The sequence below is a fragment of the Salmonirosea aquatica genome (genome assembly GCF_009296315.1).
Taxonomy (GTDB): Bacteria; Bacteroidota; Bacteroidia; order Cytophagales; family Spirosomataceae; genus Salmonirosea; species Salmonirosea aquatica.
This window is the reverse complement of the sequence record NZ_WHLY01000002.1, coordinates 5,614,972-5,672,642: the sequence shown is the minus strand read 5'-3', so window position 1 is coordinate 5,672,642 and position 57,671 is coordinate 5,614,972. Positions and strand designations below refer to the sequence as shown.

Here is a 57,671-nt window from a genome sequence, read left to right as displayed (position 1 = left end):
TTTGTACAAGGAGAAGAAAATAGTCTTCTGGACGTATTGGAAAACGATCTGGAAGATAAGCCAGATTCGGGACTGGTGAATGAGTCGCTCCGTAAGGAGGTCCAACGGGCACTTTGTACACTAACTCAGCGTGAGGCTGATGTGATTGCGTTGTACTTTGGCTTGAACGGCGAACATGCTATGACTCTTGAGGAAATTGGTGAGAAATTCAATCTCACCCGGGAGCGAGTTCGTCAAATCAAGGAAAAAGCCATCCGCCGCTTACGTCATGCATCACGGAGTAAAGCATTAAAGACTTATCTAGGTTAAGAATACTACTAGGTACTAAGACCAGGAAGCCTCTGTAACAGGAGGCTTTTTTTTTGATCCTTCTATGGCTATTTTACAACCCCTCATCGATTTGGTAGAGTTATGCCACCTACATGGTGTAACTAATGCGGTTATTTCTCCCGGATCCCGAAGTGCAGTCCTGACTTTGGCTTTAGCTCGAAACCCACATATACAGTGCACCGTTGTTATGGACGAGAGAGCGGCAGGTTTTGTGGCCTTAGGTATGGCACAGCAACTTGGAAAACCAGTGGTTTTAGTTTGCACTTCGGGTTCGGCGGCCTATAATTTTGCACCAGCAATTACAGAAGCCTATTTTCAGCAAATACCGCTATTGATTCTGACCGCTGACCGACCTAATGAATGGATTCATCAGAACGATGGACAAACTATTTACCAGTCTGGAATTTATGGTAGGCATGTCAAAGCATCCTATGAGCTTCCAGCCGATTACGTGCATCCAGATGCATCCTGGTATATCAACCGGATTACCAACGAAGCACTGCTGACAAGCCTTGACAAGCCTAGGGGGCCAGTACATATAAACGTGCCAATTCGGGAGCCGTTTTATCCTCAAGCCACAGAAAATTTTATCCCTTCGGCGAATCTTCGCGTAATTGAAAAGATCGAAACACTGTCTGTCCTTCCAGATCCGGTATGGCATTCGCTATTGGATGAGTGGGAAAATGCGGATAAGATTCTGATTGCGGTGGGTCAGTACACCCCGGGAGGCGAGCTTAAATCAATTTTGACTAAATTGACTGAGGAGTTTCAGATTCCAGTACTGGGAGAAATACTGGGGAATCTCGCGGTACATGAACAAAGTTTGATGAACCATGAGCTGATACTAGGTAGTTGGAATCAGGAGATACTACAGCCTGATTTGTTAATCACCTTGGGCGGATCTTTTCTATCAAAGAATTTAAAAAAATTCTTACGCGAACTGCCTCCCCGGAACCATTGGCATATCTCCGAAGATTCACATGTGATTGACCCGTTCCAAACCATTACCAGGCAAATCAAGGTGTCTCCCGAATATTTTTTTCCAAAGTTATTTGAAGATGTGGATTATCTTCGATTTGTTCAAAACGACGAGGGAGGGCAGGATGAAGAATACCTGGCAGAATGGGTACGTGCCGAGAGGTATATAGCACGCACAAAATTCCGCTTTTTAGATGATCTTACATCGTTCAATGATCTTTCTGCGGTATATTTTTTACTAAAAAACATGCCATATCCTGCACAGTTACATGTAGCGAATAGCATGCCCATTCGCTATGCATCGATTATGGGGATGGATCGTAATGACATCATAGTATATGCCAACCGGGGAACAAGCGGGATCGATGGCTGTGTGAGTACAGCCATCGGGTCATCATTACTCACCACTTTACCAGTGTATTTATTAGTGGGGGATGTGGCATTCTTCTACGATCGAAATGGTTTGTTAATTTCCAATCTGCCCCCTAATCTTAAAATTGTTTTATTGAACAATTCAGGGGGAACGATATTCAGAATGATTGAGGGGCCGGCATCCCAGCCCGAACTAGAAGAGTATTTCGAAACACGGCATGCCTACACGGCCGTACGTACCGCTCAAGATTCGTCGATGCTCTATTGGGCAGTTGAAGAAATGGTTGAATTACAGTCTGTATGGACGGTATTCGTGGAGGCAGAGAAACCTGCCTTACTTGAAATAAGAACGGATCCTGTAATAAATGCCGAAGTGTTCAGACAATTGAAACAATCAGTACGAATAGAGAAGTAAGGGTCTTTATTTGCAATATTGCTCATAGTTTGCGAGGGAGAGACTGTCCCGGAGCATGGTACCTGTTTTCCAAATGGTACAGGCTTTATTAAGATCACCACTCAACTTGTAGGATTCACCAGCGTACCCGTGCAGTGATTCGACGAGTTGATCCAAAGCCAGCGCTTTTTCAAAAGCTTCATTGGCTTTTATATAATCATGTTTTTTTAAAAAATAAAGGCCGAGATTCCTAAGTGCATAGCCATTGTCGGGCATGTTGTTAAGTGAGCGGTTAATTAGTTCGGCGCCTTTTGCGAGCTCCCCTGTTTGTAAAAGCACAAAGCCTTTATTATTTAAACTCAGAGGATCAACGGCATTCACACGGAGAGCCCGGTCAAAATAACTCAAGGCTCGGTTCCATTGGCCGTTGCGTGAGGCAAGTAGGCCCAGATTATTGAGTGCTTCTGGTTGGCCGGGATTAAGTAGGAGCGACTGCTCAAAATCATTCGATGCCATAGAGTAGTCTCGTTGGGCAAAATATACGGCTCCCCGGTTTACATAGGCCTCTACATTGGATGGATCTAAAGCCAGTGCTCGATCATATTCGGCCAGAGCAGCGGACTCTTTGTTTTTCCCAACCAGCATATTGCCCCTAATTAGGTAATATTGTGTGGAATCACTGTAAATTCTACTAAGTACGGATAAGTCGCTTTCAGCTTCATCCCATTGAGCTAGCCGTGTAGCTGTTTCGGCACGCGCCAGGTAAGCAGGGTAAAGCTCGGAGTCTTGGTCAATCGCGGACGAGAAGGACTGGCTGGCTTCTTTTAGCTGTCCTAAATGGAGGTAGGCAAGGCCCTTGTTCAGATATGCATCCGCAAAATCAGGGTACTTGGCGATCGCTTCATTATAATATCGAATCGCTTCCTCGTAATTTTTATGTGTAAGTTGGGCATTTCCTTTAAGAAAGAAAAGATCTGCATCATCTTTGTCAACCGACTGACAACTGGGTAGTATCCAAGCCAGACATGCAATTAAACAGATAAAATATCTAAACTTCATAGGTAAAAGAAACTTATGCGCTACATCAAGGACATTCCCAACAGCCAGTACAAAATAAGTCTATTTCAATGGAATGGAAAATACATTGTCAAAATTGAAGCTGGCGGTTTTTACGAACAAACCTACAAACTAGACGAAACCGATATTTTGTCAGTAGAAGAAATCAACGCTCTCCTCGATGCTGAATTCATGGAATGCATTACCAAGCGCTTTGACCAGATGGCTCAGGATCTACGGGATAGTTGCCTACGCAATAATATTTATTAACCGGAAGAATGCTACACGGGATAATGGCTTAACGGTGGAAAGTAGGGCAAATCTCATACGTATTTTGATTCCAAAGCGTTAAATAGCAAGCCTTGTAGAGCTAGTTTTGAGGTAGGAGCATTTGAATACTACCTGACAAGTCCTAATTTTGATCCAATCTTCATTTTATCATCAACGTCAACTCTATGTTCTTAAAGCGTAGTCTATTTTTAACTGGACTTTTCATTTGGATGGGCCATTTGTACAGTTATAGTCAGAACACCATGGGCTATACTGAACCGGAGGCCCATTTCCGTAATGGACTTGAATACTACGAAAAATCTAATTTCGTGGCCGCCCGAAAGGAATTTACTGAATTCTTGAAAAATCAGGATAAACTTCTGTCCACCAGTGACTACAATGCGGTAACGGCGGAATATTTCATCGCTGTGACGGGCCTTTACCTTAATTATCCTGAAGCCGAAGTTCAGGTAGACCGTTTTGTTCGGAACCATGCAGAGCATCCTAAAGCCCAACTTATTTATGCTGATCTTGGGAAATACTACTATGAAGGCGGGGAATACGAAAAAGCAATAGGGTACCTTGAAAAAGCTATTGAGTCGACGGGCAACTATAACAAGCAACTTGAAAGTACGTACCGTCTGGGTATGTCTTACTACAATACACAGAAATTCGATCAGGCATTGACCTACCTGAACCAGGTAAAGAAAGATAATACTTCACCCAATGCGGCCGATGCATCCTATTTTGCGGGGGTGATCAACTACAAGAAGAATAACTACCGGGAGGCTTATGAGGATTTTCTTAGAATTGAAAATAACCCATATTACAAAAATGAGGCACCCAATTGGATAGTTTCCTCGCTGTACCAGTTAAAGGATTTCGATCAACTCCTCACCTATGGCGAGCGTCTGCTGAGCCAGCAACGGGGCAATAACAATCTGGATGATGTGGCTCTTTATGTGGCGGAGGTACAATACGAAAAGGGAGATTTTAAGGCTGCTTCCACCGCATACGAACGCTACAAACGAATGAAACCCGGTGCATTGCCACCGACCGTTGCCCTGCATTATGGTCATACACAGTTTCGGAATGAGAATTTTGCGGGAGCTATCGAAACTATGAAGAATATCGCCCCCGGAAAAGATTCGGTAGCGCAGTATGCTTCCTACCTGGTAGGTATCAGTTATCTGCAAACCAATAATCCGTCTTTTGCATTGACGGCTTTTGATAATGCAGGCCGTTTGGCCTTTAATCCAGTAGTACAGGAAGAAGCTTTGTTCAATCATGCCAAAGTACAGCTGGAATTAGGAAACAATAATGAGGCCATTAAGGAGTTTAACGATTTTTTGGCCAAGTATCCCGGTAATAAAAAAGAAGAGGAGACGACCCAACTGATTGCGGAAGCGTACTCAGGCGCAAGTAATAATGCAGGAGCAATTACCTATATTGAAAAACTCAAAAACCGTACCCCTATAATCAACGCAACCTATCAGCGCCTGACGTATAATCAGGGGGTGAGTAACTTCAATGCCGAAAAATACCCGGCTGCTATTGAGGACTTTAATAAGTCGTTGCGCTACCCCGTTGATGAAAATCTGTTTATTGCCGCTACCTACCAAAAGGCGGAAGCGTACTCGGCTCAACAAAAGTACGACGAGGCTATCCCGATCTATATCCAGTTGACTAAATCAACCACTGCTGATTTATACCGCCGGAAAAGCCTTTATGCGCTGGGGTATGCGTATTACAATCAAAAAAAATACAGTCAGGCGTTGGGGTACTTTAAGGATTTTACGGCAAATACTACCGGAATCGAGGCTCAGATGATCGAGGATGCCTACGTCCGGTTGGCTGATAGCTATCTGGCTCAGAAAGATTACACTTCTGCCATCAATACGTATGAAAAAGTGACTGTCAACGGACGGGTGGACAAGGACTATTCATTGTTCCAAAAGGGCCGGGCTTTCGTGTACATGAACCGCGAAACCGACGCCAAGCGGCAGTTTGAATTGCTGATCAGCCAGTTTCCTGGATCACGCTATGTGGATGATGCCATGTTTCAAATGGCCGATATTGACTTTCAGAATGATGCCTTCCAACCGGCAGTACGTTCGTTTACCCGACTTATCAATGAAAAACCCAAAAGCTACCTGATACCGGCTGCATTGCTACGGCGGGCACAATCGTATTATAATATCCAGGTGTATGAGCAGGCCATTAATGATTTTAAGCGCATCCTGCAGGAGTACCCTGCTTCCCCGTCCGCAAGTAGTGCTCTGGAAGGAATTCAGGAGAGCTACAATGCAGTAGGACGTCCGGAAGAATTTACTCAGGTACTTGGGATGGTTAGAAAAAACAATCCTGGTAATACGAAACTCGACGATGTAGAGTTTGACAACGCCCGCAATCTGTTCTATGCCGAAAAGTATACCCAGGCAATAAAAGCACTGCTCGAGTACCTTGAAAGCTACCCTCAGAGCAAAAATCAGTATGACGCCAAATATTTCCTGGGTGCTTCCTATGATAAGGCTGGTGAAACACAGGATGCATTGCAGTACTATTCGATGGTGGTCCAGGAAAATAGGTCGACCTATGTGGCTGCGGCTGCTCAGAAATCGGCCGAACTGGAAATTTCACGCGGTAATTTCTCCAATGCAGTTTCGAACTTTAAGGTACTCCTTAAAAATGCTGAGAATAAAAAAGAACAGACAACAGCCTGGATTGGCCTGATGGATACCTATTACGCCTTAAAGAATTACGACTCGACATTAGCTTATGCACGGGAAGTCATCAATATTGGCAATGTAGTGCCCGGTGGAATCGGGAAAGCCCAGTTGTATATGGGAAAGGTACCCTATGATCGGGGCGATTACACCAAGGCGATTGAAGAATTTAAAAAAGTGGCGCAAGCAAATAAGGATGAATACGGGGCAGAAGCCAAGTACTGGATCGCGATGATTCAATTCAAAGAGAAAAAGTACACTGAAGCTGAGGCAACTATTTTTGAACTAAGCAAGCAATTTGAAGGAATTGATTTCTGGCGTGTTCGTTCGTTCATACTTCTGGCCGATGTGTACATGGGCATGAACGAAAAAGCTCAGGCACGAGCTACCTTGCAATCCATCATTGAGAATTCGGAAGATGCGGAAGCTGTCAGCCTAGCTAAGCTAAAATTGACCGAAATCGAATCAAAATAAATCTCCCCCGTTAAAATTCCAGTTCCATATGAATATCCGTCCATTTATTCGGTTTAGTGTTGCTATAGCGGGAACAGGCCTGATTATTTTCCAGGCCAAGGCCCAGCGAGGCGAGATAGAAAGCCAGACCTACGAAATTGTCAAGGAAAAAAGTATCGAATTTCCCCCGGCCAATCGATTGTTTGATAAAGTACAACCTGTTCAGGCCAAAGCCGAGGATAAAAAAGTAAAGTATCAGTTCGTAGATCCCAATATCAACCTAGCATCTCCCAAGCTGACACCCGTGGCGGTAATGTCATCGGATGAGAAAACCCGGCAGGAACTTCCTGAAGGACTCAATAATTACATTAAGATAGGAGCTGGCAATTATGGTCGCTTTCTGGGAGAGGGATTTGTGAGTACGCGACCCTCCGAAGATTTGGTATTTACGGCCCATTTGAAAAATCTTTCTGCATCAAGTGGACCTCGTTATGGCAAAAATTCAGCCAATGCCAATACTGACATCCAGCTAGGTGGAAAGTATCTGCGAAATGCCTTTAAGATTGATGGGCAGATCGATTATAACCGAAAGAATTACTATTTCTACGGCTACCAACCCCAGCCTGATGGCGTTGAAGTAGACCGGGATACGATCCGGCAAACCACAAATTTGTTTGGGGTTCAACTCGGATTTGAAAATACCGAAGCTAATTCTCTAATAGACTATTCAGTAAAGACAAGCCTGTATTCGATCAAGGATAGGTATAGCGCCTCCGAGGTAGATTGGGGTACTACAATTCAGGCTTCCCTGCCCGTGGCAGAAAATATCTACGCACTGGTTGAAGCCGGGGCCTTTGTTTCACAACGGGTCGATGCCCAAACTTACAATAGAAATCTGTTTAGAGTAAAACCCAGCTTTAAGTACGTATCAAATCTGTTCTCGATAACAGGAGGCGTTAACGTTGTTAACGAGACTGACAATGTTCTGGATGTAAACCGTACCAAAGCCTATCCAGTTGTTAATCTCGACGTGGTACCTGTGGCCGGATTGCATGTGTTTGCTGGGTATGATGGGGATGTGGTCCGGAATACACTTCGTAGCTTGTTGAATGAAAATCTCTGGCTCGCTCCCGATGTATTGATTGCCAACACCGAAAAGAAAGCCGATATCTATGCGGGTTTCAAGGGCGAAAACGCCGAAGGATTCAACTTTGAGGGTAGGGTCTCGTATGCCAAATACCGCAACTTCTATGTTTTCAATAATGCTTTGGCTGATACTTCTAAGTTCTCGGTACTCTACGATGCGGACGCAACTAATGTACTTACAGTGTCGGGACAGGTAGGCTACATGGCTAATGACATGTTTAAAACTTCACTTAAAGCAAACTTTTATAACTATAACCTGAGACTACTTGAACAAGCATGGCATCGACCCACATTTTCCTTAAACTGGTTTAATGCACTCACTATTCAGGATAAACTGTTCATTACTTCGGATTTGTATACAGTGGCAGGGCTAAAAGCGAAAAATTTCCAAACTGGAATAGTCACAAAACTACCCACCATAATTGATCTTAATATTAAGATTGACTATCTGTTAACCAGTAACTTCTCGGTGTTTGTTTCATTAAACAACATCTTGGGAAAACAATATTCCCGCTATCAGTATTATCCCCAGCAGGGACTTAACTTTATTGGAGGATTGTCTTTTTCTTTCTAACTTCGTTTAGTTAAAGTCGTGTTAAACTAACGAAGCTATGGTTACAGTTGATAAGTACATCCGTAAATTGCTTTTTGAGCACGATTGCGTTATCATCCCTGAATTCGGTGGACTTCTTACCCACCACATTGGCGCTCACTACGATATCGCCAATTCATTATTCGTACCTGCCCGGAAAAGGCTTGCTTTTAATGAAGTACTCAAAATCGACGATGGCCTTCTGACATATTACGTGGCAGCTCACGAGCGGCTACCACGCGAAGAAGCAGCCAGCCAAGTAAGACGTTATGTGGATATGCTACGTCAGCAATTGACAGATGGCGTACATGTCGTTATTGAGGCCATTGGGAATTTTTCAATGAATTCTGAGGGCAAACTAGTTTTTGAACCTGACTACAGTCAAAACTATAACAGCGATTGGTTCGGCCTGCAGCCTCTGGAGGTACCTCAGATTGAAGGTCGGGATCAGGTTGAGGAAAATCTATCTATTTTCGAACCGCTTGAGCAGGATGAAGAATTTACGGCGATCGGGGCTCCATCAAGAACATGGCGCAACCGTAGCTGGGTTAATTGGGCGGCGGCAGTGGTATTTTTGGGTACCGTAACGCTATTGAGTACCCTCAGTTCAAATTCCAGTTCAAGTTTATTAAGTACGTTGAACCCTTTTGAGACGGTAGGGGACTTTTCACTCGAATCATATACGTCAACATCAACCGCATTGCCGAAATCGGTGGCAAAGTCGCCTGCGACCGAACCCAATTTGAAAAAAACAGATATCACTAGTCCGGTTAAAGCGTCAATTCCGCCGGTGCCTTTGAAAGTGGAGACAAAGAACCCAGTGAAAAAGCCGACCTTAGTGGAAACAATAGTTTATGTACCTAAAAGCGAAAAATATGCCGTGGTAAATAAACCCATATCAAATACAGTACGTGCAGATTCCAAAGAGAAAAAACCAAAACGCGCAGCCGCAACAGTACCTCAATCTCCCAACGTGGAGGTGGCAAACCATATGTATTTTTTAATTGCAGGGAGTTTTGGAAGTATCAAAAATGCTCAGATACTCAAACAACAACTTATTAATAAGGGATTTTCGGAATCCAGTATTCTTGATAATGCCAAAGGGCGACTGATAAAGGTATCGGCAGGTGCATTTCCTACCATGGAAAGTGCAATACGTCAGAAGAATAAAGTCGATAAAGTTATCGGTGCCGAATCGTGGGTTTACCATCGTAAGTAAATTCCTCAAACACTAAATATTGAATCATTACAAAAAAAGGCCCTCAGGGCCTTTTTTGTGGATACACGAATTAAGCGTAATTTTACGTTATACGAAAAAAACGTCCTGTATATGGTACTTACCACTGCTGATGACCGCGAACGTATCGCTCTTTCCTGGGCTATATCCGTCGGGTCTATGGTTCTTCTGCTTACTGCTTTTTTCTTTATCCGACTGAATCAGGAGGCTGCTACGGTGGGGCCAATGGAACTGTTTGTGGAGGTTAATTATGGGACGAGCAATGTTGGAAGCGGGAAAATCCAAACCTTTAATAAACCAAGCGATTCCAAAATTGCGGAAAATATGAAAGCCGGGGAGGAAAAAATCGAGCGCAAAGCCGAGGCTCCTAAACCTACCCCCCTGCACCCCGTCCTGAGCCTATCAAACCTACTACCAGGGTAGCTGAAAAACCGGTGATAACTTCCAAAACCGAGAGCCCTGTAGAAGAGCCAGAACGCAATGAATCCAAGAAGGTAAGTAGCAATACATCGAGTACTTCTACTTCAACTACCCCCGCTCCGGCCAAAAAAATCAATAACGATGCACTGTTTAAAAAGTCATCGGGTTCAGGCTCAGGAAGTAATGGAACCAATGGTACCAAGGAAGGAGTAGGAGGGAATAATAATGGCGATGATGCTAGTGGGGTAGGTGATAAGGGAGCCAAAGAGGGAAGCTTGTTTTCTAAATCATACAAAGGTGGCGGAGGTGGGGGAGGTACCGCGGTTGGTCTGAATCTGAACGGATGGTCCTGGTCAAGACCACCTCAGGTGAATGACAATTCAGACGCTACTGGCGAAATTACATTCAAAATAATTGTGGGTAGTAACGGACGAGTACGCAACGTAATCCAATTGCGCTCCACTGTTACAGACTATGCCGTAATTAATAAATACAAAGATGCCGTACGGGTTTTGACCTTTGTGCAAAAAGCAGGTGCCAATGTACCTGATGAATCCGTCGGAACTATCACTTTTAAAATCAGCGCAAAGTAAATATTGATGACCTACGAGGAAGCAATAGCCTACCTGTATAGTCGCTTGCCAGTATTTCAGAACCACGGGGCCCGGGCATATAAGCCGGGCCTTTCTACTACACGTGCTTTTTGTGAACGACTGGGCAATCCGCAAAATACCTATAAAACAATCCATGTGGGTGGAACGAATGGAAAAGGAAGTACCTCACATATGCTGGCGTCGGTGTTACAACATGCAGGATATCGCGTAGGACTGTATACTTCTCCCCATTTGAAGTCATTCACTGAACGTATTCGTGTAAATGGGCAACCTGTCCGAGAGGACTTTGTATCGGAATTCGTTACTGTACATTCGGATTACATCGCATCAATTGAACCATCTTTTTTTGAAGTAACTGTGGCAATGGCATTTGCCTATTTTTCATCGGAGAATGTTGAGGTTGCAGTAATAGAAGTGGGTATGGGGGGCAGGCTTGATTCAACTAATATTATCACCCCTGAACTGGCGCTGATCACTAATATAAGTTTTGACCATACCCAGTACTTAGGGGATACCTTACCTAAAATTGCTTTTGAAAAGGCAGGAATTATCAAACCTACCATTCCGATAGTGCTGAGTGAACGAATGCCCCCTGAAGTATTAGATGTATTTGAAGAAAGAGCCGCTGAATTGGACGCAAGATTAGTAGTGGCTGCTGAGCGCATTACGATTTCATCCCATTCGTTTCAAACTGGGAAATTAAATATTGCTGTAAAGTATTCTCATAAGAAAAAGCTCTATAGGTACCAACTGGATTTATTAGGAGAATACCAGCTGAACAATGTGAAAGGGGTACTTTCTGCTCTGGAAATATTAAATGACACTGGATTTGTCATACACCCATCGGCTATTAAATCCGGCCTGGCTTCTGTACGGACCACCACCGGTTTGAAGGGTAGGTGGCAGCAAATTCAGTCAGAGCCCCTGGTGCTTTGTGATACCGCTCACAATAAAGCGGGACTGGAACTCACAATTGGACAATTTAAACAAATAGAGGCATCGAAGCACCGATTCGTACTGGGGTTTGTAGCTGATAAAGAGATAGAATCTATCCTTTCACTATTTTCTAATGAAGATACATTCTATTTTTGTCAGCCTCAAAATCCAAGAGCTTTGCCGGTAGAAAATCTCGTTCAGGCTGCTCAGATAGCCGGTTTTACAGGAGAATCATTAGATAATGTTAATAGTGCCCTCGAAAAAGCCATCCATGATTCAAATGCTGCTGATGCAATATACGTAGGTGGCAGTACATTTGTAGTGGCCGATTTGAATTCATTATAATTTTAAGGAAGAGTGACCCGAAGGAAATTAGATAAGTACCATTTTTGTCAGAGTGCAGAGAATGTGATCGAACGTGGTAAACCACTTTACACGACTATAAAAGGGAAATGGAATGAGTTTTATTTTGCCAATTCAAACCCACTTGTACTCGAACTTGCCTGTGGAAAAGGAGAGTATACCATTGGTTTAGCTCAGAAATTTCCAGAGAGGAATTTTATTGGAGTTGATATCAAAGGAGATAGAATTGCCCGAGGAAGCAAAATCGCTCTTGAACTTGGTCTTACCAATGTGGCATTCTTAAGATCGTCCATACAATATTTAGACGAATTTTTTGGAAGTAATGAGATTGAAGAAATATGGTTAGTTCATCCTGATCCTCAACTGCGCGATCGCGATGAGAAGAAAAGACTTACAAATGATTTTTTTTTGAAAAAGTACTGGAATTATTTAAAACCGGAGGGGCGTTTTCATTTGAAAACCGATAGTACTCCATTATATCAGTATAGTCTTGAAGGACTTGAAAACTCAAACCTTTTCACGGTTGAGGGCTATACTTCTGATTTATACCATTCTCAGCTATTAGACCTTCACCATGAAATTGTTACACATTATGAACAGGTGTTTATAAGAAAAGGGTTTAGCATAAATTATATAAATGCTATAACAAAAAAAACGGCTTCATATTAATGAAGCCGTTTTTTTGTTTGATGGGAATCTGAATTCCTATATCATTTTTGCAAAATAGATTACGGTCCTAACCAATTGGGATACGTAAGACATCTCATTATCGTACCAGCTTACTACACGTACCAGCTGAGAATCACCCGCTTTTTGAACCTTAGTCTGGGTTGCATCGAATAATGAGCCATAGGTAATACCTATGATATCGCTACTTACAATTTCATCTTCATTGTACCCAAAGCTTTCGTTTGAAGCGGCCTTCATTGTAGCATTGATTTCGTCGATGGTCACTTCTTGGCCAACAACACAGGTTAGTTCAGTCAACGAGCCCGTCAGGGTTGGTACACGCTGAGCTGAGCCGTCTAATTTACCTTTCAGGTTAGGTAGTACCAAACCAATTGCCTTAGCAGCTCCTGTGCTGTTAGGAACTATATTTTGTGCAGCGGCTCTGGCCCGACGCAAATCACCTTTTGCATGTGGAGAATCCTGGGTGTTCTGATCATTAGTATAGGCGTGAATGGTGGTCATAAGGCCATTTACGAGGCCATAAGTGTCATCGATAACCTTGGCCATAGGAGCAAGGCAGTTAGTTGTACAGGAAGCACAACTGATGATTGTTTCAGAACCATCCAGAATATCATGGTTTACATTGAAGACAATCGTTTTAAGGTTTCCAGTGGCCGGAGCAGAGATAACGACTTTTTTAGCACCAGCTTTCAGGTGTAGGGAAGCTTTTTCTTCACTAGTGAAAAAACCAGTACACTCCAATACTACATCAACATCGTGATCTTTCCACGGAATTAGGGAAGGATCCTTTTGGGCGTAAATAACAACGTCTTCTCCATCAACAATAATAGAATTATCTGTTGATTTTACGTCAACATTAAAACGGCCTTGAGCCGTGTCGTATTTGAGAAGGTGAGCTAATACAGAAGGGCTGGTAAGGTCATTGATAGCAACAACGTCTATTCCTTCCATATCGTAAATCTGACGGTATACTAAGCGTCCGATCCTACCGAAGCCATTGATAGCAACTTTAACTTTTGACATTTTAATATGGGATTATGGTTTTGTTTATAAAGCAAAAGTAGAAAAAAATAATTAGTAGAACTGTATAAGAGCATGTATATGGAAGCTATTTAAAATAGTATTTAATTACAATAATAACTAATTTATTTAGTATTTTGCTAATATAAATCGTTAAAAATTACTAAATTTAATAGTATAAAGAAACCTTCTTTTAACTCTATCCTCGTCTAGTAACAGTTCTATTATAGTAAAAACTATACAATAAAACCATTTTGGGTATTGCCAGTCTTTAACAGATTTTTTATGTATCATTCATATGTTTCCGAAATAGTTTTGGCAATATTATATGCCTTCAAAGGTGCTATTGATGTACGAGAGCTATTCATTGACCTTCTCTCAGGGGCATCCTCTTTAAGTAATATTTGCTTCAATTGTATTTAAAATGTGAAGGTCTACTGTATAATATAATTATGACATAATACAATTAAGTTGGAGAACGACGGCAAATTGATCGATATATCCATTTTTTACTTCAAGTAAGTATTAGTTCGTATTTTTACACATCTAACCTCAGCCATTATATCTATTATAGATAAAAAACATAGCTTTTTTGAATTCCATCTTTCAATTAGTTTATTATTTTTAATAGTGTAAGTACTTGATTTCATGAATTTTAAATAGTTTTTATTCAATAATTAATTTAACATGTTAGAAGAAAGTATTATTCTCGCTTGTTGGGAAAACAGAGAAGCTTTAAAAGATTCAAAAAGCCGGGAAGCTCTTGATCGTATCATCGAACTTGTTGACAAAGGAGAATTACGAGTAGCAGAACCCTTGTCAAATGGTACCTGGAAGGTAAATGAATGGATTAAGAAAGCAATCCTGTTGTATTTTCCCGTCCAGCAAATGACTACCAGCACGGTAGGGATCTTTGAATACTATGATAAAATGGCGTTAAAGAAAGGTTATGCAGATCTTGGAGTAAGGGTAGTGCCGCCTGCTGTGGCTCGCTATGGAGCATATATAGCGAAAGGTGTTATTCTAATGCCTTCCTACGTGAATATAGGAGCCTATATAGATGAAGGTACCATGGTCGATACCTGGGCTACCGTCGGAAGCTGCGCACAAATAGGAAAGAATGTACACCTGAGTGGGGGCGTTGGAATAGGAGGGGTGCTTGAGCCTGTGCAAGCGTCTCCCGTTATTATAGAAGATGGAGCTTTCATCGGTTCTCGCTGCATTGTTGTCGAAGGTGCACGCATAGCTAAGCGTGCTGTTTTGGGGGCAGGAGTTGTAATTACTGGTAGCTCTAAAATTATTGATGTAACAGGAGAGGAGCCTGTCGAATATAAAGGGTACGTTCCAGAGGATTCAGTAGTAATTCCCGGTACACTTCCGAAAACTTTCCCAGCAGGAACTTATCATGTACCCTGTGCATTAATCATTGGTAAACGTCGAGCCAGTACAGATCTGAAAACTTCGCTAAATGATGCACTACGTGATAATCAAGTGTCTATTTAGTATTCTAAATCTTTACATTCCTTGTTAAAAAACTAAATAATTCGAAATACTAAATAGAAATTTTTCTTAGGCTACTCTTAAATAGGGTAGCCTTTATTTTTTCCAGAAATCTTAAGCAAACAGCTAATTACCAATGAATTCACAATGTTAAATACAAGTTTATATATCTCTAAGAAAGGAATCACATTTGTAATAACTCAAAAATTTACTTTTGTGATTATGTAATTACAATGTTATATTTTACATTTGTGTACATTAATTTTCTACACTCATGGAACTGAATGACAAAATTAAACAGATACTTGTCGATAAAAGTATATCGCCCTCTCACTTCGCAGATGAAATCGGAGTACAGCGGTCAAGTATTTCACACATTTTAGCGGGAAGAAATAGACCAAGTCTTGACATCGTGCAGAAAATTATCCGTAGGTACCCAGATTTGGGAATGGAGTGGATACTGGAAGATGAGGAGTATTTAGATTTACCAATTACTTCAACTCCCTACGGTTCAAGAGCCAAAGCTGAGAACTCACCGTCGATTCCTTCTAAACGTAACGGCTTAGATTTGCCTATACAAAAAAGCCCGTCCATAGATCCGGTACAAACCAATCCTGAGCCTCTAAAAGATCTACCGTTTGAAGCAAAAACTGTGGAACGAATTCTTATCTTTTACTCTGACGGGACATTTAAACAATATGTTCCTGAATAAATTTATTAAGACTAATTCTAATTATTTGCTTGCTCTTTTTACAGGAAGATTTATTATAAAATAGGGGGGAAATTCTAACTGAATATTTTGTATTACATGAAGACAATGCTAAAAGTTTTACATGGTGATGAGCATAAATGTCAGCCAATTGCCTGAATGTGAAACAATTAACAATATACTGTTCCACGTGGATTGTTAATTGCCTTATTACTAAGCAATTAACAGATAAGGGGGTGAGGATGTGGAAATTTATACTTTGAGATTCAATACATTACACGTACAGCACCTTTGTAAATATTGTCAGAAGTCTTAATGATGTAGTTATACATTCCATTTTCGACAACTTTATTTTTAAAATATCCATCCCAGGGTGTTGTATAGCCGGCCTCTGAGAAAATTACCTGACCCCAACGATTATAAATCTTAATGTTTTCGATTAAGACTTGTCCATTCGGAATAATAAAAACATCGTTGATCCCATCACCATTTGGGCTAAAAGCATCAGGCAGAAATATACGGTCTATAATCGAAACCATGATGCTGTCCTTAGCTTCACATCCACCAGGGGTACTTACCCGTACTACATATTCCGTTGACTGATCTGGTAGCGCAACCGGAAGTGAATCCAGAGGATTGGATAGGCCAAGTGGAGGAGACCATAAGTACGAAACTGGAAAATCCGAAGTATTAACCTGTGGATTCAGCATTACGGATTCTCCTCGTTTGACCCAGACTTCATCTGCAAGTGAGACACTGATTTCCTCCTGCCTAATCAGAATACTATCCGTGGAAGTACAGCCATTCCTTCCGTCAAGGACCACCAATGTATAGGTCCCTGGCGAGTCAACATTCACCTTATCACTAGTCTGACTAAGCATTTTTCCGTCCAAACTCCATGTATACCGAGATGAAGTAGCGCTGTCAGCGCTCAATTGTAATGGTTTTCCTGCGCAAAATACAATACTAGTAGCCTCGATATTTGCAATCGGAGGTATACCAGCCACTACCTCAACCCCTATAGATATTGCGGGCTTTATACAGATTGCCGGAGTTTCATTTTTTGAACTCCGAACTACAGTATAGCTACCCACTTTGCTGGCAACATAGCTGGAACCAGTAGCATCGGTAATATTTTGTCCATTGATTTGCCATTGGTAATTCCAATCACCTTCACTATCCGTCTCCAGCTTTATATCTCCTCCTGAGCAAAGTTCGATTTCCTTAACGGGTTTGTTCTTATATAATACCGTAGGTATAGGAATGGGGATCTCTTGGCACTCGTTAACGACCACTTTGATAGGAGCCGTTGCCTGGCAACCACCAGGCGTTTCGACCTGTAGAATATAATCGGTTGTTTTTTCGGGCGATGCTAAGGGCTTACTTTCGGTAGTACTGTTAAGCCCTTCAGGAGGTGACCATTTGTACTGGATGGCTGATGAAGTAGATTCTACTTTTGGAGTAAGCTCTACATTTTGTCCCCTCAATATTTCTACCTCAGCAGGTAGTTTCACCCGTATTGATTCAACTTTCACTTCGATACTATCAGTAGCAGTACAACCATTTTGTTCATTTCTGACTAGAAGTGAGTATGTGCCCCCTTTCTGAACAGTTATGCTAGGTCCAGTTTCTGCCAGCTGATTCATGCCTATTCTCCATTCATATACATATGAACTTTTTGTTTCTGCCTGCAAAGCAAGGGTACCTCCCTCACAAAGTATATCCTTTTTTTTATCAATCAGGGCGGAAGGAAGTGGTTCGGGTACTACTTCCACTGGCTCAGATGAAACCGGCATCGAACATTGATCCTGATTCGTACTTTTAGAACTTCTTTGTACTGAGTAACGACCCTCTTGATTTACTTGAAGTGCAGAAGCGTTAGCTCCAGGTATGTCTTGTCCGTCAATTTGCCACTGGTAGGCCCAGTTCCCCGGTTCCTGTATTTGAAGCAGTATGGGTTGGATGCAAAGTTCAATGGTCGGCATAATCTTCTGATCATGCACAATTACAGGGACCGGGGGCGAATTAGGACTGCACTCGATGACGAGTGATTGAAAATCTCGCCGGACTACCCCAATCTTTACTCCATTACGGTATTCTTCACATTGTACCGTAAATACATATAAACCCAATTGACTGGCCGTCACCGTTAATCTGCCCGTTCGTAGATCAATACTGAGAGCGGGATTTCCGGGGATCATATTTTGAGACGAGATACCGGGTAGCCATTCTATCAAAGGGTATCCCGACTTGGGTGAATCATCCCCGATTGGGTAATCCAGACTTGTATTTCCTCGAAAAGGAGTAACAACCGAGTAGCGTAGTTCATCACCATCGGCGTCCGTAGCAGACAAATTTGTGGAATAGGGCAAACCCAGACATATATAATCGCCATTCGGAAAATTAAAAACTGGTGATGAATTACGAACCGATAGGGGGGGAACTCAAGGTAAAATACCAGCCCGCTCGCGCCCGGTTCACGAATGTTGCTGATATCGGCATTGCGGCAGCACCTTTCCCAGACAATATAGTACCCTCCTGGATCAGAAAAATCTCCAGGATTTAGTGAAACTTTAGCATTGTAGGTACCTTCTACTGTTTTCAAATTACGTAGCCCAGAACAGACCTGATTCTGATAATCTACATTCCGTGAAGTAATGTAGGGTAGGGAGGTTTTGAAAACCAATTGATTGTCTCGTTTTCGGTAGAAGAGAATTTCCACGGATGGTTCGCGATTAGCCACCGTTAGCCGATTCTGATCCCAGAAGAGAATCATACTGCACGAAAACCGATTTGCCTCACTGGTGGTCTCCATCCGGATTTCACCTCCCAAGATGTGACTAGCCTGGGCTGAATAGCAAAAAAACAGCAAACCAATTGCCGCTGCAAACTGGTAAAAACGCCTCATAAATTTTCTCTAATGTACTGACTGGCCCATCATTGGGATGAAACAACTGATTTCTTGAACGTACCGATCCCTTGCATGGGAAAGCAAGCTCCCAAGTTTCGAGGGTACATTTTTTAAAGAGGGGATGGGGGAGACTTTAGTACAGAATAAGAATAGTACCCTTATAATTGTAAAAGGGGGTCACTATCAGGTAAATATACGTCCCTTGGGGTACTTTGGTTTGTTTATAGGTACCATCCCAGGGATTATCGTAGTTCGGAGACTGAAAGACAACCTCGCCCCAGCGGTTAATTATTCGGATATCCTGGATCTGATTGGAACCGTTGTATATGTCCAGTACGTCATTAACTCCGTCGCCGTTTGGACTAAATGCATCAGGAATGTACAGTCGGTCAAAAACTTCCAGCTGTACACTATCTGATGCCAAACATCCAATTGGCGAAGTTACTTGCAGGACATAGGTCATCGAGTTTTGCGGGGAAGCGCTGGGCAGTGAGTCAGTATCACTACTGAGACCTTCGGGTGGAGACCATTGGTAAGTAACGGGAAATGCCGTGGATTCAACTTCGGAGTTTATGACTATGGAATTCCCCTTTTGCAGACTCAGTCGGGGAGGCAAATTTACGCTGATCCTTTCCACCGACACCACAGCGCTATCCGAGGCGGTACAACCATTTTTTTCATCCCGTACTAATAATTCATATGTACCTTGTTCGGTAACGGTGAGCACGGGCTCTGAACCTACTATTTGGTCCATCTCGCTCTTACGCCATTCAAAACTATATCCACTGGCCAGGGTAGGGCCCACGAGATTGAGTTTTTCATTCTCACAAATAATATCTTTTAACTGTGTTATAGTCGCTGGGGGGGGGTACCTGGTAACACTTTTACCACTTGTGAAGAAGTATCTTTGCTGCATAAATTTTTGAAACTTTTCACCACCGAATAGCTACCCGTATCCTGTACAGTCAGCGTTGAGCTGGTGGCTCCGGCGATGTTGTTCCCGTTGAGTTGCCATTGGAACGACCAATTGGGAGCAGTGTCTGTTTCAAGACTAATGGGTCTTTCCGGGCAATACTCCACTTGTTCAGCTTTTACCTTATTATAAGTGATAACCGGTTCAGGCGGGGTAGTTTTGCTGCACTCAATGACCAGCAATTGAAAATCACGCCGTACTAAACCAACCCGGACTCCATTCCGAAATTCTTCGCATTGTACGGTAAACACATAAAGTCCCAGTTGGCTAGCTGTAACGGTTAGTAGTCCCGAACGACTGTCGATGGCCAGGGCAGGGTTGCCGGGTATCATATTGCGGTCCGAGACAGTAGGTACCCATTCTACCAGCGGGTAGCCCGCTTTTGGATAGTCGTCCCCGATAGGATTGTTACGACCGGTATTACCCCGCATCGGAGTCACCAGTGAATAGCGCAATTCGTCACCGTCATTGTCAGTAGCTGACACATTCATGGAAAATGCCTGGTCTTTACAAATATAGTCGCCATTAGGAAAACTAAATTCAGGCGCGGAGTTAGGAATGGTCAGGGGCGGAAATTCCAGATAGAATACCATTCCACTGGATCCGGGTGACTGAATATTATTGATGTCATCATTGCGGCAGCATCGTTCCCATACAATATAATATCCACCCGCGTCACTATAATCGGATGATTTTAGGGTAATCTGACTAGTATAGGTACCCTCCAGAGTTCTTAACGAACGGAATGAAGCGCAGGCTTGGTTCTTATAACTAATATTACGAGTTGATACGAAGGGAAGTGATACCTTCTGAATCAACTGGTTATCACGCTTGCGGTAGAAAAGCAGTTCCACCGACGGATCCCGATTGCCGGAAGTGAGTGTATTCTCATCCCAGAACTGGATCAAAGTAAACGAAAAGCGATTGGGTACGGCAGTAACTTGCATACGGATTTCACCGCCCACAATATGGCGTCCGTACGAATGAAATGTAGTGAATAGAACAACAATAAGTAAAAAGTATTTCATCCGTGTGTGTAAATAGCTCACAAATCCAAACAAACCCTGCTTTCATGATAAATATAAGGAGGATTTATTTTACCCCATACTCCGGCAAATAAATATCTGTTGCAGAATAGATTACCCCAACTTAAAAACAACATAGTTTTGTTTTATAATTTATATTATGTTAAGTAAATTATTCAAACAATAAAGCATCCACAAAGTGGATGCTTTATTATCAATTCCTTATTCTGCTACACACTCAACCTTCTTCTCTGTAAATTGAGTAAGGATGTTGTTCACATTCTCCAAAGTACTTTTCGCTTCTTCTTCATCAGGTCGTACTTTCAAAGCTTTTTCAAAGTATGGCTTGGCTTTCTGAAATTTCCCGCAAACCCGGCCTTCAACTTCTTTGCCACGCTGCTGGTACTCGGACATGTTCATATTATCTACCTCACGCTTAAGTTCTACGGCATCATTAAAGTAGAAAACACCCAAATTGAATAATGCATCGTAATTCTCAGGTTCTGCCGCCAAAGCCTTTTTGTAGGTATCAATGGACAAATCACGATACTGACTGTACTGTGTTTTCAGGTCTGCCATTTCCTTTTGCATCGCTGCCTGATCGCCACTACTTGCTTTTGCAGCCATGGCCGAAACTTCACCTTCGTACTTAGTAACATTGGATTTTGTAGTTTCCAATGATTGATTGACCTCATCCAGTTGACGCTTCAAATCGGCATTCTTAGGCTGTTTCTTCATCAAGCCGGTGATGCGTTTTACTTCGTTTTGATAAACTTCTATTTTTCCTTTCTCCTCTTCGAGCTGCTTTTTCTTAGCGTCCATGGTGTTACTAGAGGCTCCCATTTTTTCCTGCAATTCACGAATTTTAGTGCTTTGCTTGATGGCGCTATTGTCATACAGAATGGCAAGGTTCACCATATTGGTGACGTTAGAAGGATCCTTGGCGGTCAATTCCTTTAATTGATTAATCGCCATATCTTCATTCCCCGAAGCCAGGTGGATGTTTACAATCTCTGATTTTAGGTCCTTGTTATCTGGACTTTTTGCCAGACCTCTTTCCAAGGTGCTGATCGCCTTGTCAAATTTATTGTCAGCTCGGTACAGCTGGGCAAGCCCGTAGTACACACTGGGATCGGTGCCGCCATTGCTAATGTATTTTTCAAATTCTTCAACAGCTACATCTTTCTTATCTGCTTGCTGAGCCGATATGCCACCATATAGTGCTGCTGTCGTATCCTTCGCATTGATCTGCTGCGCCATCTGAAACATTTTCAGAGCCTCGGTCATGTTTTGAGCCTGATACTTTTCAGCTCCCTGCTTTACAAAGGCAGTGTACAAGTTAGTTCCTTCCGCTCCCTCCAGAACCCCTTGGGCTTCTTTAGCCGAACGGCCCGGCTCGCCTTTTTTGGTCTTATCTAATTCAACTACTTTTTTATAAGCATCGTATGCAGTCATTGCAGCGTTGGAGTCCAACTGTGAATACTGCAGGGCAATGTTCTGATAAAGCTGAGCGCGCTCCATCCAAGTGGCCGCTTTGGCACTGGCTTTTTCATCCTGGATACTTTTATCGCTTTTCTCTTTATCTTTTTTGGCCTGATCCAGCATAGCCTGATCCACAGCTGACTGAGCAAAAGTCAGTAAGCTGAACAGGCTTAATGTAGAAACAAAAAATATTCTTTTCATATGGAATGTTTTTTTGGTTGTGATTAACGGTACTAAATACGCTATTTTATTTCAATTATTGCAACTCCTCAGTATCTGATGCATCAGGTGACACAGGATTTTCTCCTGTTAATTCGGTTGGACTTCCGTTCAGAGTCTCCTCGTTTTCTTCTTCATCATCTTTCAGAATACGGGTTACGGACGATATTTCGTCTGTGTTATTCAACCGAATGAGTTTTACGCCCTGGGTGTTGCGTCCTGCCTGCCGGATGTCGGTCACACTCATGCGAATGGCTATTCCATTGCGTGTAATAATCATCAGATCGTCCTGCTCGGTCACTTCACGGATGGCCACCAGTTTCCCTACCTTTTCGGTAGCGTTCATAGTGGAAACCCCTTTTCCTCCTCGATTTGTGACGCGATAGTCTTCAATGGGCGAACGTTTGCCGTAACCATTTTCAGAAACAACCAGCAATTGCGCATCTTCACGATTGATACAGACCATACCCACTACCTCGTTTTTGGGATCATCGCTCAGGTTGATCCCGCGCACACCGGAGGCCGTCCTTCCCATGGGTCGTACACCCTTTTCATTGAATCGGACGGCACGGCCCGCACTTTGCGCGATCACGATGTCATTATCGCCATTTGTCAAAGCCACGTCCAACAACCGATCTCCCTCGTTGACCGATATCGCAATAATCCCGTTTTGCCGGGGACGCGAATACGCTTCGAGGAGTGTTTTCTTGATGGTACCCTGACGAGTACACATGATAATATAATTATTATTGATATAATCCTCGTCGCTCAGGGTCTTGACGTTGATCACTGCCCGGATCGAATCCCCTGACTCGATACTGATCAGGTTCTGGATGGGGCGTCCCTTGGAAGTTTTTGCTCCTTCAGGTACCTCATAAACTTTCAACCAAAAAAGCTTGCCAAACTCAGTAAAAATCATAAGATAATTAAGCATCGTGGCTGAGAACAGGTGTTCAGTGAAGTCGTCATCTTTGGTCTTCACACCCCGTGCCCCTACCCCACCCCGGGTCTGGATCCGGTACTCCTGCAACGGGGTGCGCTTGATATACCCCTGATGTGAAATGGTGATGAGCATTTCCTCATCAGCGATCATGTCCTCATCACTGAACTCTTCGGCGGCGTATTCAATCTTGGTGCGCCGGTCATCACCATAGCGCTCCCGGATTTCACTCAACTCCGTTTTAATGATTTCAAATTTGCGGATATCACTACCCAGAATATCCCGCAAATCAGTAATCAGGGCCATTATCTCCTCGTACTCTTTGATAATTTTATCGCGCTCAAGACCGGTAAGGCGCTGCAAACGCAATTCCAGAATCGCTTTGGCCTGAATTTCAGAAAGTGCAAACTGTTCGATCAAACCCGCCTTAGCGGTGTCAGGATCTTTGGCACTGCGAATCAGATTGATTACAGCATCCAGATTATCAAGCGCAATCAGCAAACCTTGTAAAATATGTGCGCGCTTCTCGGCCTCACGTAATTCGTATTCAGTCCGGCGTGTTACCACGACTACCCGGTGATCCACGTAGTGCCTGATCAGATCTTTGAGATTCAGGATCATGGGTCGTCCTTTCACCAGGGCCACGTTGTTGACCCCAAATGAGGTTTGCAGCGGGGTGTATTTATACAGGTGGTTCAGAACGATATTGGGGATAGCATCCTTCTTAAGATCGAATACAATCCGCATGCCATCCCGGTCCGATTCATCCCGGATGTCCGAAATCCCGTCCAGTTTTTTATCGTTGATAAGTCCGGCAATGCGTTCGATCATCGAGGCCTTGTTGGTCATGTAGGGAATTTCGGTCACGATGATCTGCTCCCGTCCCGTCTTGGACACCTCCATGTGCGTGTTGGCGCGGATGATGATCCGGCCCCGACCCGTTTCGAAGGCTGAGCGAACTCCCTGGTAACCGTAAATGGTTCCACCCGTAGGGAAATCAGGCGCCTTCACAAATTCCATCAATTCCGCGATCGTGATTTCGTTGTTGTCGATGTAGGCTACCACTCCATCGATCACCTCACGCAGATTGTGCGGAGCCATATTGGTCGCCATACCAACGGCAATCCCCGACGAACCATTGACCAACAGATTGGGAAACTTGGCGGGCAATACCGATGGTTCCTGCAGGGAGTCATCGAAATTGGGTTGAAAATCAACCGTTTCTTTATTTATATCGTTCAGCAACTCATCCGCAATGCGCTTGAGACGAGCTTCGGTGTACCGCATGGCAGCCGGAGAGTCTCCGTCCACCGAGCCAAAGTTACCCTGCCCATCGACCAGCATATAACGTAGCGACCAAGGTTGGGCCATCCGCACCATGGTGTCATATACGGAAGAGTCACCATGCGGGTGGTACTTGCCCAGCACTTCGCCGACAATACGGGCCGATTTTTTGTACGACTTGTTATAATTCACACCGAGATCCGACATGCCAAAAAGTACGCGGCGGTGTACGGGCTTTAACCCATCGCGCACGTCGGGTAGGGCACGGGAAATAATAACCGACATCGAATAATCGATGTAGGCACCCCGCATTTCATCCTCAATGTTAATGGGGATGATGTTTCCACTTGTTGTTTCTGCCATAAAAAAAATGTAACGAATCGAAGAATTTGATTGTGCTAGCTAACTGACCGTAAAGAAGTATAATTTTTGCTCCAAATGATTGGATTCAAAGAGTCAAATTTCGTCATTTTTAGCGGTTTAAACAAGAATTTGGCCTTATGTCCTGAAAAGTAATTTGCTATTCGGAGCCCACAGGGCGGTTTTTGCCATCGGGAAGTGAATTTATGAACCACCGAATTCGATCCGGCGTTTGGATTTTCTTACGAATGATAGGATTATTTTAGTTTCAAGCCCGTAATGCCTGACAAGCCCCCTTACCCGGGTATCGTTATATTTGACTCCTTAGCGCCTTATACAACCCGAACCCTATCAACTATCTCTTTTTTATGCCCCTTATCTTCACGTTTGCTGCCATTTTGTGCCTGGTGCTGCTTATTGCCTGGCTGAAACTCGACACCTTCATTTCCTTTCTGCTGGTCTCCATCGGATTGGGACTGATTAGCGGCATGGAGGTAGGCCAAATCGGAGCAGCTGTCCAGAAAGGCATCGGGGGTACCTTGGGTGAATTGGTACTCATTGTGGGTTTTGGAGCCATGCTCGGTAAGCTGGTCGCCGACAGCGGAGCCGCCCAGCGAATTACCGATGCGCTCATTGGTCTGTTTGGCAAATCGAATATTCAGTGGGGTCTGGCCCTGGCGGGATTTGTGATAGGCATTCCACTTTTTTATAATGCGGGTTTTGTAATTGTGGTACCCCTGATTTTCATGATCGCTTCTTCGGCGGGACTGCCACTGCTGTATGTGGGTATTCCCATGTTATCGGCCCTGTCGGTGGCTCACGGGTACCTTCCCCCCCACCCTTCGCCCTCGGCCATAGCTACCCAACTCAACGCCGATCTGGGAAAGACCCTCCTCTATGGGTTGATAGTTTCCATTCCTGCCATCGCGGTGGCTGGCCCTTTGTTTGGCCGTACATTAAAGCGATTCAATCCAAGACCCGACCCCTTGCTGTTCGATGTAAAAGCACGTCCGGTTCACGAATTGCCGGGCCTGGGCATTAGCGCGGTAGCGGCTCTCCTACCCGTTTTTCTATTGACGGCCCTTTCGGGTATCAATAAAATAATTCCCGGATATAAGCTTATTGAAATTCTGGCCGATCCCAGTTTCAGTATGCTGGTATCAGTATTATTTGCCGCGTATGCCCTGGGCCTGCGACGGGGGCTTTCCATGCGGGAGGTATCCAAATCCATGGAGGAGGCCTTCAAAGGAGTAGCGATGATCCTGCTGATCATTGCCGGAGCGGGAGTATTCAAGCAAATTATGACTGAAAGTGGGGTAAGCCAGTACATTGCCGAAGGCTTGAAGGGCGTACAGGTGTCGCCGATTATTCTGAGTTGGGGAATCGCCGCTGTCATTCGCGTGTGTGTCGGGTCTGCTACCGTCGCTGGGCTTACCACCGTGGGGATTCTGGCCCCGTTGCTAATGCAGAATGCCGTAGCTCCCGAACTTATCGTGCTGGCCATCGGAGCGGGCAGTTTGATGTTCTCGCATCTGAATGATGGCGGATTTTGGCTATTCAAAGAATATTTCAATCTTAGTATCCGCGACACTCTGCTCACCTGGTCCATCATGGAAAGCATTGTTTCGATAGTGGGCTTACTGGGGGTACTTGCCCTCAGTATGTTTGTATAGTAGTCTGTTCAAAAAACAGTTTCATCATTCATATCTCCTTTCCTACTTTCTATGGCTTCTCCCGAGCAAAATTTCTCCAGGCTGAATCTTGAACTTCCTCCCGCTCCCAAACCACTGGGCGTATATAAACCCTTACTCATCGTCGATAGCCGTTGGGTATATGTTTCGGGGCACGGTACTGTCCAATCCGATGGTACCTTGATAAAAGGCCGGATTGGCGATGCATTGGATATAGAACAGGGGAAAGCGGCGGCCCGACAGGTAGGTCTGGCGATACTGGCCACCCTCCGGGAAAACCTAGGCAGTCTGGATCGGATCAAGCGGGTTATAAAAGTACTGGGTATGGTCAACTGTACTCCGGACTTTGAAAGGCACCCTTACATCATCAATGGCTGCAGCGAATTGTTTGCTTCCGTTTGGGGTACCGAGGAAGGCATTGGGGTACGTTCAGCAGTGGGAATGGGTTCTTTGCCCGACAATATACCCGTAGAAATAGAAGCGATGTTTGAATTACATTGAAGTGTAAATTTCAGTAGCCAATATTCAAAACAAATGCAGACTGACACCTGGTACGAAGTCCATAATCCCAATCAGATATTTTCCCCTTCTCTATTGGTTTACAAGGAAAGAATTGAGTTCAATATTGCCTTGATGATCCAAATCGCCGGCAGCGCTGATCGGTTGGTTCCGCACGTCAAAACCCACAAGATGGCGGAAGTGACCCAATTACAATTGGAGGCCGGCATTACGAAATTCAAGTGCGCTACCATAGCCGAAGCCGAAATGCTGGCGCAAACCGGGGCAAAATGGATATTGATCGCCTACCAACTGGTCGGCCCCAACATAGAGCGACTATTTGCCTTACAGAATAAATATCCTGAGGTATATTTTGCCTCGCTGGTAGATTCGCACGCATCGGCGCAGCAGCTGAGTAAAAGCAGTGCAGGTAGGGTAAGCAATGTGTTTATTGACGTTAACAACGGTATGGATCGTTCAGGTTTTCCGATCCACCACGGACTATTGGAGCTTTACCAGGAAATTGCGCAAATGGACCATTTGCAACTGCAGGGACTTCATGTCTACGACGGCCATATTCGGGAGGCTGTTTTTGCGGAACGGAAAGCCCACAGTGACGCCGCTTTTAAACCCATTCAGCAAATTCAGACGTCATTAAAACAGGCAGGGTACCCTGCCCCAATGATCATTGCCGGAGGCTCTCCTACTTTCACCGTCCATGCCCAACGGACGGCTGTGTATTGTAGTCCGGGTACCTGCCTGCTGTGGGACTGGGGGTATGGCGAGCGTTTCCTGGACCAGCCCTTTCAACATGCCGCAGTTATAGCTACCCGGGTAATTTCTAAACCAGCCGAAAATATTATTACCATCGACCTGGGCCACAAAGCGGTAGCAGCCGAAAATCCGATTGATCGTCGTTTCAAGTTTTTGAATTTAGATCGATACGAAGTTCTCAGCCAAAGTGAGGAGCATGGAGTGGTTCGGGTAGCCCACTGGGACCGTATCCAATTGGGTGATTTGCTCTATGCCCTCCCCTATCATATCTGTCCTACAGTAGCCCTACATGAATATGCCGCAGTGGTCGAAAATCATACAGTGTTAGACAAATGGCCAATTTTGGCCCGTCGACGGATTATTTCGGTTTAAATCCTTAAACAGCTATCCACTCACAATCCTATACCCTTTATCAATCAATCCCATGTTTCTCTTCGACGCCCATCTGGACCTTGCCATGAATGCCCTGGAATGGAACCGTGATCTTACCCGTCCTCTGGCAGAAATCCGGGCCAGGGAAGCCCACTTGACGGACAAACCTGACCGGGGCCGAGGGGTAGTTTCATTTCCCGAAATGCGCCGGGGTACCATTGGCCTCTGCGTGGCCACGCAGATCGCCCGGTATGTCAAATCCGACAGTACCTTACCCGGCTGGCATTCACCGGCCCAGGCCTGGGCGCAAACTCAGGGACAACTGGCCTGGTATCAAGCAATGGAATGGGCGGGAGAAATGGTACAGATTCGGAATGCAAAGGATTTAAGGCAACATCTGACGTTATGGCAATCAGCAGAAAAAACCGACGACCTACCCATTGGCTACATTCTCAGTCTCGAAGGGGCGGACTCCCTACTTTCACTCGACCATTTGCATGAGGCCTACGAGCGGGGTTTGCGCGCGGTAGGTCCGGCCCATTATGGTCCCGGCGTGTACGCATACGGTACGGACGCGGATCAGCCCCTTAGCCCACTGGGGCAGTCGCTGTTGCGGGAAATGGAAAAACTTTCCATAATCCTCGATGCTACCCACCTGTGCGACAGCGCCTTTTGGGATGCTGTACCTGACTACAATGGCCCCGTCTGGGCCAGCCACAATCTGGTGCGGGCCCTTACACCGCACAATCGTCAATTTTCAGATGAGCAACTCAAGCTACTAATTGATAAAGGGTCTGTAATCGGGATGGCTTTCGATGCCTGGATGATGATTCCGGGCTGGCAACGCGGAATATCGACTCCTGCATCCACAGGTCTTCGTATCGAGCATGTCGTGGCGCACATCGACCACATCTGTCAGTTGGCGGGCAATACCCACCACGTAGGAATAGGCTCCGATCTGGATGGCGCCTTTGGAAAAGAACAAGCTCCCGGCGATATGGAATCGATTGCCGATTTGCAGGTTCTGACCGATCTGCTGGCCGCGAAAGGCTATGACCATGCAGATGTTGAAAATATATTCTGGAAAAATTGGGTATCTTTTTTGGAGAAGTCGTGGGACTAAAAAGCTACCAGAGTCGGGCGCCGACTCTTATACCGGCAGTACGGAATTGCGCTTCGGTTTTTCCCTTTGCTCCAGAGGAGCTCACGGCATTGGCATTATAAATTCCCGAGAAATTATATCCTCCCACTATTTCTATAAAGAAACCGAATTTCTTTTTCTGCAATTCGATCCCCAAAGCGGCCAGGGTACCCAGTGATTGTTTCTTCAGAAGTGAACGATCCCGGGTTGATTCGTTTTTGTAATGATTCTGTAAGGAGTAGCTCATGGGCAACAACACTTCGAAGCCCCCTTTGAGGTAGGGCCGCAAACGGTTGGGGTCCGTTCCGGTTGGGTGCAGCTTAAAGGCCACATAAGCATCGGCTCCGGAAATTTTAAAATCGCCCTTAGGATCGCCCTTATCTACCGATTGATATTCCGTTTGGAAGTAATCCAGACCAAGGACTACATCCAGTGGATTGAGGTACGAAAGAAATGAAACTTGTAGACCTGCGGATGTAAGGTACCCGTAGGTGGTTTCCCATGCCTTCCCCTCCTCAGTGTACTTAGGCTTATTAATACCAATTCTGACGGAGGGTTCCAATGAAACCGAAACATTGCTTTTCTGGCAGCGATCGGGGTAGGCATCACATTCCATATCTTCCATGATTTCCTTGATCCGTAGCTTCTGGGTTTCGGATGCGCAGGTATAAGCCTGCTGATAGTAGTCATACGATTTTTTCCATTCCCGGTTTTCGGCACTTTGAATAGCCTTATTGCGGTTTGTAATATAGCACGTAAGCTGCTCGCACTGACTGATTCGGTCCCGGTATTGCAACAGCAGACTATCACGGTTCCCCGGATCGCACATCCAAAGGTTTTGTATTTGTTCTATTATGCCCCGGGCCTCCTCACACTTCCGGGTGTCGAGTGCCTGATTTCCGCGGGCGGTAAGCGAAACAAGCGAACTATCCGCAATATAGAATTGATACACAGAATCGCGCAGCGCTATGTACTGAGCAGAAAATTGAGAATTGTTCAGTCCACACCCCGATAGTCGGGCGGCTGCAGTATCCCATCGTGTTTTCGCCGACTTTACCTGACATTGGGACAAATCAAGCCGGATACCTACCAGTAAATTTTCAAAATCCTGGCGCCGGTCTTCACAATCAAGCTGAGCAGCTATGCGGCGTTGAAGTACCTCTAAATCAGTATTGAGTTCAGAAAGCCCTAATTGATACGCTTCCATACTATACCGGAGAGCTTCCTGATATCGGGTCTTATCTCCATTTTCGAGGCCTTCCTTCTCACTCCACACCGCCTGGCCATACAAGTATTCAAAATAGAGCTTTTTGGCACAGAGCTGGATAGTTCCGCCCACACTTGGAATCTGTCCCGCTTTTTCGATCAGGTTGCGGTAGGCACTCTCCAAAAAAGGTCCGTTTCCCGGATCTTTTAACAAGCGAGCAATGTCGCCCTCAATGGCCCGGTACTCGTCCACTAAGCGAGAGGTACTTACAGCTTGTGGAATGAAGGAAGAATTGTTCTTAACGAAATAAGCCAGATCCTCAATTCGACAATCCTGCGCGTACTGATTCATACGTTCAGTCGGATTTCCCTGAGAACGGGATCCTAGAATCGCCCTCTGACCTTCCTCGGCGCTTTTTATTTCGTATTCCAGTGTACTGATAATGTATTTGGAAGCGGAACGATACTTCCTAAGTATATCCAGGGTAAGGGCTTTATCCTCTGTAACCGCTATGCGACGGTAATCTTCTCCCCATTTGCGCAGGGCCTTTACCGATTGCAATCCGGCCAGGTATTGTTCCCGCAGAGTTTGGTTTAGGTTTCCTCCCAGTTGCCGCGCCTTATTATAATAACCCAATGCAGCCAGAGTATCCAGTTCCAGCAATTTGGTGTCTCCCTTGTAGGCATATTCGAAACCCGCTACCACCCGGGTACTTTCCGCAATTTTCTTTACCAGTACCTTGTCTAATTGCTGCAAACAGGTTTGGATGCGGGCGTCAAGAATGGCTGTGTGCAGATTGGGAGCAATCTCGCGGTATTTACTATATGCCTCAAGCGCCTCCGCATACTTTTTTGCCCGGTAAAGCCGCTCGCCCGTCTGAAAAACTGTTTGAAGTTGCCTGGTTATTTTAAGTTGCCGGGCAAATTCAGGTACTTGAGGTGCGGCTTCGTACAGCTTTATCGCTTCATTGAATTTCCCTGCATCGGCATATTGTTCGGCGGTAATCCAGATATCGTACAGATTTCGGTTTTGGAATAGCTGGCACCACCCCTTGCTCGAAGAAATGAATAGTAACAAACAGATGAATAAATGTTTTACTCGCATGTATGAATGGTGTGGTTACGCGAGAGAATGGCTGCGTAATGATAGTACTGGTTGGGAATAAAATAGAGCTGCTCACTACCTGCTCCGTGGTACCGGGTGCATTCGGCCTGAGCGTACGTTGCATAGGCTTGTGCCAAGCTATCCAGGCGGGCGTCAATCGTTTCAGAAGCGGGTGCCTCCCGAACCGCAGTTTCAAAACTCTCAACGGCCTCTGGATAAGCACCTTTTTTCTCGTACACAATGCCTTGCTCAAAAGCCCGTCTGAAAGCCGTCAACTGAGAGGCTGACTGCGATGCAACGGGATCAGGCCCCATCTGCGACCGCAAAGAATACACACTCAGGGCCAGTAGTACCCCAATAACGGATAAAAATATGGGCCAATTCGAAGGAGAAGGCATCGCTTTTTCAGGAGGAATCTCCGGAATGGGTTCGGCCATACTCCGGGCAAAAAGCGCCTGTTTCCAGTGCTCTTTAATTTCACGTACAGTTTGGCTGGAAGGGAGTGTAGCAACCACCTTCCGATAAAAAATTAATATTCCATTCGTTCCGTCATGCCAATACTCGGGAAAATCCTGAGCTACAAGGGTTTCATGTACCCCTACCGGCAGCGAATCTATTAAGCTGGCGAGACGCTTTCGTATCGGGTTGCTTAGGTGGGAAGGTTCATACCTGACAATCGGGGTCGGGGTCGGATTTTGATCCCACACTATGTAGCGGCAGTCGCAGTCGGCCGACTGACCCGCCAGACGTACGTTCAGTTTGTCAGCTTTCCAATGCAAGTCGGCTACGTAGTCGGCAGGTATGGTGTCTATAAGCACTTCACTCCGCCGATACGAAGTAATATCATCGGCCAGCCAACGGCTACACTGCCCCTGCTCTCCCACGAACACCTTTTCTTCAAGCTGGTAGATTCCTTCGATAATATCGCCCGTATTCAATGACATGGATCGTGCGCGAAACTGTATTGGCAAAAACTCCTTAAATATACGGAGAAAAACTTTGTCGGATTCATTACCGGGGTCAAGGGTACCAGTTCGGAGGCTCCTACCAGGTACCCTATCGAACTCATGCCAATTCAATGTCCGCCGTGACCGGGTAGTGATCCGAGGCATGCGGATATTTACTCCAGATTTTCTGACCGTCGGGCATATCCTTAATTACCATGGCGTTTGCCACCCATTCAGGTCGATTATAACTATACAGGATGTGGTCGATCCATTCGTTTTGCCAAACATTGTTAAAAATGGGATCCTTAAACGAAGTAGTGTAGATTTTTTCAAAATTCAGATTTGCCTGATCCTTCTCGGAAAGTGTGTCGAAAAGTGCATTGCCCAGGCTCAGGAAGGGGCGCCACACATTTCCCATCAGCCGCTCGATGGCACTTCCCAACAATCGCTTTTCGCTTGCATCCATTCCTGGCCCATCGTTGATGTCGCCGCACACGATAATCGGGATACGCTGTGTAGTAGGATCGCCCAGGTACTTATCCAGGAATTGCACCCGAATTTGTGTGGCCTGGGCCTGCAGTTTCTTACGATTCCCATCAGAAACGGCCCACCATTTGCTCCATTCGTAGGCATTGAATATACCTTTACTTTTCAAATGAAGCCCCATTAGCCTGAAGGCCTCTCCCTCGGCTGTGGTAATCTCCACATAGAGTGGGGACCGTTCGAAGCGGTACTTTTCAATAATGCCGTCGTTCTCGTTCGTCAACTCGAAGGGTTGGAAAATAGGCATCGTTTGCGTATCGAAAAAACGTACTGGATGCTGGTCGTGGAATCGGCTTAAATCCGTGCGCACCGCACACCCGACACATTGCGAAGAACCCGAAGTAGGCTGTAGTTTGACCTCCCATTCCCCGTTTACGTCCGACTCAAAGAAAAGCTTCAACTCCTTTTCCCGGTTGGGGCCTTCTACTACTACTACAATATCGGGAGCTATCTCGTTGATGACCCCGCTGAGGTGATTCCGCCGGGTGCGTACCGTTGTGCTTTGGGCATGTTGCGGTTTATGAGTGTCCGGGTGAAAATCACCATTCTGGTCGAACAGGTCATTCATCCATTCCATATTCCAAAGGAGTAATTTGAGTTTAGCCATGGCGGTAGGAATTGTTTCTCTAAATATCTGAATAATATTGTATCATTCAGTGCCCCTACCCAATTTCCTAGTAAAAGGCAATTCATTGTCATGGCATTAGGGTCAATCTATTCAATATAACGTGATTAAACCGTTATGATGTTATGTAAAATATTTATAAAACTGGATAGTACTGCAATAATGCCAATACCCAGGTACCCCTCCTCTCTAAACCATAACTTATAATAACGATATAATAAAAAAAGCCCAAACCTTTCGGTTTGAGCTTTCAGGAGCCCCCAGTCGGGATCGAACCAACGACCTACTGATTACAAGTCAGTTGCTCTACCAGCTGAGCTATGGAGGCTTTTATTTATCGTGGGGCAAAAGTAGTATTTGTACAGATAGGGCGCAACTTATTTATCTAAAAAATAAGTTGCGCCCTAAGGATTCTTATATAGCTTCCTGAATTATAGTCAGTTGGTGCTTCAAATCTTCAAGTTGTTCTGAAGCTTTCCTGATTTTTTCTTCAAACTGAGCTTTTACCTTGTCTGCCGATTTGGACTTGGCAAAGAACTCGATATTATTCTGCCAGAGAGCGATATCGTTTTCAAGTTGGGTTACCTTACGCCTAATATCGCTTTCCTTGCGATAAAGATTCCGGCTTGAATCGCCTTCCTTCACCATTTCCACTTCACTTTCCAATACCACCTGCTCTTTCTCCTTACTGGAAAGCTTACCAATGGCCCCTACGTAATCATTGATCGCCGCAATATACCGTTTCTGAATAGACTGCATATCCTTACGCGGGACAAACCCGATCTTGGCCCACTCCTCTTTAAAATCATTCAGATGCGAGAGTGTAGAATCCTTTGGATCGGCTGCCGCTTTTTCAATGCGCTCGCAGAGCTTTTTCTTTTGAGCCAAATTGTCGTCAAAATCCTTGTCCTGCTCTTTGTTTTTCGAACGCTTCTGATCAAAGTACGCATCACAACTCTGCTTAAAGCGGGTATAGATCGAGTTTTTGAATTTCTCAGGTACCTGCCCAATGCCCTTCCATTGCTTCTGCAACTCAATGACACGCTGGGTGTTGGCAGGCGTGTCTTCTCCCGATTCCACAATCCGTTCCACTTCTTCACAAAGTGCCGTTTTGGCTTTCAGGTTATGCTCCCGCTTGGCTTCCAGTTGCTTGAAAAATTCCCCCTTATTGCTGAAGAATGTTTTCAAGGCAGCCCAGAATTTCTTACTCAGTTGCTTGCCCTCATCCCGGGGCATGGGGCCTTTGGTGGCGACCCATGCCTCCTGATAGGCAATAATTTCTTTCGATTTTGTATTCCACTCATTGATACTACCCGACGAAAACGTCGTGTAGGGTACTATGGCTTCGTAAATTTTCGATTTTTGCTCATAGACCTCCACCATGGTCTTTTTCTGGTCGTCGTACTGAGCCCGTCTTGCATCGTAGAGCGCATCCAACGACTTTTTGAACCGCTGCCAAAGTACCTCCTGTTCGTCGCGGGGAGCGGGACCCACATGCTTATACTCTTCGAAAATCTGATTTCCCTCGTTCAGCACTTCCCGTGACATCGGCCGGTTTTCCAGCGTCTTTACCAAATTCTCTATTTTCTCGCACAATTCTATTTTTAATTCAGAATTGCGTTTGCGATCGAGTTCTTTTAACTCAAAATAAATGTTACGGTTCGAGAAATAGCGGTCAATCAAGGCATTATAAGTAGCCCATAGGGTACCATTGTGCGGCGATGATACGTTTCCGGCCTGTTTCCACTCTTCCTGAATTTTCTTAAATTCTTCCCAGCTGCTTTTGATATCGGCAGCCCCCGTCTCATGGCTCTCGTCAGTATCCACTAGCTCCCGCAGGCGCTGTAGAAGTTCGGTTTTCTGATTAAAGTTCTGGTCCTTATTCTTTTCCAGTTTCTGAAAGAAGTCCTTACGCTTCGATCGGATTTCTTTGGTAAGTTCTTCGATTCGGCGGGTCGTTTCGTCGTGCTTATACTCGAAGCCATCTTCCGATCCGGTATCAGTCACGTATTTCTCTTTGGCACTGTTCCATTCTGTCCGCTTCAATTGATCCAGCACCGGCCTGATTTCCTTAACCACAGCATCGGCTTTCCTAAAGCGCGCCGTCCCGACGGAAGGTACCGACAAGTCTTCTATTTCTTTTTCAAGGGCCGTTACCAGTTCTGACTTACTCAGTTGGCTGTAATCAATATCATCGGCCTCTTCAGCATCCTCATCCTCATCACCGGATGCTTCAATAGTATCTTCCTCGGACTCAGACGTTTCATCCGTAGATTCCGCTTCGGAGGTAAATTCCAGCATTACGGTTTCTTCTAATTCACCGGCATTAGGTTCGGGCGTACTGTTTTCGGGTTGTGAAGTCGGGGTTTCCACTTGAGGCTTGTCATGGTCAGCTGCGGCTTCGGCCATTTCGTAAGCCTTACCGAGCAATTGAGGATCTTGGTCGGCGGTGCCCGATATGGCCAGATGCGTTTCGTCTTCCATGTCGTTCAAGGTTTCTGTGGCCTCCATATCACCCGCGGACGGACCTATTTCAGGTACCAGCACATCCATTTCGTTCTCATCTGTTCCATCATCGTTCGCCAGGTCCAGGCTCGATACTTCCTCAGCTACGTCAGCTTCTGCTCCCTTGCTCTCTGGGGGCGTTATTTGCTCTTCGGGATTTTCTTCTGCTTCTGCTTTGTTTTCGGGAACTGCCGTCGGATCATCCACCGGAATTGGATTCAACGGTTTTTGTTCGTCTGCGTTCCGTGCATCGTGTTCGTGCTGAGCCATCGTAATCGGTGTTTCGTAAGTCGTAGAACCACAAAATTAACAATCTTTCTTTGAAATGGTTAAATTTGTCCGAGTAACCTTCAATTTACCATCCCGGTATGAGCCAGAAAATTGCCGATCTCCGCAAGGAATACACCCTGAATGGCCTGAGTGAGACCGCTGTCGACAAAAATCCCCTCTTACAATTTCGAAACTGGTTCGATACCGCTCTTGAGGCCGGATTGTCCGAACCCAATACTATGCATCTCAGTACCTTGGGAGAAAATTCCCGTCCCAGCGGAAGGATTGTGCTCCTGAAAGAACTGGATGAGCAGGGTTTCGTTTTCTACACCAATTACCACAGCCGAAAGGGGCGCGATTTGGCCCTGCATCCCTTTGCAAGCCTTACCTTTTTCTGGGTGGATTTAGAGCGGCAGGTACGTATTGAAGGTAGTGTCGAGAAAGTCAGCGCCAAGGAATCCGACGAATACTTTGCCATTCGGCCGCGGGGCAGCCAAATCGGCGCATGGGTATCGCACCAGAGCGAAAATCTACCGTCGCGGGAGATTTTAGAAGAACAACAGGCTGAATACGAAAAACAATTTGCTGACCAGACCGTCCCACGGCCGCCCCATTGGGGAGGCTACCGCCTGGTACCCGACCGCATGGAATTTTGGCAGGGCAGGCCCAGTCGCCTGCACGACCGGATCGCCTATATGAGGGACAGTACAGGTTCCTGGACCATCGGACGCCTGTCGCCCTAACAGAAAACAGACAAATCCCGGACGCCTAGTTGCCGTTTACTGGTAAAACCTTCGCCGTACTTTACGCCGATGGCATGGCCCATTTCTTCAGCCCTGGCCCGAATAAAGTCCAGAAATTCGGGGCTTGAAATGTAGCTTTGGGGCTCTGAACTATTGGCATTGGGAATGAAGAACTGACTTTTAAACGCCAGCATTGCTTCTACTTTTTTGTCCCAATGTGGCGTGATGTCAACCACGAAATCAGGTTGTATATACCGATCCTGAATAAAATGGAAAACATTCCTGGGGCGCCAGGCTGCTTGTGGGGTACCTTCGGCGTCAACCGTTTCAATCATGCGGAGGCCCGAATAAAAACAGCTTTGGGAGATCAGTTCAGAAGCCCGGCCGTGGTCGGGATGGCGGTCGCTATGAGCGTTAGCCAACACAATGTCCGGTTGGTATTGCCGGATGTAGGGGATGATAGCACGTTGGTGCGCTTCATCATTCCGAAAAAATCCATCGGCAAGCCCGGCATTAGCGCGCACCTCAATTCCCAGAATATGAGCAGCCTCCGAAGCTTCAAGTACCCGCCCCTCGGGGGTACCCCGGGTACCCAGTTCACCGCGCGTCAGGTCCAGAATCCCCACTTTTTTGCCCAGCGCCATGTGCGCCAGCAACGTTCCCGCACAGCCCAGTTCTACATCGTCGGGGTGGGCGGCAATCGCCAGAATGTCAAGTTTCATAGAGGCAGAATATTACTCTCAGGTATGCTTCGAGGAATTAATTACTTTACACGCAGTTTTTGACCGATGTGCAGGGTTGAACGTGTCGATATTCGGTTGAGCTTGGCCAAGGCCGACACATTCAGGCCATAACGGCTGGCAATGGACGACAGGGTTTCACCCGAGCGAACCCGATGAAGCATGGTACGCACGTACACGGGTTTCTCACTTTCTTCAAATTCGTTTTTTGCGGGGCGGCCTCCTCTTTTATAATCCCATACCTGTGATGTGAGCGTGAAGTGATCCGACCGGACCTGCTGTTTTTCCCAATCGAAAATATACTTGGAATCAAAGGGATTTCCCTCATAACGGTTTTCATAGTGCAAATGAGAGCCCGAACTACGTCCGGTGCTACCCCCAAGCCCGAGAATATCTCCGGCCTTTACAATCTGACCTGATTCCACAAGGGGTTTGGACATGTGCCCGTAGAGGGTTTCCAGCCCATTGTAATGCCTTACCATCACGAAGCGACCGTAGCCGTTCCCGTCCCAGCCCACTACCCGTACCATGCCATCGTACGTACTATAGACGGGATCACCCGTTTCGAGGTCGATGTCGGTACCCGCATGCCAGCGTCCCCAGCGGAACCCGAAATTGGAGGTGATGCGTGGGCCTTCGACGGGGGTATTCCAGAAACGGTTTTCAGCCGGATCGTAAAGCTTCAGGTCGATGGTTTCGTTAAATTCCAGGGGATCCATGCCGTACGGGTTAATGGCACGCGAGTCCCAAATCACGTAGTAGTCGGCAATTTTGACCCATTCGTCCCCGATCTGCATGGAATCCACTACTTCCAGCACCTCGGTTTCTCCTTCGTCAATCGTGGTGGTGTCTTCATTCACGACCGGATTGAGAGGTTTAGCGGGTTCAAACTGGCTCTGAAATTGAATAGTAGAGGTTTCTACCTTGAAATCCACTTCCGGTTCCCGTTTGGGCTCTATCACCGGAAAATTGGGATTGTAAGTTTCAGTGGTATTTTGTTTTATTTTCGGATTCTTACGAAATTTTCCCCGCTCCTGAGCATACCCCCGCACAGTAACCGCGCATAGGAGCCAAAGCAGGCTTATCCCTATTTTAACTTTCATAGATCTATAAAAGAAAAGGAAGGGGGGTACCCTTCCTGATAATCAAGATTTTTCTACATTTCCTGTTCTTCAGCCATCAGGGTCCGGGCGGCCAGATAGCGTTCTGCGTCCAGGGCAGCCATACAGCCTGTGCCCGCCGCCGTAATCGCCTGGCGGTACACAAAATCCTGAGCGTCGCCACAGGCAAACACCCCTTCAATGTTAGTGCGGCTGGTACCCTTGACCGTCTGGATATAGCCCGCAGCGTCCATATCAAGGTAGTCTTTAAACAGGTCGGTATTGGGCTTATGGCCAATAGCTACAAAAAATCCCGTGGCTGGCAACAGAGTTTCTTTGCCGGTCTGGTTATTCACCACCTTTACCGTTTCCAAACCTTCCTCTCCCAGGAGTTCGACCGTTTCGGTGTTCCAGAGAATCTCCACATTGGTCAGCGACATCAGGCGTTTCTGCATGATTTTGGAAGCACGCATCTCATCGCGCCGTACCAAAACGGTCACCTTGCGGCACAGTTTGGCCAGGTAGCTCGCTTCCTCGGCGGCGGTATCGCCTGCTCCTACCACAACCACGTCCTGGCCCCGGAAGAAGAAGCCATCACATACCGCACAGGCCGAAACGCCCCGTCCATTCAGACGCTCTTCGCCGGGCAAACCCAGCCACTTGGCCGAGGCGCCCGTGGAGATTATGACCGACTCAGCTTCAATTTCGAACTTGTCGTCTATGGTAACTTTATGGCAATTTCCTGAAAAATCAACCGCCGTAGCCATCCCGTACCGAATATCGGCGCCAAATCGACGGGCTTGCTTCTCAAAATCCATCATCATTTCGGGACCACCGATTCCATCGGGGTAGCCGGGGTAGTTTTCCACATCGGTCGTGATGGTCAATTGTCCACCTGGCTGAGGACCCTGGTAGAGAACGGGTTTCAAGCCGGCACGGGAGGCGTATATAGCTGCCGTATAACCGGCGGGACCTGATCCGATGATCAGGCATTCAATTTTTTCGGGTGTCATTGTATTGTTAAATAATTGAAGGTGGACAGAAGGCAGTACTTCGTTTGTCAGCTATCCAGACCATTCGGTAAATGATTGATCAAACTATTTTTCTGGTTTCTTCCAATCCCTATCCGCACAATAAAGCCCGGATTAGTGACTAATTTCTAACACGGAGTAAACAACAAAAGTGCAACTTTTACCGCGAAAACCCAAAGCAAGTCAACGGATACGCCACTCGATCCGGCGGTTGAGACGACGATTCTGGTCAGAATCATTAGGTACCTTGGGTTTTGTTTCACCATAACCGATCGCTGTAAACCGACTGTCCGGTAGCCCGGAGCCAGCCAGGTAGCGAACTACGCTTTGGGCCCGCTGCCGTGAAAGTTCCAAATTTTCCTTATCGCTCCCCACATCGTCGGTGTGTCCGGCTATCTCAATAGATAGTTTGGGGTTGTCTTTCAGGAACAATACCAGTTTTTGCAGCTCTACCTTTGATTTCTCATCGAGGGTATATTCTCCTGTGGCAAAAAAGATATTATTCAGCACCTCAACCCGATCCTTCTCGGCCCGTTCCAGCGGAATATCCAGTCGCAATGAGGGAGTGGAATCAGTGGCCACGAAAGTCAGGCTTTTAAATAGGTACCCTTCTTTCACCACATACAGGGCATGTTCACTGTTCTGATTCAACACGGCCAGGAATTCACCGTTGGCAGGTTGCGATGAGAACGTGGCCACCCGCTGCTGACTCCCCAGGTCGTACAATTCGAGCAAGGCCTGTAAGGGTGCTTTGGTACTTTGGTCAAACACCTTTCCTTTGATGTACTTGGTGGGTACGAAGGCTTTTTGCAAAGTATCGGGAATGGTGAACGCATAGAGCATGGCCCGCCGACCTTTGGGCTCGGTGCGGTCATCGGTGTAATAGGCGGTCTGACCATCGGCCGATATGTACATCCCTACCTGATCAGCGACGGTATTGATAGGGTACCCCAGGTTTTTAGGATCGCTCCATAGCGTATCGGTACGCTGAGACATGAAGAGGTCGAACCCACCCAGACCCGGCAACCCATTGGACGCATAGAAAAGGGTATGTCCGTTGGCATGAATGAAAGGGGCGTTCTCCTCGTCGGGCGTGTTGATCGTCCTACCCAGATTGGTGGGAGTAAGCCATTCCCCCGAGCTGTCGAGGATAGTTTTCCAAATATCCGACTTCCCCGCGCCACCGGGACGATCCGAAGTGAAGTACAACACACTGCCATCGGCCGACAACGACGGCTGGGATTCCCAGTTGCTGCTATTGACGGTCTGCCCCATATTCTTCGGAGCCAGCCAGTCTTTTCCGTCTTGCCGGGTAAAGTACAAATCGCAGCCCCCGTACCCATCGGGGCGATTACAAGCGGTAAAGACTAACGTTCGGCCGTCCGCCGAAATGGTACAGGTACCTTCGTTATTGGGTGAATTGATATTTTTTGAAATTTCCTCCGGCGTGTCCCAACCTTTTTCTGTCCGGTGCGTGATGTACATATTCTCGTCCCGCTCCGGGGTAAGACCGGTGAATATCAGTGTTTCATTATCAGCGGTTAGTACCGGAAAAAACTGGGCTTTCAGGAAATTGACGGTATCGCCCAGGGAGCGCTTGTTTATTTTCAAAGGATGCCTGATGGCCTGCTCGGCAAATTGGGCTGAAGCGATCCACTTACGGGTAACCAGTGCCAGATTGGACCGTTCGGGGTAGCGGGCCAGGGCCTGCGATAGGTACACCTGCGCCGAGTCGTAGCACTCTCGCTGAAAGGTGTCACGTCCCAGCCACTGGTAGGCGGTGGCTACTTCCGGCGCATCGGGATCGAGCTTTACCAGCTGCTGATAATGGTAACGGGCACGGGCAGTTTGCCGCTGCCATTCGTAGAGCTGCCCTAGCCTTAGATGTACCTCGGGAAGGCCGGGTTCCAGTTCGGCCAGTTTCTGGAACAAAGGCAGCGCTGCTTCCATTTTTCGTTCCTTCCAGGCAATTTGGGCATTGTCGTACAGCTCCCGCGTCCGGCGAGGCATGGCTTTATCCTGCGCGAAGGTACCCATGCAGCTGGCCAGCACGATGAGGAGAACAAGGCAGATGATGCGGTTCATTACGGAATATTCATAAACTTATGAGTCTGTAACGATATTTGCCAACGGGGATTGTCTTTAATATAGTCAATGATCTGGGGCAGCATCTGTTCACGACGGCTCCATTCGGGTTGCAACAGCAGCTTGCAACTTTTTCCAACCCGAGCGGCGTGCTCCTCTGCGAAAGCAAAATCACTTTTATTAAAAATAATCACCTTCAGCTCGTTGGCGGCGGGATAAATGGACGGATGGGGTACCTTGAATTTCTTTGGCGAGAAACATACCCAATCCCACTGGCCGGAGAGCGGGTAAGCTCCAGACGTTTCAATATTGGTCTGGAAGCCAACTTCCTGGAGCGCCCGGGTCAACGCGTCCATATTGTACATCAAAGGCTCGCCACCCGTAATTACCGCCAACCTACCCCGATGCGCCAGAGCTCCGGCTACGATATTTGCAATAGAGGTCTTCGGGTGATGATCCGCATCCCACGATTCTTTCACGTCGCACCAGTGACAGCCCACATCACACCCCCCCAACCGAATAAAGTACGCCGCCCGGCCCGTGTGCGCTCCTTCACCCTGTAAAGTATAGAAAGCTTCCATGATCGGAAGCAAAGTACCTACTTCATACTCCACCTGCTCTGCGCTTTCTTTTAAACTCATCACCGCCATTTTCTCCAAATTACTGATTTTAAACTAAACCAAACTCCTCTGCGTGAGGTTCTATTCCAAAGAGAAAAGTCCAATTCAGTTTCATGCGCAAAGATACGATAACGGGTCGATCATTCCCCGCTGATTTCCTGGAACCCTACCGGCATACCGGCGACCCGGCCGCCGATGCGGTCATCGACGCCGTGGCCGCTCAGGGAGGACATGGGGCGGTCGGTCCACTGATGCGCTTCCTGACCAACTACGAAGATTTCACCTTTGAGGGCCAGTCCGACGCAGTTCAGGAATTTATCAAATCCCAAAACAAATTTCCTGATACTTTTGATGCACAGGCGTTTGACGAGGGGATGGCTTTCTTTTGGCGGAACTACCGCCTTATTTCCCTACTATTGGGTACCTACTCCCTACCCTACTGCTATGCTGGAGCCAACGGTGCCCAGGTGCTTTGGATTTCGGAACGCATCCGGAATAATACCTACCAACGGCTGGAAGAGACGGGAGCGTTCGTGTTCGGTATCATGCAGGAGCCCGACTGGCACAATGGCCGTAACTTTCAGCGCATCGCCAAAATCCGACTTCTGCACGCCGCCATTCGCTGGTTTACGCTCCACAGCGGCCGCTGGGATGCGGCCTGGGGGTACCCTATCTGTCAGGAGGACATGGCCGCCACCAATCTTTCCTTTTCGTACATTGCGATTAAAGGATTTCGAAAACTCAAAATTTCGGTTTCCCAGAAAGAAGAGTCTTCTTTTTTACACTTCTGGAATGTGGTGGGTGAACTCCTAGGGGTAGATCCCGCCCTGCTTCCGCAGAATATGCTGGAAGCGTACCGCCTGGAAAAAGGCATTTCGGCCCGGCAATTCAGGTCTTCCGAGGCGGGGCAGGGCTTGACCCGGGCTTTGCTGAAAGCGATTGAACAACAAATTACCTCCCCTTCCCTACGAAACGCCCCGGCGGCGCAGATGCGTTTCTTCCTGGGTGATTCAACCGCCGATTTGCTGGATATTCCCAAAGCGGAATGGGAGGATCGGTTTGTGAAAGTAGCTCTGCAAGCGCCGTTTTTTCCCAAACTGATGTCCCTGCAAAAACCAGCCTCACCGGTACTGGAACGCTACTGGCGGTAGAAGGTACCCCTACCTCACTCAGCCAACGCTCCAAAGGTACCCTCCTCCAAACGAATCAGCGGAGGACGCAGAAAACGTCGCTTCACCGTAACGATGAACAGATTGTCGTAATCGCTGTCGGGAATCGTTTTCTTCTGATGGGTGACCGGCAGTTGATCCAGGAGGGGCAGAAGCGTATTACTGTGTCCCACGACCAGAACATTGCCACCGCGAAGTTTGGTCAGCCGACGGGCTACCTCCCATAGGGTATCGGTGGCGTAGGGCTCTATAGGTACCCCGATCGCTTGGGACAGCGGTTCGGCCGTGGAGCGCGTACGCAGCGTGTTCGTTGAAAAAATATATTCGATATTTTTATTTCGCAGGGTATCCAGCAACGCCTGCGCTCGTTGCTGGCCGACGGCGGTGAGGGGCGGGTCATTGGCCGGAGTAGCAGCTTTTTCAGCATGACGAACCAAATACAGGGTGTGACTCGAGCATCCAGCCAAAAACCCAAGTGCAATTCCCAGCACCCAAATACAACGGATCTTTTTTCTCATTACCGTACCTTTGTAAAAATCAACAGCCTCGTCAGATTAGACAGACCTGATACTTCGGGCTTCAAATATAGACAAATATGGAACGCAAGTCCGGTCCATTCATCCGATGAACGCTATTTCAATCAACCAGCAGGAACCCATCTGTGCCCTGGCTACCGCTTCGGGTGTGGGGGCTATCGCCGTCGTCCGGATTTCCGGAGAAGGGGCCATTGACCTCACAAACCGCTATTTCCGGGGAAAGGATTTGACTACAGTGGAAAGTCACACGGTGCATTTCGGCACGATTCGCCAGGAAGGTACCCTCATTGACGAAGTGCTGGTTACGGTCTTCCGTGCGCCACGATCTTTTACCCGGGAAGATGCCGTAGAAATCGCCTGCCATGGCTCCGACTACATTGTCCGGCAGATTCTGAAGGTACTTGTCAAAGGAGGAGCGCGCATTGCCCGACCGGGCGAATTTACCCAACGGGCTTTTCTGAACGGCCAGTTCGATCTGGTGCAGGCCGAAGCCGTGGCCGACCTCATCGCGGCCGACTCGGAAGTAAGCCACCGGACGGCCTTGACGCAACTGCGGGGCGGTTTCTCGAAAAAATTACAGGCGTTACGGGAAGAGCTGATTCATTTTGCCTCACTGGTGGAGCTGGAATTGGATTTCGGCGAAGAAGACGTAGAGTTTGCCCAGCGGGATGATCTGCGTACGCTTATCCAAAATTTGCAAGGTACCATTCACCCACTCATCGAGTCGTTCGACTACGGCAATGCCCTCAAAGATGGGGTACCTGTAGCGATCATTGGTTCCCCCAACGTGGGCAAATCCACCTTACTCAACGCCCTGCTCAACGAAGAAAAAGCCATCGTGACGGCAATCGCCGGGACTACCCGCGATGTGATCGAAGACACATTGGTATTGGAAGGCCTGAAATTCCGCTTTATCGACACTGCCGGAATCCGCGAAACCCAGGATGTAGTCGAATCGCTGGGCATCGAACGCTCGCGCCGGGCGATGGAAAAGGCCGACGTGGTATTGATGCTGTACGATAGCGAAGAAACCCTGCGGGAGGTAGAAGTACTGGCACAGGGACTGCCGGCCGATAAGAAGGTTATTTGGGTGAGGAATAAAGTGGATCTTTTGGAAAACCAGATTCCTTCCCCTCCCCATGCCGTGCCTATCTCCGCCCACACCCACCTGCACCTTGACACTCTTAAAGCCGCCATCGTCAGCCAGGTTCAGAGCCAGGCCGGCACGGATACCGTCGTGACCAATCTCCGCCATTATGAACATCTGGTCAAAACTTCGGCGGCCCTGGACGAGGTGCTGCAAGGCCTCGATGCGGGCATCACGGGTGATTTCCTGGCGCAGGACATCCGACTGGCCCTCTACCATTTGGGCGAAATCACAGGCACCATCGTCTCGGATGACCTTTTGGCTAATATTTTCAGTAAATTCTGTATCGGGAAGTAATAATCCTTAACCCTTTCTACTCATGAAAAAACACCTTCTTTTCGCATTGCTCATGCTGGTTTTCGTGGGCGCAGCTCCAAAGAAAATCAGCTGGGTAGCCATCGGCGACTCCATTACCTACCTCAACGACCACCCCGACGAAACAGGCAACCGCCTGACCAAGGGGTACCTTACCCAGATTTCTGAACATTTCCCCCGCGTGGAATACATCAATCAAGGACATAATGGCTGGACCGCCATTAAGATTGCCGAAAGTCTGGATAAGCTCGGGTTGGTAAAAGCCGATGTGTATACTGTTTTTCTGGGTACCAACGACTGGTGGCAGGGACGGCCATTGGGTACCTTGGCCGATTATGAGCAAAACACAGGCCCTTCCACCGTACATGGTGCCTTTCGACTGATTACGGATAAACTGAAACAGCTTAATCGAAAAGCCCGAATTATTCTCATTACGCCCATGCAGCGAGGTGATTTTGTGTATATCAACAACCCAAAAAACAACGCATACGGCTCCTACAAATCCAAAAAAGACCAAACCCTGGAGCAGTTTGCCAAGGCAGTGGTGGACATAGGCCGTTACGAAAAAATTCCGGTTGTAGACCTCTACCACGCCAGTGGCATGACGGTGGAAAATATGGTGAATTTCAAAAGATTAAAAGATCCCGCCACCGGCGAGTACCGGAATTACACCTACCCCGAATACACCACAATCCCGTTCGATCCCGAAAAGGACGAGTACCCCTATCCCGAAGCCGCCATCAATATGACCTACGACGGGCTTCATCCATCCAACAAGGGCAATGAAATCATCGCCCACCTGCTGGCCGACCAGTGGAAAGGACTCCGTTGGTAGTGGCGCAACCCGCCCTTCGCACTATGAACGAAAAACCATCCTTCGTATCCGAGGTTATGGAATGGGCCCAAACACTGCCCGTGGAGGAAATAAGTCTTTCGGAGTCATTTTCCAATCAGTGGGCTTTGCATATCCTGTCAAAAAACGAAACTGACTTAAGAGTAAATCTGCTGCCGCTCGTCGAAGAAAAAAAAACCTTGTCAAGTTCAGCGGAAACGGAAGGCAAACCGACGCTTCAGGTGACACTCTGGGAGGATATTTGGCATACCAAACGTTCCATCGTTCAGTCACGGATAAAGGCTCAATTGGGAATATCCGAGCGCATTCCCGCCCGCCTGACGCAGGCACGTCGCCTCGACCGACCCACGACGCTGGATTTCTTACAGGAAAATCATTTGCAGGATGCCGTTCTTTCTAAATTCAAATACGGGCTCTTTTTACCTAGCAAACACTTTCGGGTACTTCAAAACCCACCCGAAGCCGATGCGTTGCTGGTAGCAGTGGGTACCTTTGCCCGTCCGCGCCAGTTCGTGCGCGCAGGGCACCCTCATTATTCCTTTGAGCTGGTTCGGTATGCTAATCTGCTCAACACAACCGTCGTTGGAGGCCTCGACAAACTGCTGAGTCATTTTACCAAAGCGCACCAACCCGATGATGTGATGACCTACGCCGACCTGGAATGGTCGACCGGGCGTAGCTACCTTAAGCTGGGCTTTGTGCCGACGGGCGATACGCCCCCCCAGAGGTTCTGGATTAATCCACAGACGATGGAGCGATATTACCCGCATCGCCTGCCCGATGGTTTAAGTGAACAAACGGCCTCAGAACGGGGCTATATCCCTCTTTTTAATGCCGGAAGCCGTAAGTTTGTTAAAGTGATGAAGGTACCGCATCTGTAATCAGTGACTGCTTTCCATTAAAGTACCCTAACCCGACCTACCTTGATCATAATCCTCGGTCCCACCGCTTCCGGCAAAACCCGGCTGGCCGCCCAACTGGCTCATCGCGTTGATGGTGAAATCATCAGTGCCGACTCGCGGCAGGTGTACCGCGGCATGACAATCGGTACGGGAAAAGACTTGCAGGAATACGTGGTGAACGGGACAACAATCCCCTACCATCTGATTGATATTCAGGATGCCGGTGAAAAATATCATGTACACCAGTTTCGGCAGGATGTTTTTCAATTATTGCCCGAAATACGAAAACGGGGCAAGGTACCCCTCCTGTGCGGCGGCACGGGGCTGTACATTCAAGCACTCTTGCAGGGACATCAGTTTACCGAAATCCCGATCAACGAGCCGCTGAGGGAAGAATTGGAGGCTCTTTCCCACGATGAGCTTTTAGTTATATTCCACGAAGTACCTTCCGCGTATTCAGGATTGGCCGATACCTCCACGCGCAAGCGTACGATAAGGGCCATCGAAATCGCTACCTACCTGTGCGCTAATCCTGACTATGCCTTTCCAGAAATCGCCGTACCCGATTTCCAGGTCTTTGGGTTGAATCCGCCCGTAGAAATCAGGCGACAACGCATCAGTCGGCGATTACACGAGCGCTTGCAAAACGGACTAGTGGACGAAGTCCAGGGACTATTGAATCGGGGAATTTTGCCCGAAATCCTGATTTATTACGGATTGGAGTATAAATTTGTTACCCAATACCTCTTTGGCGAACTCCCGTACGATACCATGGTACAACGGCTCGAAACCGAAATTCACCGCTTTGCCAAGCGGCAGATGACCTACTTTCGTAAAATGGAGCGGGATGGCATCGTAATTCACTGGCTCGATAGCCACGCCACTACTGAACAGTGGGTTGAAGCCATCGTTTCCCACATATAAAAACGCATTACCTGAATGTCTAGAAACCTTACAACCACCTCACTTTTAGTAATACTGGGGATCACCGATGCCTTCCTCCTCTCCCACCCCAATCTCATCGGCCGCATCGGAATTTTTATTTTCAAACACGACTATATCAAAACTTTCCCCCGGGCGCTGGCTACGGTATTTCTGGTGCTGGGCATTTCCTTATTCCTGTGTGAAGTCATCCGCCGGGGTACTTCGCCCCGCGCGGCGTTGGGTTGGTACCTGATGCTGCTCGTGTTGGGCATGGCATTGTTTGCCCATGTGTACGTGACATTTTCTTCGTTTTCCTACGGGCTTACCGGTAAGGCTTTCATCTACGGAGCCCATCTGTTGCCCGTTCTGATGACCGGCCTTTTCGGTCGGTACCTTATCACTGCCCTTTTTCAGGCAAAAAAACAAACCGAATTATGATTGCCCGGTTCTGTTTTTGGCTCGCTGCTGGTCTTCTGACTTTCACGTCCCTCCATGCGCAAAGTTCCTATCTCCTGCGCCCCGACCGGGTGTTCGACGGTGAAAGCATGCATGAGAATTGGTCGGTTTGGGTAAAAGGCGAACGGATTGTGGCTGTAGGCAATGCGACTGATTTTCCGGCTGAAGTCAGCCAGGCAGAAGTGGTAGTCCTAGCGGGAATGACGCTCCTGCCGGGACTCATCGAAGGACACTCGCACCTTTTTCTCCATCCTTACAATGAAACGCCCTGGGACGATCAGGTACTCAAGGAATCCCGCGCTTACCGCACCGCCCGAGCTGTAAAACACGCCGAACTAACGCTGTTAGCTGGTTTTACAACGGTCAGGGACCTGGGCACAGAAGGCGCTGAATACGACGACGTAGGCTTAAAAAAAGCTATTAATGAGGGGATTATTCCCGGCCCACGCATGATCGTGGCTACGCGTGCCCTGGTCGCTACAGGTAGCTATGGTCCCACAGGGTTTGGTGCTGATGTGGCCGTTCCACAGGGCGCCGAAGAAGCCGATGGCCACGATGGCCTCATTCGGGCGGTACGTACGCAGATTGGAAAAGGGGCTGATCTGATTAAAATTTATGCTGATTACCGATGGGGGCCTTCGGGAGAAACTCGTCCTACTTACAGTGAAGACGAAATCCGGCTGATCGTAGAGACGGCCCGGAGCAGCGGCCGCCCCGTGGTGGCCCACGCTTCCACCGCTGAAGGAATGCGCCGGGCCATCCAGGCGGGCGTCGAAACTATTGAGCACGGCAATGGGGGTACCCTTGAGATTTGGAAGTTGATGAAGGACAAAAACGTAGCCCTGTGTCCTACCCTGGCGGCGGGTGATGCAATCAGCCAGTATCGGGGCTGGAAAAAAGGTCAGGATCCCGAACCGGAGCGGATCACGCAGAAAAAAAATAATTTCAAACAGGCACTGTCTGCTGGTGTAACGATGGTGATGGGAGGCGATGTGGGTGTGTATGCACATGGGACCAACGCCCGCGAGATGGAACTCATGGTGGAGTATGGCATGAAACCCCTGGACGTGCTCAAAGCTGCCACATCGGGCAATGCCCGTATCTTCCACCAGGAGCAGCAGATTGGCTCGGTGAAGAGCGGGCTGCTGGCCGACCTAGTTGCGGTACGGGGGAATCCTGCTGCGGTAATACAGGATCTACAGAAGGTCGCCTGGGTAATGAAGGGGGGTAAAATATATAAAACCCCCTGATGAAACCGCCTACGCCCGGGATAAAAGCCCTGGAACAGGCAACAAAGTACATGTGGGCATAGATAGTCCAAATATTTTTTTGGATATTGCGAACTAGACTAAATTCTGATTTGACGGTCAAATACGCGCCCGAAGAAGCGATAAACTGATTCGTTGGAAAATAAGTTATTATCATAAAACCCGGGAATATCTCACTAAATCCCTCTTTACTCTACCCTAATATTTTTTAAGTACCCCTAATTTATCTGATGAAACCTATGTCACAATCCGCCGAATTGACCATTGAGGGTCAACAGTATCAATTTCCGGTCATTGAAGGAAGCGAACACGAAAAGGCCATAGACATTGGCAAGTTACGCGACAAAACGGGCTACATCACCATTGACAACGGTTTCAAAAACACGGGTTCGACCACCAGCGCCATCACATTTCTCGATGGTGAAGAAGGCATTTTGCGATACAGGGGCTATTCTATTGAAGATCTGGCCGAAAAAGCATCTTTCCTGGAAGTATCGTACCTGTTGATCTACGGTGATTTACCGACGAAGGAGCAATACGAAGTATTCGAACACGAAGTACGCACGCATACTCTGGTGAACGAGGACATGCGGAAGATCTTCGAGGGTTTTCCTGTCAATGCCCACCCTATGGGGGTACTTTCGTCGCTTGTAAGCGCCATGAGTGCTTTTTACCCCGATTCCTACGACTCCAACGCCCCGGCCGACACGGAACTGCACATCATCCGGCTAATGGCCAAAATGCCAACCATTGTTACCTGGTCGTACAAAAAATCCCAAGGGCATCCGGTTAACTATCCCAATAACGAGCTCGATTACTGTTCCAATTTCCTGAACATGATGTTTTCGCTGCCCGTGGAGAAATATGAGGTCGATCCCGTTGTCGCCCGGGCTTTGAACAAGCTTCTGATTCTCCATGCTGACCATGAGCAGAATTGCTCTACCTCTACAGTTAGGCTTGTAGGTTCTTCGCATGCCAATATTTACTCGTCCATTTCCGCAGGAATCGGCGCCTTGTGGGGGCCTCTGCACGGTGGTGCCAACCAGGAGGTGATTGAAATGCTGGAAGCCATTAAAGCCGATGGTGGCGATACCCAGAAGTACATCGATATGGCGAAGGACAAGTCGAGTGGATTCCGTCTGTTTGGTTTCGGGCACCGCGTGTACAAGAATTTTGACCCCCGGGCCCGGATCATCAAGAAAGCTGCCGACGACGTCCTCAGCAAACTGGGCGTGAATGATCCCGTACTGGAAATAGCCAAAACTCTGGAGAAGGCAGCTCTGGAAGATGAATATTTCGTCTCGCGCAAGCTCTATCCGAACGTAGATTTCTATTCCGGCATAATTTACCGGGCTCTGGGTATACCTACCAATATGTTCACGGTCATGTTTGCCATTGGCCGCTTGCCAGGCTGGATTGCCCAATGGAAAGAAATGCGGGAAAACAAAGAACCGATCGGCCGACCCCGGCAAATTTATACTGGTCCTACCCACCGCGAATTTGTGGCTCTGGATCAGCGGTAGTAGTTATTTTATATTTACCTATATAGTATTGTCACAAGGCACCGCCCGACCTTTCGGCGCGGTGCTTTTTTATAAAGCTCATGGAAGAAAAAGAACTCAAATTATCCCTGTCCGACTGGCTGGCTATCGAACGTACCCGTTTAGCCAACGAACGTACTTTCCTGGCGTATTTCCGCACGGCTTTGGCAATGCTAGCCGGAGGCGTTACTCTGGTCCGGCTCGATGCCTTTCGGGATATTCGCTGGTTGGGGTATATTTTACTGGTGCTGGCCCCGCTGGTTTTTATTACCGGACTTTGGCGGATGGTTTCGGTCAGGCGTAAAATTGAAAAACGATACTACAAGAGCGAATGAAGTCAAATAACTTTTCGATTCAACTGTGTGGCAGGATTACTGGGTACCTTAACGAAGTGAGATCGCGACAGAATGATCGCACGAGCTTGCTCGCATCATCGCTTGTATTGAATCTTTAAGACTTGTGTTATTTGAGTAATATAGCCACTTTGTACCTCACATTTTTCACTAGCTTTGAAGGAACTGATGAAACGGACGATTCTCTTGCTGCTGACCTGTATGGCATGCTCTAAGCGTCACACAATAAAGGCTTCTATGAATGATGCTCGTTGGTATGGCACTGGTGAAGCCATTGAAATTCATACGAAAGAGAACATGACATGCTCGACTGATCGGTTCAGCCTCATAGCCCGGACCGATGGGCCATTCAGTAAACAGGATTCGAGTGTAACACAAATTCTAAGCTTTTATCACATACCTTTAGAAAAAGGTACCTATGACCTGGCCTTACCCGATACCTGCCTGCCCGTCAAAATAGCCAGGTCGACAACCACTTTTACGGTCAGCAGAGCTTCCTTCCATGTACTGGACACGCAAACTAGGAAACTTCAAAGGTATTACGAGTTCACTGACGGCGATCAGGGTTGGGTGAAGGTAATGAAACTGAACCGTACGGCGGGGAAAATAAAGGGTCGGTTCGAAGTATCTTTGACAGGAATAAAAGGACAGAAGATTCGCTTTAAAAGAGGGAAATTTAACAGCCTTTTGAGAACTCAATAAGGTAAATCGCGCGTAAGAAATAAAACTGTGATCGCGACAGGATTCGAACCTGTGACCGTCTGCTTAGAAGGCAGATGCTCTATCCAGCTGAGCTACGCGACCAATGAAAACAAAAAGACAGCCATTGAGTAGCTGTCTGATTCTTATTGTCAGGGAGACAGGATTCGAACGGCAGCGGCCGACCGTCTGCGGCCCTCTGGTCCCAAACCAGATACCCTAATTACTTGTCTTTGTTGTCGGGGAGACAGGATTCGAACCTGCGACCCTCTGGTCCCAAACCAGATGCGCTACCGGGCTGCGCCACTCCCCGAGACCAATGTTATTCAATAGTATGCGGAGAGAGCGGGATTCGAACCCGCGGTACCCTTACGAGTACGGCAGTTTAGCAAACTACTGGTTTCAGCCACTCACCCATCTCTCCGGCTATTGGGTCACAAATATAGAGGGTTGGAAACGATTAATACAAACAATCCTGCAAAAAACTTTGTCTGTAGAACGGATTGCCTATTTTTGAGGCACTTTCTCGTTTCGTAACCCTCTTGCAATGAATTGGAATTATCCGTTCGGGACCACTGAATTTGTCTTCTCTCTCCTCTTTGTCGGGGCTTACGCGGCCTTCTTTGTACGTACTATCCGGGTGGCCAGGCGGCTGAAGACCACCACCCGCTCGCTCATCATCAAGCTTTTCATCCGTACTATTGCCTTCGTACTTCTCTTGATTTCGCTATTAGGGCCCTCCTTTGGCGAAGCCGAGCGGGATCTGCAATCCCAAGGCAAAGACATTTACCTGCTGGTTGATCTTTCCAAATCCATGGATGCCAATGATGTATCACCTACCCGGCTGGAAAAAGTCAAATTCGAGATCAACCATTTTCTGGACGCAATGGCCAACAATCGTATTGGGTTGATCGTATTTTCCAATGAGGCCTATACCCAATCGCCTCTGACCTACGACCGGGCTGCCATGAATCTCTATGTGCAATCGTTGCAAACCGACCTGTTACCCGGCAGCGGCACCAACTTGTGCAGCTCACTCGAACTGGCCTATCTGAAAGTAAGCCAGGACGAGGCGGCGGCTGACAAGTCGAAAATCATGGTTCTTTTTACGGATGCCGAAAAGAAAGCCGACTGCAGTGCATCACTTTTCAACAACTTCCGTCGCTTCGGCATCCGGTTGTTCGTCATTGGGGTAGGTACCCCGGAAGGAAGTTTTATCCGTACCCAGAATTCGGTTCTGAAGGATGAGGACGGAGAATCGGTGATCAGTAAATTGCAGGAAGATGTGATCAAGAATCTGGTTCAGCAAACTCAGGGACAAGGCTACAGGATCGACAACAAACAGAATGAATTGAGCAGTGTCATCCATGACATCAATTCGATCGAGGGGCAGGTGATCGATCGCCGCCGGGTCACCGTAGCCAGCAACAAGTATTACTATTTTTTGATCATTGCCCTGGGATTATTGGTTCTGGATTTATTAATCACGGTCAGAACGTTCCGACTCTGACCCGTGATTCGTACTTTTGGGAGCTTCAAGGTGGCGCACTATGACCTATTTCTTGCTTAATCTTTTGTTGTGGATTTGGGACAACCGCTCTTTCGATGCGATTAGCCAGGCTAACCGCCATAAGACGGAGGCTGAAACTGCTTTTCTGAATAAAGACTTTCGACAGGCCGCTCACCTCTACGAACAGATAACGAACGGATCGCTTTTCGCCGAACCCGCCAGCCGGTTGTATCTTGCCCACTCTTACTTCTATCTGGATAGTCTTGATAAAGCTCGCTCCCAGTATAAACTTCTGGTGAATGTGCAGGATGATGAGGTTGCCTCGAAAGCCAATACCCAACTGGCTGTTTTGTCTACGATGCGCGATCGGGACACACTCGAAGCCTTAAACTACCTCAAGGTAGCCCTCCGCCAGTCCCCGGATAACAGAAAGGCACGCTATAATTATGAACTCCTGAAAAAAACATTTTCTGGCCGAGCCTCTTCCCCTGACACGCCCCCCGTGGAACAACCGGCTCCTACCCCGGCCCCGCCGGTGGCTCCCTCAGCCCAACGGGAACTCGAATTGGCCCAGGAGCGCGAAGAAATGCTACAGAATCTGCGGAGGCTTCACATGTCGGAAGATCAGGCCCGCTCGATCCTGGATGCTATGAAAACCAACGAAGCCCAGTACATTTACCAGTTGAGGCGGCGACAGTACTATGATCAGTCGGAGCGCAGCAAGATTATCGAATGGTAACCTCAACCACCTACCCCTTTTGTTTCTTATTCTATCGTAATTTATGAACGTTATTCAGCAGACCAACTACAATTTCCCCAATCAGCTGGGATTTTACCGGGGTAAAGTCCGTGATGTATATTCCTTTAAAGACCGGCTCGTCATGGTAGCAACCGACCGTATTTCAGCGTTCGACGTGATCCTGCCACGAGCCATCCCGTATAAGGGACAGGTGCTGAACCAAATCGCCGCGTACTTTTTGAAAGCCACTGCCGATGTGGTACCCAACTGGCTGCTGGATGTACCCGACCCCAATGTGGGGGTGGGTGTGCGCTGCGTACCTTACGCCGTAGAGATGGTAGTGAGGGGGTACCTGGCCGGACACGCCTGGCGTGAGTACCGTGCCGGTGAGCGAGTGGTGTGCGGTGTGGCCCTGCCCGAAGGGCTGAAAGAAAACGACCGGCTGCCCCAACCCATCATTACGCCCACTACCAAGGCCCATGAAGGCCACGATGAAGATATTTCGCGAGAGGCTATTCTGGAAAGGGGCATCGTACCCTCCGACGAATACGCCCAACTCGAAGCTTATTCCCTGGCGTTGTTTCAGCGGGGTACCGATATGGCTGCCGACCAAGGTTTGATTCTGGTAGACACCAAGTACGAATTTGGGAAACGGGATGAGACTATTTACCTGATCGATGAAATCCATACGCCCGACTCATCGCGCTATTTCTATGCGGACACCTACCCGGCCAATCAGGCGGCGGGCTTGCCCCAAAAGCAGTTATCCAAGGAATTTGTGCGGGAGTGGTTGATCGAAAACGGTTTCCAGGGTAAGGAAGGGCAACAGATTCCTCACATGGATGATCCTTGGGTCAATCAGATCAGCGAACGGTATATTGAGTTGTATGAAAAAGTGACCGGAATGCTTTTTGACAAAGGAAACACATTGGATATTTTGAACAGAATTGAGAAAAATATTCTGCGTTCGTTATCTTCGTAGTTAGGGGAAGTAAAACTTTTTGCGTTCCCCGGCTTGACTTATTGCCTGAATTGTCACCCATACATCTACTTAAACGATGGATTACAAAATAGATCGAAGCGAGAAATACGCTGTCATTACCCTGGAGGAAACCCATTTTACCGACGAGCTGCCTGCCTTGTTCGAAGCCAAGGCCCGGGAACTTCTCCGGGAAGATTACCATAATCTGATTGTAGTCATGAATAAGGCCACCGATATTGACTCGGCGGGTATCATGACCCTGCGAAAACTCGTAAGACTGTGCACCACAGGCCTGGGAACGCTGGTGGTAGCTACCCAAAACGATGACTTCACCGATCTTCTGGAAGATTCCAACATCGCTGACCTGTTGGTATTACCTACCCTGGAAGAGGCTATCGATGCAGTGTTCATGCACGATTTGGAAAATGAATTCGGGATGGGCGATGATGACTATGACGATGATGACTACGAGGGAATCAGTGAAATGAAGGAACCCTGACGGACCGGGTTTTGATATACTCTACCTAACCATCAGAGACACATATTCATTTTATTGTTCTTAGAATCAACCTATAACCAACTACTTACCCTTTGCGAATTACCATTCTTGGTTCCGGTTCGGCCACTCCTACGCTGCATTCCCATCCTTCGGCTCAGGTCATCCAGCTCGGAAGTGAGTATTACCTGATCGATTGTGGTGAGGGTACCCAGTATCGACTCCTGGAAATGCGCATTCGCCCCGGTCGCTTAAAGGGCATTTTCATTACCCACCTACATGGCGACCACTACTTTGGGCTGTTTGGCCTTCTGACCAGTTTGAGCCTTAGCCAGCGGTCCGAAGCGTTGTATCTGTTTGGCCCCCGGGGGCTCAACGACGTACTGACCGAGGTATTCCGGCAGTCGGATACCCGACTCTCCTACCCCCTGCATTTTCACGAAATTGATGCTCAACATCCCGGGCTAATTTACGAGACAGACGCTTTTAGCGTGAGTACCGTTCCCCTGCGTCACCGTATCCCCTGCACAGGTTTTGTGTTCCGGGAAAAGCCCGGCTTAAGAAACCTCTTAAAAGATAAAATTTCTCCGGATATGACCTATGACCAGTTGCGCGCTTTAAAGGAAGGAAAAGATGTACTCGGTGAACAGGGAAAAGTATTGTACAAACATCAGGATTATACCCTTTCTCCGCGAGCGGCCAGCTCGTACGCCTACTGCTCCGATACCGTTTTTCGGCCCGAGCTTGTCTCCTACCTGCGCAACGTCACCTGCCTGTATCACGAA

General features: G+C 47.2%; 50 protein-coding genes and 4 tRNA genes (2 of these 54 only partly in view). 32 read left to right on the top strand and 22 right to left on the bottom strand.

All coding sequences use genetic code 11. The features are described 5' to 3' along the window. Positions 1-309, top strand: the end of a protein-coding gene (locus GBK04_RS24405; RefSeq protein WP_132116133.1) for a sigma-70 family RNA polymerase sigma factor. Its footprint begins 555 nt before the window's first position; the window shows 309 of its 864 coding nt (coding positions 556-864); its start codon lies off the left edge, out of view; the stop codon is at positions 307-309. Between the two features lie 64 nt (positions 310-373). Continuing rightward, positions 374-2,095: a 2-succinyl-5-enolpyruvyl-6-hydroxy-3-cyclohexene-1-carboxylic-acid synthase gene (menD, locus tag GBK04_RS24400; RefSeq protein ID WP_152764251.1), complete on the top strand. Its 1,722-nt coding sequence runs from the start codon at positions 374-376 to the stop codon at positions 2,093-2,095. A gap of 6 nt (positions 2,096-2,101) precedes the next feature. Here menD and GBK04_RS24395 read toward each other — a convergent pair whose 3' ends face one another. Further along, the gene (locus tag GBK04_RS24395; RefSeq protein ID WP_152764249.1) at positions 2,102-3,133 is read right to left on the bottom strand and encodes a tetratricopeptide repeat protein; all 1,032 of its coding nucleotides are present in this window, start codon (positions 3,131-3,133) and stop codon (positions 2,102-2,104) included. A gap of 15 nt (positions 3,134-3,148) precedes the next feature. Here GBK04_RS24395 and GBK04_RS24390 point away from each other — a divergent pair, with 15 nt between their 5' ends. From GBK04_RS24390 to trmB, 8 genes are all read left to right on the top strand, one after another. Further along, positions 3,149-3,400, top strand: a complete 252-nt coding sequence (locus GBK04_RS24390; RefSeq protein WP_152764247.1) for a hypothetical protein — start codon at positions 3,149-3,151, stop codon at positions 3,398-3,400. Between the two features lie 185 nt (positions 3,401-3,585). Further along, positions 3,586-6,600 (top strand): tetratricopeptide repeat protein, encoded by a 3,015-nt coding sequence (locus GBK04_RS24385; protein ID WP_152764245.1) that lies wholly within the window; start codon positions 3,586-3,588, stop codon positions 6,598-6,600. A gap of 178 nt (positions 6,601-6,778) precedes the next feature. Beyond that, positions 6,779-8,299 carry a TonB-dependent receptor gene (locus GBK04_RS24380; protein ID WP_373331313.1) on the top strand — a complete coding sequence of 507 codons (1,521 nt, stop codon included), beginning with the start codon at positions 6,779-6,781 and terminating at the stop codon, positions 8,297-8,299. A gap of 37 nt (positions 8,300-8,336) precedes the next feature. Continuing rightward, entirely contained in the window at positions 8,337-9,536 is a 1,200-nt protein-coding gene (locus tag GBK04_RS24375; RefSeq protein ID WP_152764243.1) for an HU domain-containing protein, read from the top strand. Positions 9,537-9,647: 111 nt separating this feature from the next. Beyond that, positions 9,648-9,977, top strand: coding sequence for a hypothetical protein (locus GBK04_RS31065; RefSeq protein WP_373331312.1), 330 nt, complete (start codon positions 9,648-9,650; stop codon positions 9,975-9,977). 11 nt (positions 9,978-9,988) lie between these two features. After that, positions 9,989-10,567 carry a hypothetical protein gene (locus GBK04_RS31060; RefSeq protein WP_373331311.1) on the top strand — a complete coding sequence of 193 codons (579 nt, stop codon included), beginning with the start codon at positions 9,989-9,991 and terminating at the stop codon, positions 10,565-10,567. A 6-nt stretch (positions 10,568-10,573) separates the two neighbouring features. Then, entirely contained in the window at positions 10,574-11,869 is a 1,296-nt protein-coding gene (locus tag GBK04_RS24365; RefSeq protein WP_152764241.1) for a bifunctional folylpolyglutamate synthase/dihydrofolate synthase, read from the top strand. A gap of 12 nt (positions 11,870-11,881) precedes the next feature. Continuing rightward, positions 11,882-12,556 carry a tRNA (guanosine(46)-N7)-methyltransferase TrmB gene (trmB, locus tag GBK04_RS24360; RefSeq protein WP_373331310.1) on the top strand — a complete coding sequence of 225 codons (675 nt, stop codon included), beginning with the start codon at positions 11,882-11,884 and terminating at the stop codon, positions 12,554-12,556. Between the two features lie 36 nt (positions 12,557-12,592). On the opposite strand, the gene gap is transcribed toward trmB, so the two are convergent. Then, complete coding sequence (gene gap, locus GBK04_RS24355) at positions 12,593-13,600, bottom strand: type I glyceraldehyde-3-phosphate dehydrogenase (RefSeq protein WP_152764239.1); 1,008 nt, start codon at positions 13,598-13,600, stop codon at positions 12,593-12,595. A 684-nt stretch (positions 13,601-14,284) separates the two neighbouring features. On the opposite strand from gap, the gene GBK04_RS24350 reads away from it, so the two are divergent. After that, the gene (locus tag GBK04_RS24350; RefSeq protein ID WP_152764236.1) at positions 14,285-15,100 is read left to right on the top strand and encodes a 2,3,4,5-tetrahydropyridine-2,6-dicarboxylate N-succinyltransferase; all 816 of its coding nucleotides are present in this window, start codon (positions 14,285-14,287) and stop codon (positions 15,098-15,100) included. A gap of 271 nt (positions 15,101-15,371) precedes the next feature. Continuing rightward, on the top strand, positions 15,372-15,809 hold the full coding sequence (locus GBK04_RS24345) for a helix-turn-helix transcriptional regulator (RefSeq protein WP_152764234.1): 438 nt from the start codon (positions 15,372-15,374) through the stop codon (positions 15,807-15,809). A 263-nt stretch (positions 15,810-16,072) separates the two neighbouring features. Here GBK04_RS24345 and GBK04_RS24340 read toward each other — a convergent pair whose 3' ends face one another. From GBK04_RS24340 to gyrA, 6 genes are all read right to left on the bottom strand, one after another. Next, positions 16,073-17,791: a T9SS type B sorting domain-containing protein gene (locus GBK04_RS24340; protein WP_373331309.1), complete on the bottom strand. Its 1,719-nt coding sequence runs from the start codon at positions 17,789-17,791 to the stop codon at positions 16,073-16,075. Between the two features lie 248 nt (positions 17,792-18,039). Further along, positions 18,040-18,582, bottom strand: a complete 543-nt coding sequence (locus GBK04_RS31055; protein ID WP_373331308.1) for a hypothetical protein — start codon at positions 18,580-18,582, stop codon at positions 18,040-18,042. A gap of 268 nt (positions 18,583-18,850) precedes the next feature. Continuing rightward, positions 18,851-19,522, bottom strand: coding sequence for a T9SS type B sorting domain-containing protein (locus GBK04_RS24335; protein WP_373331307.1), 672 nt, complete (start codon positions 19,520-19,522; stop codon positions 18,851-18,853). Between the two features lie 44 nt (positions 19,523-19,566). After that, positions 19,567-20,718, bottom strand: a complete 1,152-nt coding sequence (locus tag GBK04_RS24330; protein WP_152764228.1) for a hypothetical protein — start codon at positions 20,716-20,718, stop codon at positions 19,567-19,569. A 219-nt stretch (positions 20,719-20,937) separates the two neighbouring features. After that, positions 20,938-22,398, bottom strand: coding sequence for a tetratricopeptide repeat protein (locus GBK04_RS24325; protein WP_152764226.1), 1,461 nt, complete (start codon positions 22,396-22,398; stop codon positions 20,938-20,940). Positions 22,399-22,453: 55 nt separating this feature from the next. After that, positions 22,454-25,003: a DNA gyrase subunit A gene (gyrA, locus tag GBK04_RS24320; protein ID WP_152764224.1), complete on the bottom strand. Its 2,550-nt coding sequence runs from the start codon at positions 25,001-25,003 to the stop codon at positions 22,454-22,456. A gap of 365 nt (positions 25,004-25,368) precedes the next feature. Here gyrA and GBK04_RS24315 point away from each other — a divergent pair, with 365 nt between their 5' ends. From GBK04_RS24315 to GBK04_RS24300, 4 genes are read left to right on the top strand one after another with little or no spacing between them, the layout of a single operon-like run. Next, positions 25,369-26,673, top strand: coding sequence for a gluconate:H+ symporter (locus tag GBK04_RS24315; protein WP_152764222.1), 1,305 nt, complete (start codon positions 25,369-25,371; stop codon positions 26,671-26,673). Positions 26,674-26,724: 51 nt separating this feature from the next. Continuing rightward, positions 26,725-27,192 (top strand): RidA family protein, encoded by a 468-nt coding sequence (locus tag GBK04_RS24310; RefSeq protein ID WP_152764220.1) that lies wholly within the window; start codon positions 26,725-26,727, stop codon positions 27,190-27,192. A 33-nt stretch (positions 27,193-27,225) separates the two neighbouring features. Then, positions 27,226-28,335 carry a D-TA family PLP-dependent enzyme gene (locus GBK04_RS24305; protein WP_152764218.1) on the top strand — a complete coding sequence of 370 codons (1,110 nt, stop codon included), beginning with the start codon at positions 27,226-27,228 and terminating at the stop codon, positions 28,333-28,335. A 52-nt stretch (positions 28,336-28,387) separates the two neighbouring features. Next, the gene (locus tag GBK04_RS24300; RefSeq protein WP_152764216.1) at positions 28,388-29,458 is read left to right on the top strand and encodes a dipeptidase; all 1,071 of its coding nucleotides are present in this window, start codon (positions 28,388-28,390) and stop codon (positions 29,456-29,458) included. Between the two features lie 4 nt (positions 29,459-29,462). On the opposite strand, the gene GBK04_RS24295 is transcribed toward GBK04_RS24300, so the two are convergent. From GBK04_RS24295 to GBK04_RS24275, 5 genes are all read right to left on the bottom strand, one after another. Next, a complete protein-coding gene (locus GBK04_RS24295; RefSeq protein ID WP_373331306.1) occupies positions 29,463-31,760 on the bottom strand; it encodes a hypothetical protein in 2,298 nt (765 codons plus the stop codon). 17 nt (positions 31,761-31,777) lie between these two features. Beyond that, positions 31,778-32,731: a hypothetical protein gene (locus tag GBK04_RS24290; protein WP_152764212.1), complete on the bottom strand. Its 954-nt coding sequence runs from the start codon at positions 32,729-32,731 to the stop codon at positions 31,778-31,780. A 121-nt stretch (positions 32,732-32,852) separates the two neighbouring features. Beyond that, positions 32,853-33,884: an endonuclease/exonuclease/phosphatase family protein gene (locus tag GBK04_RS24285; protein WP_152764210.1), complete on the bottom strand. Its 1,032-nt coding sequence runs from the start codon at positions 33,882-33,884 to the stop codon at positions 32,853-32,855. Between the two features lie 273 nt (positions 33,885-34,157). Next, positions 34,158-34,230: transfer RNA gene (locus GBK04_RS24280), tRNA-Thr, on the bottom strand. Positions 34,231-34,316: 86 nt separating this feature from the next. Further along, complete coding sequence (locus GBK04_RS24275) at positions 34,317-36,677, bottom strand: DUF349 domain-containing protein (protein ID WP_373331305.1); 2,361 nt, start codon at positions 36,675-36,677, stop codon at positions 34,317-34,319. A 98-nt stretch (positions 36,678-36,775) separates the two neighbouring features. On the opposite strand from GBK04_RS24275, the gene pdxH reads away from it, so the two are divergent. Continuing rightward, positions 36,776-37,420: a pyridoxamine 5'-phosphate oxidase gene (gene pdxH / locus GBK04_RS24270; protein WP_152764208.1), complete on the top strand. Its 645-nt coding sequence runs from the start codon at positions 36,776-36,778 to the stop codon at positions 37,418-37,420. Here pdxH and bshB1 read toward each other — a convergent pair. The 5 genes from bshB1 to GBK04_RS24245 form a co-directional block, all read right to left on the bottom strand. Next, positions 37,417-38,142 (bottom strand): bacillithiol biosynthesis deacetylase BshB1, encoded by a 726-nt coding sequence (bshB1, locus tag GBK04_RS24265; RefSeq protein ID WP_152764206.1) that lies wholly within the window; start codon positions 38,140-38,142, stop codon positions 37,417-37,419. The genes pdxH and bshB1 overlap by 4 nt on opposite strands. A gap of 41 nt (positions 38,143-38,183) precedes the next feature. Then, positions 38,184-39,263, bottom strand: coding sequence for a peptidoglycan DD-metalloendopeptidase family protein (locus GBK04_RS24260; protein ID WP_152764204.1), 1,080 nt, complete (start codon positions 39,261-39,263; stop codon positions 38,184-38,186). 53 nt (positions 39,264-39,316) lie between these two features. Then, positions 39,317-40,273 (bottom strand): thioredoxin-disulfide reductase, encoded by a 957-nt coding sequence (gene trxB / locus GBK04_RS24255; protein WP_152764202.1) that lies wholly within the window; start codon positions 40,271-40,273, stop codon positions 39,317-39,319. 201 nt (positions 40,274-40,474) lie between these two features. Continuing rightward, the gene (locus GBK04_RS24250) at positions 40,475-42,376 is read right to left on the bottom strand and encodes an OmpA family protein (protein WP_152764199.1); all 1,902 of its coding nucleotides are present in this window, start codon (positions 42,374-42,376) and stop codon (positions 40,475-40,477) included. Continuing rightward, positions 42,376-43,017, bottom strand: a complete 642-nt coding sequence (locus GBK04_RS24245; protein ID WP_373331304.1) for a 7-carboxy-7-deazaguanine synthase QueE — start codon at positions 43,015-43,017, stop codon at positions 42,376-42,378. Before GBK04_RS24245 ends, GBK04_RS24250 begins: the two co-directional genes overlap by 1 nt. Positions 43,018-43,109: 92 nt before the next feature. Between GBK04_RS24245 and GBK04_RS24240 the strand changes: the two genes are divergently transcribed. After that, positions 43,110-44,147, top strand: coding sequence for an oxygenase MpaB family protein (locus GBK04_RS24240; protein ID WP_152764198.1), 1,038 nt, complete (start codon positions 43,110-43,112; stop codon positions 44,145-44,147). Positions 44,148-44,161: 14 nt separating this feature from the next. On the opposite strand, the gene GBK04_RS24235 is transcribed toward GBK04_RS24240, so the two are convergent. Next, positions 44,162-44,602: a SixA phosphatase family protein gene (locus tag GBK04_RS24235; RefSeq protein ID WP_373331303.1), complete on the bottom strand. Its 441-nt coding sequence runs from the start codon at positions 44,600-44,602 to the stop codon at positions 44,162-44,164. A gap of 187 nt (positions 44,603-44,789) precedes the next feature. Here GBK04_RS24235 and mnmE point away from each other — a divergent pair, with 187 nt between their 5' ends. The 9 genes from mnmE (at position 44,790) to GBK04_RS24190 (ending at position 53,162) form a co-directional block, all read left to right on the top strand. Continuing rightward, complete coding sequence (mnmE, locus tag GBK04_RS24230) at positions 44,790-46,145, top strand: tRNA uridine-5-carboxymethylaminomethyl(34) synthesis GTPase MnmE (protein ID WP_152764194.1); 1,356 nt, start codon at positions 44,790-44,792, stop codon at positions 46,143-46,145. Positions 46,146-46,167: 22 nt separating this feature from the next. Further along, positions 46,168-46,998 carry an SGNH/GDSL hydrolase family protein gene (locus GBK04_RS24225; RefSeq protein WP_152764192.1) on the top strand — a complete coding sequence of 277 codons (831 nt, stop codon included), beginning with the start codon at positions 46,168-46,170 and terminating at the stop codon, positions 46,996-46,998. Positions 46,999-47,021: 23 nt separating this feature from the next. Further along, positions 47,022-47,897 (top strand): hypothetical protein, encoded by an 876-nt coding sequence (locus GBK04_RS24220; RefSeq protein WP_152764190.1) that lies wholly within the window; start codon positions 47,022-47,024, stop codon positions 47,895-47,897. Between the two features lie 42 nt (positions 47,898-47,939). Beyond that, positions 47,940-48,842: a tRNA (adenosine(37)-N6)-dimethylallyltransferase MiaA gene (gene miaA / locus GBK04_RS24215; protein ID WP_152764188.1), complete on the top strand. Its 903-nt coding sequence runs from the start codon at positions 47,940-47,942 to the stop codon at positions 48,840-48,842. A gap of 15 nt (positions 48,843-48,857) precedes the next feature. Beyond that, a complete protein-coding gene (locus GBK04_RS24210) occupies positions 48,858-49,280 on the top strand; it encodes a hypothetical protein (protein ID WP_152764186.1) in 423 nt (140 codons plus the stop codon). Continuing rightward, positions 49,277-50,548 (top strand): metal-dependent hydrolase family protein, encoded by a 1,272-nt coding sequence (locus GBK04_RS24205; protein WP_152764184.1) that lies wholly within the window; start codon positions 49,277-49,279, stop codon positions 50,546-50,548. The genes GBK04_RS24210 and GBK04_RS24205 overlap by 4 nt, the downstream gene beginning before the upstream one ends. 257 nt (positions 50,549-50,805) lie before the next feature. Then, on the top strand, positions 50,806-52,089 hold the full coding sequence (locus GBK04_RS24200) for a citrate synthase (RefSeq protein WP_152764182.1): 1,284 nt from the start codon (positions 50,806-50,808) through the stop codon (positions 52,087-52,089). 80 nt (positions 52,090-52,169) lie between these two features. After that, positions 52,170-52,442, top strand: coding sequence for a YidH family protein (locus GBK04_RS24195; protein ID WP_152764180.1), 273 nt, complete (start codon positions 52,170-52,172; stop codon positions 52,440-52,442). A 174-nt stretch (positions 52,443-52,616) separates the two neighbouring features. Then, entirely contained in the window at positions 52,617-53,162 is a 546-nt protein-coding gene (locus GBK04_RS24190; RefSeq protein ID WP_152764178.1) for a hypothetical protein, read from the top strand. 28 nt (positions 53,163-53,190) lie between these two features. Here GBK04_RS24190 and GBK04_RS24185 read toward each other — a convergent pair. From GBK04_RS24185 to GBK04_RS24175, 3 genes are all read right to left on the bottom strand, one after another. Next, positions 53,191-53,264, bottom strand: a tRNA-Arg gene (locus tag GBK04_RS24185). 134 nt (positions 53,265-53,398) lie between these two features. After that, positions 53,399-53,472, bottom strand: a tRNA-Pro gene (locus GBK04_RS24180). 24 nt (positions 53,473-53,496) lie between these two features. Beyond that, positions 53,497-53,583: transfer RNA gene (locus GBK04_RS24175), tRNA-Ser, on the bottom strand. Positions 53,584-53,706: 123 nt separating this feature from the next. Between GBK04_RS24175 and GBK04_RS24170 the strand changes: the two genes are divergently transcribed. The 5 genes from GBK04_RS24170 to GBK04_RS24150 all read left to right on the top strand — a co-directional run. After that, the gene (locus tag GBK04_RS24170; protein WP_152764176.1) at positions 53,707-54,669 is read left to right on the top strand and encodes a VWA domain-containing protein; all 963 of its coding nucleotides are present in this window, start codon (positions 53,707-53,709) and stop codon (positions 54,667-54,669) included. 40 nt (positions 54,670-54,709) lie between these two features. Beyond that, on the top strand, positions 54,710-55,408 hold the full coding sequence (locus GBK04_RS24165; protein WP_152764174.1) for a hypothetical protein: 699 nt from the start codon (positions 54,710-54,712) through the stop codon (positions 55,406-55,408). A 43-nt stretch (positions 55,409-55,451) separates the two neighbouring features. Beyond that, entirely contained in the window at positions 55,452-56,390 is a 939-nt protein-coding gene (locus GBK04_RS24160; protein WP_152764172.1) for a phosphoribosylaminoimidazolesuccinocarboxamide synthase, read from the top strand. A gap of 76 nt (positions 56,391-56,466) precedes the next feature. After that, a complete protein-coding gene (locus GBK04_RS24155; RefSeq protein WP_152764170.1) occupies positions 56,467-56,889 on the top strand; it encodes an STAS domain-containing protein in 423 nt (140 codons plus the stop codon). Positions 56,890-56,981: 92 nt separating this feature from the next. Further along, positions 56,982-57,671 carry the 5' portion of a ribonuclease Z gene (locus GBK04_RS24150; RefSeq protein ID WP_152764167.1) on the top strand. It continues 231 nt past the right edge of the window, so only the first 690 of its 921 coding nucleotides appear in the window; it begins with the start codon at positions 56,982-56,984; its stop codon lies beyond the right edge, outside the window.

Bases quoted from the DNA above. Each gene is read 5' to 3' on its own strand.
- GBK04_RS31055 (WP_373331308.1), bottom strand. From the start codon at position 18,582: ATGATTCTCTTCTGGGATCAGAATCGGCTAACGGTGGCTAATCGCGAA.
- GBK04_RS24345 (WP_152764234.1), top strand. From the start codon at position 15,372: ATGGAACTGAATGACAAAATTAAACAGATACTTGTCGATAAAAGTATA.
- GBK04_RS24225 (WP_152764192.1), top strand. From the start codon at position 46,168: ATGAAAAAACACCTTCTTTTCGCATTGCTCATGCTGGTTTTCGTGGGC.
- GBK04_RS24385 (WP_152764245.1), top strand. From the start codon at position 3,586: ATGTTCTTAAAGCGTAGTCTATTTTTAACTGGACTTTTCATTTGGATG.
- GBK04_RS24330 (WP_152764228.1), bottom strand. From the start codon at position 20,718: ATGAAATACTTTTTACTTATTGTTGTTCTATTCACTACATTTCATTCG.
- GBK04_RS24300 (WP_152764216.1), top strand. From the start codon at position 28,388: ATGTTTCTCTTCGACGCCCATCTGGACCTTGCCATGAATGCCCTGGAA.
- GBK04_RS24285 (WP_152764210.1), bottom strand. From the start codon at position 33,884: ATGGCTAAACTCAAATTACTCCTTTGGAATATGGAATGGATGAATGAC.
- GBK04_RS24290 (WP_152764212.1), bottom strand. From the start codon at position 32,731: ATGTCATTGAATACGGGCGATATTATCGAAGGAATCTACCAGCTTGAA.
- pdxH (WP_152764208.1), top strand. From the start codon at position 36,776: ATGAGCCAGAAAATTGCCGATCTCCGCAAGGAATACACCCTGAATGGC.
- GBK04_RS24395 (WP_152764249.1), bottom strand. From the start codon at position 3,133: ATGAAGTTTAGATATTTTATCTGTTTAATTGCATGTCTGGCTTGGATA.
- GBK04_RS24240 (WP_152764198.1), top strand. From the start codon at position 43,110: ATGCGCAAAGATACGATAACGGGTCGATCATTCCCCGCTGATTTCCTG.
- GBK04_RS24315 (WP_152764222.1), top strand. From the start codon at position 25,369: ATGCCCCTTATCTTCACGTTTGCTGCCATTTTGTGCCTGGTGCTGCTT.
- GBK04_RS24250 (WP_152764199.1), bottom strand. From the start codon at position 42,376: ATGAACCGCATCATCTGCCTTGTTCTCCTCATCGTGCTGGCCAGCTGC.
- GBK04_RS24390 (WP_152764247.1), top strand. From the start codon at position 3,149: ATGCGCTACATCAAGGACATTCCCAACAGCCAGTACAAAATAAGTCTA.
- GBK04_RS24195 (WP_152764180.1), top strand. From the start codon at position 52,170: ATGGAAGAAAAAGAACTCAAATTATCCCTGTCCGACTGGCTGGCTATC.
- menD (WP_152764251.1), top strand. From the start codon at position 374: ATGGCTATTTTACAACCCCTCATCGATTTGGTAGAGTTATGCCACCTA.
- GBK04_RS24260 (WP_152764204.1), bottom strand. From the start codon at position 39,263: ATGAAAGTTAAAATAGGGATAAGCCTGCTTTGGCTCCTATGCGCGGTT.
- GBK04_RS24210 (WP_152764186.1), top strand. From the start codon at position 48,858: ATGTCTAGAAACCTTACAACCACCTCACTTTTAGTAATACTGGGGATC.
- GBK04_RS31065 (WP_373331312.1), top strand. From the start codon at position 9,648: ATGGTACTTACCACTGCTGATGACCGCGAACGTATCGCTCTTTCCTGG.
- GBK04_RS24340 (WP_373331309.1), bottom strand. From the start codon at position 17,791: ATGCCGACCATTGAACTTTGCATCCAACCCATACTGCTTCAAATACAG.
- trxB (WP_152764202.1), bottom strand. From the start codon at position 40,273: ATGACACCCGAAAAAATTGAATGCCTGATCATCGGATCAGGTCCCGCC.
- GBK04_RS24310 (WP_152764220.1), top strand. From the start codon at position 26,725: ATGGCTTCTCCCGAGCAAAATTTCTCCAGGCTGAATCTTGAACTTCCT.
- GBK04_RS24365 (WP_152764241.1), top strand. From the start codon at position 10,574: ATGACCTACGAGGAAGCAATAGCCTACCTGTATAGTCGCTTGCCAGTA.
- GBK04_RS24220 (WP_152764190.1), top strand. From the start codon at position 47,022: ATGAACGAAAAACCATCCTTCGTATCCGAGGTTATGGAATGGGCCCAA.
- GBK04_RS24200 (WP_152764182.1), top strand. From the start codon at position 50,806: ATGTCACAATCCGCCGAATTGACCATTGAGGGTCAACAGTATCAATTT.
- GBK04_RS24155 (WP_152764170.1), top strand. From the start codon at position 56,467: ATGGATTACAAAATAGATCGAAGCGAGAAATACGCTGTCATTACCCTG.
- GBK04_RS24275 (WP_373331305.1), bottom strand. From the start codon at position 36,677: ATGGCTCAGCACGAACACGATGCACGGAACGCAGACGAACAAAAACCG.
- GBK04_RS24375 (WP_152764243.1), top strand. From the start codon at position 8,337: ATGGTTACAGTTGATAAGTACATCCGTAAATTGCTTTTTGAGCACGAT.
- GBK04_RS24160 (WP_152764172.1), top strand. From the start codon at position 55,452: ATGAACGTTATTCAGCAGACCAACTACAATTTCCCCAATCAGCTGGGA.
- GBK04_RS24350 (WP_152764236.1), top strand. From the start codon at position 14,285: ATGTTAGAAGAAAGTATTATTCTCGCTTGTTGGGAAAACAGAGAAGCT.
- GBK04_RS24165 (WP_152764174.1), top strand. From the start codon at position 54,710: ATGACCTATTTCTTGCTTAATCTTTTGTTGTGGATTTGGGACAACCGC.
- GBK04_RS24245 (WP_373331304.1), bottom strand. From the start codon at position 43,017: ATGAGTTTAAAAGAAAGCGCAGAGCAGGTGGAGTATGAAGTAGGTACT.
- gap (WP_152764239.1), bottom strand. From the start codon at position 13,600: ATGTCAAAAGTTAAAGTTGCTATCAATGGCTTCGGTAGGATCGGACGC.
- bshB1 (WP_152764206.1), bottom strand. From the start codon at position 38,142: ATGAAACTTGACATTCTGGCGATTGCCGCCCACCCCGACGATGTAGAA.
- GBK04_RS24170 (WP_152764176.1), top strand. From the start codon at position 53,707: ATGAATTGGAATTATCCGTTCGGGACCACTGAATTTGTCTTCTCTCTC.
- GBK04_RS24325 (WP_152764226.1), bottom strand. From the start codon at position 22,398: ATGAAAAGAATATTTTTTGTTTCTACATTAAGCCTGTTCAGCTTACTG.
- mnmE (WP_152764194.1), top strand. From the start codon at position 44,790: ATGAACGCTATTTCAATCAACCAGCAGGAACCCATCTGTGCCCTGGCT.
- GBK04_RS24305 (WP_152764218.1), top strand. From the start codon at position 27,226: ATGCAGACTGACACCTGGTACGAAGTCCATAATCCCAATCAGATATTT.
- GBK04_RS24205 (WP_152764184.1), top strand. From the start codon at position 49,277: ATGATTGCCCGGTTCTGTTTTTGGCTCGCTGCTGGTCTTCTGACTTTC.
- gyrA (WP_152764224.1), bottom strand. From the start codon at position 25,003: ATGGCAGAAACAACAAGTGGAAACATCATCCCCATTAACATTGAGGAT.